The sequence below is a fragment of the Streptomyces sp. NPDC097619 genome, assembly GCF_040302735.1.
GTDB lineage: Bacteria > Actinomycetota > Actinomycetes > Streptomycetales > Streptomycetaceae > Streptomyces.
In genome coordinates, this window is record NZ_JBEOSD010000006.1 from 1 (window position 1) to 57671 (window position 57671).

The following is a 57671-nucleotide window of genomic DNA, read 5'->3' on the forward strand; positions in this document are numbered from 1 at the left end:
CCGTGACCAGCATCTCCGTGGCCCGAAGAACACTCCGCCGACAGGTCCCTAACCAGCGATGACCGCAGTTCTCAATCAGTGGTCGGAGCGTCCCGGAGGACCGGGCGGCCATTCCTTCGGAGCCACAAGCGGCAGACCACCATCAGCCACACCCGGTCCTCCCGGACCGCCTACATTCTTAGGGAACACCATGAACCACAGGCAGCTGGCCCTCGTGTACGGCTTCGCCCTGTTCCTGCTCTGCTGCGCCATCGGCTACGACCTCAACGACGGGCACCCCAGCATTCCCTGGGCCCTCGCCGGAGCCGCAGCGGGCACCGTCCTCGCCGTGGCCGTCCGCAAGCGGACGGGTCGGTCCGGCGGCTCCCGGGGCTCCGGCCGCTGACGGCTCGCGGCCGGGCGGCGGCCCCGTGCCGCCGCCCGGCTCACACGCCGCCGAAGTCGCCGAGGCGGCCTCCGGGCGGATCCGATCAGCGGGGCGCCGACCGCCAGGCAGCCGTGAAGAGTTCGTGCGGCGGCACCGGGGACAGCAGACGGAGGAAGGGCGGCTCCGGCTCGACGGAGTCGGGGGCGAGCCCGTACGCACCGAGCTTGGCGCTCTCCAGTGGCAGGTGCGGGGCCTTCGGCTCGCTCCACGGTCCGGGGACGAAGACCCCGCGGCCGGCCCGGGCCCGCCGGCCCGGCTCCACCGCGCCCGCCGCCACCAGCTCCGCCTGCGCGGCCTTGTGCCGGGCCGGGCTCCATCCGTTCCAGCGGCGGACGTTGCGGTCGGTGGGCCGGGCCAACGCCAGCAACTGGAGGTACAGCGCGGCCGCCTCGGCCCCCACCCCGAGGACCCCGGCCACCTCCGCCACCAGCTCCGGCACACTCACCGAGGGGTCCAGCTCGTACCGGCCCGCCGGCACCGGACCATCGGCGGCGCGGGCGAGCATCCGCTCCGGTCCGTCCCCACGGACCAACAGCAACCGGTCGATCGCGGCCCGGACGTGCGGCAGGTCCAGCTCCTCGCAGACCCGCTCCGCGCGGGCCAGGCCGGCCGGATCCCCGAGCGCCGCGGGGCGCAGGAACAGGTCCCGGCCCGGCACCGACACCACGAACACCCCGTCGTCGTGCACCGTGGACACCACCGTGTCCTCCCGGTACAGCGCCCGGGGGCACGGCAGCACCGTCCCCACGTACGGCCCGAAGGTCTCGTCCCAGTCCACGGCCCGGCCCAGCGCGTACTGCTTGCCGAGCGGCACCAACCACCGCGGATCGTCCAGCCGGTCCCGCAGGACGGCCCGGACCGCCGCCGCCCCGGCGGCGGCCGGATGCCCCACCGGCAGCTCCGTCAGCGCCCAGACCACCACGGAGGCCGGTGCCACGTGCGGCGGCTCCGAAGCGAACACGACGCGGCCGGCACCGCCGTCCGGCCCGGTGTGGTGCAGGGCCACTCCACCGCTCGGGGTGCCCACCAGCACGCCCGCCGCCGAGGGCACGGCCCGCGCCGCGGCCTCCGGGCCGCCCGTCAGGGCCCGGGCCCAACCGGAACCCAGCCCCAGCTCCTCCTCCAGGGCGGTCACCAACTCCTCGTCCACGTACTCCTCGGCCCCGAGCAGCTCCACCCACACCTCCGCCATCCGCGCGGCGGCCGCCGCCGGCCCGCCCGGCTCCCACAGCGCGGCCGGGTCCTCCGGGACGCCGGCCGCGAGCACCGCCCGACACCCGGCGTCCCCGAGACGCTGCCGCAGGCCGTCGTACACCCCGGCCATCGCCTTGTCCGCCTTGAACGGGGCCGCCCGCAACGCCTTCAGGTGCTCGTCGTGTCCCTCCCGGTACGGCAGCCCGCCCCACACCAGGGCGGCGACCGCCCGCCGGGCGCCCGTGCGCCGCACGAAGACGTCCACGGCCTCCGGGGCCAGGGCGAGGGGGCCGTTCCGCTCCAGGCACTCCAGCAGCCGCGGCAGCCGCCCGGCCTCGTCCCGGGTCACGGAGACGGTACGGACCCCGGGCCCGGCTCCGGCTTCGGCTTCGGCGTCGGCGTCGGCGTCGGCGTCGAGATCAGTCTCGGGATCGGCTTCGGCCCGGGTTCGGGGATCGGACCCCGCCGATTCGGCGGGCCCGCTGGTCGGCGCGGGCCGTACCACCGGGCCGTCCGGGGAGCCCGCCGTCCACGGGCCGGTCCGCCAGCGCCCGCCCGCCTCGGCGAACGGCTGCGCCGCCCAGGTCTCCAACAGCGCGGTCAGGGCCGCCCGCTCCTCCTCGGACGTGGTGCCGACGACCGCGCGCCAGGCCACCGCGTCGACCGACCCCAGCAACGCCGTCCACGGGGCCGGCGCGGCGGGCAGGGCCAGCCGCCGGGTCTCCTCGTCGATCTCCCCGCGCAGCCTCCGCCCCTCCGCCGCCACCGCGGTCAACGTCGCCGGATGCGGCCCCGGAACGTACGCCCCGTACGGCAGGACGCGCGGCAGCAGCCCACCCAGCGCGGGCGCCAGCACCGCGTCCGGGACCGGGCGCGGCAGCTCCACCACCGGACCGGCCCGCATGATCGCGACCCGACGGGACAGCTCCTCGCGCCGCCGCAGCACCCCGGCGGCCAGCAGCGCGGCCCGTACGACCCCGTCCACGATCCGAGGATCGACGTCCGCGGGCCGATCGCCGTCCGTGGGGTGACCGGCGTTCGTGGGGCGACCGGCGTCCGCCGTTCCACCAGGGCCCGCCGTTCCGCCGGCGTCCGTGGTGAGCAGCCGTGCGGCCCCGGCCCGCAGGGCCTCCCCGTCCCCCTCCCGCACGGCCGTCTCCAGCAGGCCGCGCACGGCCTCCGGCCGCTCCCGCCCGACGACGCGGAGCGTCGCGGAAGCCGCCGGATCGCGCGGGGTGAGGAAGTGCCAGAACGCGGGCGGCGGGTACGGGCCCACCGCGTGGCCCGCGTGCCGGTCCCGCGGCCCGCTCCCGGGCGTCGGGAAACCGTGGGTTTCCCAGAGCAGGGAGCCGTCCACCGCGGAATGGCAGCGGATCACCGTCCCGCCCGCGAGGACGGCGTCCTCCCCGCCCTGCGGCAGCCGGAGGATCCCCCACGGGCGGCGGCCCGGCCGGCCGCTCCGGTACCGGGCGCGGCGCCCGTCCACCCCTTCGAGGACGAACTCGGTCGGGGAGGGGCCCGCGTACGGGGTGCGGTGCAGCACCCGGCAGCCGGTGAGCGGTCCGTCCTGGCCCAGGGGAGAGGCGGGAGCCCCGGCCGGCAGAGCGGCCAGGATCAGATGGTCCCCGAAGTGAGCGGTACCCGGCGGGAGTTCGGCGGTGTGGAAGGGTGGCAGCTCGGCCTGCGGCGTCCGCTCTCCCGTGATCGGGTCCACCCGCGCCCAGCCCTTGAGTCCGTCGAACACCTCCGAACTCCAGACGCGCGTGCCGTCGCCCATCTGGTAGTCGTGGCGGCCGATGCCCTCCCGGCCCCCGGGACGCAGGACCCGCTCCCCGTCATGGCGTCCGCCGCCGTCGGCCGTCTCGAACTGGTAGCCCAGGCCGCCCCGGATGCTGCCCCCGTACGGGCGCATCCCGAACTGCCGCTCGGGGACGAACACGTCCTCGGGCCGGTCCGACCAGAAGGCCCGGAGGGGGGTGCCGTCCCCCTCGGTCCAGCCGATCAGGAAGCTCCCGCCGACGTAGTGCGCGGTGTGCCCGGTCGCCCCCTCCGGGAGCGCGAAGGAGAAGCTCGCCCGGATCCCGTCCGGCGCGACCGCCACGGCCTTCGACGGCCCGTACACCGTGAGGACGGGCCAGGTGCACGTCACCCCGACCACCCCGGCGGGCGCCGTCGCGGCCACCGCCTCCTCCAGGGCCGGCCAGCCCAGTTCCTCGGGGAGCCCGGCGCGCAGCGCCCGGGCCAGCGGACCCGTCAGGTCGAGGGCGGCGAGCGCCTCCTCGATGCCGTCCAGCGCGGTGGCGGTGGGGCGGTCCAGCAGGCCGGCGAGCTCCGTCACGGCCTCGTCGGCCGCGGCGAGCCCGCCGCCGGCCAGGGCGTCGAGCAGGCCCTCGACCCGGGAGTGCACCCCGGCGGCGATCCCGGGGTTCTCCGGGAGCCGGGTGATGGCGGTACCACCGCCGCGCAGCCCCGCGTGCACGGTGCCCTCCAGGCGCGGCCCGAACACCGGGTCCGCAGCCAGCGCCTTGAGATCGCGGCGCGAACGGCCCTCCCAGAAACTCAACCGGACCTGCTCGCCCGGGTCCACCACGGTGATCCCCTCGGCCAGGCATGCGTCGAGGAGATCGGCGTCGAGCCCCGGCCACCGCCACCGGTCCTCGTGCAGGACGACGGGCCCGCCGGCCCGCAGCCGGGGCGCGAACAGGGCGACGATCTCCAGGAGTTCCGCCGGTACGGGCTGACGGGCCACCCCGCCGTAGGGCACCTTGCGGTGCCCGTACGAACGGGTGAACCGGCCCAGCCAACCACCGGGCCCACCCTCCGGAACCACCCGCCCCGCGACGACGGCCTCCGCCGCCCCCGACCGCAGCAGCAGCCGCAACCAGGCGGCGGCGTCGTTCTTCGACTCGGGGAACAGCTCCAGCAGCGAGGCGAGTTCGGCCTCCCCCTGAAGGTGCGCGGCCAGCGGTCCGGCGGCCTCGTCCAGCAGGCGGTCCGGTACGGCCTTCCCCCGCGCCGCACCGACCGTACGGGCCAGGACCCGGGCCTCCTCTGCCCCGCCCAGCCCCGCCGCCCGTGCCGAGGCGCGGATCCGACGTGCCAGGTCGGCGGGCAGCTCGCCCGGGGAGGCGGCCCACGCGGTGAGCACCCGCACGAACTCCTCGTGCGCGGGCACCGGCTCCAGCACCGAACCCAGCCACGCCTGGTGCCCGCTCAGCTCCTTCGCGGGGAGCGCGCCGACACCGGCGAGGAACAGGACGTTCCGACGGCGCCAGTCCACGTCCACCGGCAGCTGGTGCTCCCGCTCGGCGGCCCGCGCCGACGCGTACGCCCGACCGGCGGCCCGCCGGTCCCAGGAGGCGAACCGGTGCGCGACCGTGTCCCAGTACCAGGGCAGATGCGCCGCCGGTAGCCCCCGCGCGGGCGCGGCCAACTCCTCCAGCGCCCGCCCCGCCTTCGGGTAGGCGCGCGAAATCCGCTCCCGCACCCCGTCGAGGACCAGCCGCGCGGCTCCCTCCCCACCCGGCTCATGGGCACGCACCCACTCCGCGTACACCTCGGAACGGCTCGGATCGGCAGGAACCACCACGACACGCTGCATCCCCCGATCCTCACACGCCCCACCGACACCGGGATCCGGAGCCTCGGGACCAGGGACCAGGGACCAGGCCAGGGACCAGGGACCAGGCCAGGGACCAGGGGCCAGGAGCGGCCCAGGCTCTCCTCGGCCCGCACGGCGTCGAGCCGACGGAGCCGGCAGGGCCGGACTCCTGTCGGGCTCAACGCCCCCGATGCCGCCCCTGATGCGGCGGATGCGACGTCGCCAACAGAACAAGCGCGAGCGCGAGCGGAACCAGAAGCAGCAGCATCACGGTCATGTTCAGCTCGTGCCCACGAAGCACCCCGCCACGCACCCCGACGCGGATCGGAGCCGCCTCCGGCCGAGGCATAGGATCACGACGGGAGGGGCGCGCACGAGCCGTGCACGACGCGCACGGGACGCACGCGAAGACGCGCGACGAGCACGGCACGCACCACCTCCCACGCACGGCGCGCCCGACGCGCAGAACACGTACGACACATCCGGCCCACGCGACGGGCTCGACCGGCGCGAGAGGCGCGACCGGCACCGGCCGCGCAAGCCGGGAACAACGAGGGGGCTGCACCACCATGACGATCGAAAGGCCGGGGCGGCCCGGAAACCTGCCCGCGGCGGAACTCCTCTGGTCCCGCTGGGCGCTGGCCGCCGTCATGGAGGCCACCGCGGCCGCCGAGGCCCGCACCCGCCGCCACGGCAGCTGGATCTCCGAGGAGGGCCTGCGGCTCGACGACTCCGGATGCACCTGGTGGACCCTGACCCCCCTCGGCGAAGGTCGCTACGTGCTCTACGGCGAGGACGAGTCCAGCGAGGTCAGGTGGCACGACCGGCCCGTCGACGTGCTCTCCGGCGCCCCCGACTGGCTGCCGCACGACCGCCTCCGCGAGCTCCTCGACGAGATCGGCTGCGTCTACTGGTACGAGAACGGCGCCTGGAACCGCGCCCCGTACCCGGAGGACCTGCGCGACGACGGTCTCGACTGCGGCATGAGCCGTTTCGCGGACCGCGACGAGGCCCTCCGCGACCTGGCCGCCTCGGAACGCTGCCCGTCCCGGGCCCACGCCGCGGACCTGCTCGCCGCCGCCGAATCCCGCACCCTGACCGCCCCCGTCATCGAGGCCGCACTCGACGCGGCGTCCCCCTTGACCGACGAGGACCGCCAAGCCGTCCACCGCGCCCTCCACGCCTCCGCCCTGACCCCGGCCCCCTGAGGCCCCCGTCCCCGAGGCCATCACCCTCGACCGACCGACCGACCGACCCACCGACCGACCCACCCACGAATCGAGCCCGCATGACCTGGACCGCGCGCACCGTGGACCGTGACGGCATTCGCCTCGCCTGCCGGGACTGGGCCGGCCCCGGCCGCCCCGTCGTCCTCCTCCACGGACTCGCCGGTCACGCCGGTGAATGGGACGTCCTGGCCGAGCGGCTGAGCGCCCGGCACCGGGTCGTCGCCGTCGACCAGCGTGGCCACGGCGCCTGCGAAGGACAACCGACGGACCTCTCCCGCGCCGCGTACGTGGCCGATGTCCTCGCCGTCCTGGACCAGCTCGAACTGGAGGAGCCGGTCCTCGTCGGCCAGTCCCTCGGCGGCCACACCGCCCTGCTCACGGCCGCCGGTCACCCCGAGCGGCTGCACGCCGCCGTACTGGTCGAAGCGGGCGCCGGCGGCCCGAACCCCGGTGTCCAGGAGGAGATCGGCGGGCTGCTCGACGCCTGGCCGCGCCCGTTCCCGGACCGCGCGGCGGCCGTCGAGTTCTTCGGCGGCGGACCGGTCGGCGAGGCGTGGGCGGCGGGGCTGGAGGGACGTGACGGCGGCTGGTGGCCCCGCTTCGACCGCGAGGCCATGACCGATTCGCTGGCCGAGCTCGCACGGCGCGCGTACTGGCAGGAGTGGACGGACATCACCTGCCCGGTCCTGCTCGTCCTCGGCCAGTCCGGCATCATCCCGCGGGAGGAGACCGAGCGGATGCTCCGACTCCGCCCGACCACCCGAGCCGTCAGCCTCCCCGGCACGGGCCACGACCTGCACCTCGAACGCCCCGCGGAACTGGACCGCCTGCTGGCCGACTTCCTCACGGGCCTTCCGCACACCGTGCGCGTCTGACGGCGCGAGGCCCGCACGGGGCCCGGCCGCGGGCCCGGTCCCGGGGGGTGTGGGACCGAGCCGCGGCGGCACCGGACCCGTCCCCGGGGCCTCGGCGCCGGGCCTCGCGGAAACCCGCGATTCCCTGAACATCCCCGAACCTAACCCCTCCCGCACACAAGTACCCCCCAAATCCCCACCGCTTACACCTCCCTTAAGGAACCCACCCCCGAAGCCCCGCACGAGCAGCGGCCGGCCAGGTTGCGGAGTCGGAGGAGTACGTCCGCGCTTGGCGCGGAGTTCGTCTGACGCGCGGCCCTGGTCGAGGAGATGCGGGAAGCGCTGGGGAGGTAGGCCCTGCGGCCCGAGGGGCGGAAGCGGCGGGCCGGCTAGCATGGGTCGGTGAGTGTGAATCCTGCCGAGTTGTTCGGAATGCAGACCCCGGCCTTCGCCCTCGTCGTGTCGCTCTTGAGCTTCACCGTGGCGGTGACCACCCTCGGCTGGCAGGTCGTCAAGCACGTGCTCGACGGTGGGCGGGTGCGGGTGCAGCTCAACGCGGCGGTCCTGAGCGAGAGCGCCATGGCGGTCAACGACACCGGGAAGTGGGGGATCGCCTACCCGCCCTTCGACGGAGGGGCGCCGTCGGCGCACCTGGAGGTGGCGCACCTGGTGGTCGAGAACCCCGGGCGGTACGGGGTGACGGTCCACGGGCCCGCGCTCGTGGTGTCGGGCGCGAGGGCGGGACGCTATGCGATCTGCCCGGCCCTCTTCGGGTTCACCGGAGACGAGACCGTCTCCACGCAGAGCCTGGTCAGGCTCGAACCGTACAGCCGGGTGACCTTCCTGCTCGACTACTGGGACGTGGTCGAGAGCGTCAGGGAGCGGAGGGACGGGAGCGGTGACACGGAGGAGACGGCGGCTGGTGGGGGCGTGCGGTTGCGGGGGATGGTGCGGGTGGCCGGGCGGCGGAAGCCCCGGAAGTCGAGCCGGTGGCGGGCCTGGCGGATACCGAACGACGCCTGGACCTCGCGCTCGGACGTGACGGAGCTCGATCCCCACACCGTGATGTGGCGCGAGCTGTACCGCGAGCACCGGGCCGTCGGCCGCCGGGACGCCGAGGAAGCGGGGGTCCCGTTCGCGCGGCTGCAGATGGTCGTGCACCGGGCCAGGCGGATGCTCACCGAGCTCCCGACCGTCGAGCGGCTGGAGCGGGCGCTGAACGACGCCGCCGACGAACTCGGCCTTCCGCACACCCACTTCGGTGGAACGGCTCTCCACATGCACGCCGCTCTCACCGCTCACGCCCCCCACCTCGCCCCCTGGCGGACCGCACCGGAATCGGGTGCGGCGGCCACGAGAGGAGCCCTGGCCGCCGCAGACTGAAGCGCCATGAACCCATCGAGACCGCCCGGCCGTGCACCCGTACACCCGCCCGCCCGCCCGGCCCGTCCGCCTGCCCTCCCGTGCCCAGCCCGCCCGAGCCGCTTGCGTTGCGGGGGTGTTGCAGGTTCGTGGACATCCGGGCGGGGGTGGTTCACGCAGGTGGGGGAGGGGTTCTACGGTCCGTCGGGAACCGCTACCGAGGAGCGCCGCCATGCCCGTCGACCTGTCGGACGAGAGCCAGTACGACCGTGCCCGGCTGCGCCAGTGGGCGCGGGGCAGGGCCCGGTCCGCCGGGGTGGACCGCCGCGACCTGCTCCGGTTGTTCGCGGCGGGGGCCGCGGCCGCCGGCCCGCTGGGAGCCGCCGTCGCCGCACCTGCCCGGGCTGCCGGCGCCACCCCCGCGACCCCCACAGCCCTCGCTACCCCCACGACCCCCGCCACGCCCGCGGCTCCCGCCGCCCCCGGCATCGTGAAGCCTTTGCCGCCCGAGCTGTTCACCCTCCGGGGCACCAACGCCGAGACCAATTTCGCCGCCCTGCGCGGCACGGGTCACCTCACCCCGCTGGACCGGTTCTTCGTCCGCAACCACACCGTCACCCCCCGCCTCGACGCCGCCGACTGGCGGCTCAGCGTGTGGGGCGACGCGCTCTCCGGTGGACCGGTGGAGTTCTCGTACGACCGGTTGCGCTCGCTCCCGGCCGTCGAACGGACCCTGTTCATCGAGTGCGCGGGCAACGGCCGCAGCTTCTACACCACCCAGCAGGGGCAGACGGTCACCGGAACGGCCTGGACCCTCGGCGCCATCGGGGTGGCCCGATGGCGCGGCGCCCGCCTGTCGGACGTCCTGCGGCGGGCCGGCGTGACCCGTCGGGCCGTGGACGTACTGCCCCGGGGACGCGACGACGAGGTCGTCACCAACGGCGTGAACCTGGGGCGGGTCCGCCGTCCCCTGCCCGTCTCCAAGGCCCTCGACGACGTGATCCTCGCCTACGAGATGAACGGGGAACCGCTCCCCGCCGACCACGGAGGCCCCGTCCGGGTCGTCGTCCCCGACTGGATCGGCATCTCCTCCATCAAGTGGGTCGGCGACATCGAGGTCAGCGCCGAGCCGCTGTACACCCCGTGGAACACCGACCTCTACCGTCTCTTCGGCCCCGACCAGCCCCCTCAGGGCAGCGCCCCGCTGACCCGACAGACCCTCAAGAGCGCCTTCGAGCTGCAGTCCGGCGCCACCGTGCCGGTGCACCGCACGCGGCTGCTGACCGGGCGTTCCTGGTCGGGCGCGGCCCCCGTGCACCGGGTGGAGGTCAGCACGGACGGCGGGACGCACTGGCAGCGGGCCCGTTTCCACGACGTCCCGCGGCGCGGCTCCTGGGTGCGCTGGTCGGTGCCGTGGACCCCGCGCACCACCGGCCCGACCGCCCTGCTGGCCCGCGCCACCGACGCCACCGGCCGCACCCAGCCGGACACCGCCGCCCACAACACCCAGGGCTACCTCTTCGACGCCGTGGTCCGTCACCCGGTCACGGTCGTCTGACCCCGCGACCGGCAGGGGCGCGTCCGACCGCGCGGGGCGGGTTGCGCGCCCGCCCGCCCCGCAGCCCGTGGCACGCTCATGACGCCACCGCCCCCTTCTCCTGCGCCCCGTCCGCGTCGCCCCGACCCGGCTCCGCCTCCATCACCTCGTGGAGCCGGGTCACGGCCGCCGCGGAGAGGTGACGGACCTGCGGGCAGCGGGTGACGCGGATCCCGTTGAGCACCTCGTCGAGGAGGTCCCGGTGCACATCGCTCATCCGGGCGTCCCAGCCGGTGACGGCGCGGGCCGCGGCCGCCTGCCGTCCCGGGGCCTGGAGGAACGCCACCAGCACGTGTTCCGTCTCCACGATCTCGTGCCCGCCGGTCCGGGCGTGCCCCGCCGCCGCCCGCAACACCTCCACCACCTCCGGTGACAGCCCGACCGCCCCCTCGCGCGCCGCCGCCCGGCCCTCCCGCAGGGAGTTCGCGATGACGTACGGGTACAGCACGCTCCGGAGGGCGAGCATGCGCCAGAGCGGCAGGTCCTCCTCGTAGCCGTACAGGCCGAGCTGCACCATCAGGTCCCAGAGGGTGACCCGGTCCCGTCCGGCCGCGGCCGCGAGGCCGGCGGCCTCGTCGACGAGCCGGACCACGGACTCCTTGACGCGGCTGCGCCGCGCGGCTGCCAGGGGGACCAGCGGCAGCCGAGGCCCGAAGGCACCCATCGCGAGGTGCCCCGCCCAGTGCAGCGGCGCCCCCCGCGCCCCGGTCCGCCGCCACTCCGCCAACGATCCGAGCTGCACCGCCCGCAGTCCGTCGAGCAGGGGACCGCCCGCCACGAGCCGTCCGACCAGCGCGTGGTCGATGAGGTCGTCCTCCTCCTGCCCCTCGGCCGCGTCGACGGTCGGGTACGAGGTGACGACGAGCCGGTCGGCCCCGGCCCACAGCAGGGCGGTGCCCAGGACCAGCCACTCGCCGTTCAACGCCCCGGACAGGTCCCCGCTGTCGCAGCACAGCATGAGCACCTGCCGGGGCATCGGGAACCGCTCCGGCTCGGCGATCAGCATCCCCGCCGTGAGGACCCGCGCCCCCGCCGGTCCGTTGCCGTCCGCCCGATCCCCGTCGTCCCCGTCGCCCCCGTGGTCCTTGCCGCTGTCCTCCTCGCCCTCGCCCCCGCCCCCGTCGGCTCCGTCGAGGGCCGGGCGGAGGACGATGCCGCCGCGCAGCGGGGAGGGGACGCGTTCCACGGCGTGGCAGGCGATGAGCGCACTGGTCTCCCCGCGGGCGCCGAGGCCGCGCAGGACCCGGCTGAGCCCGTCGAAGGAGACGTCCGTGGCGGGGGTGAGGGCGCGGACGTCCTCGGGGAGCTCGTCCAGGAGGGCGCGGGCACCCGGCAGTTCGTACCCGGCGTCCGGTTCGCCGAGGTCACTGCCCGGGTCGACGAGGGCGAGGGCCAGCGGCGGGGCCTCCAACCTGCGGGGCCGCTCGCAGAGCGCCGCGAGGAGTGCCGCGGGCGGGGCCACCGCCATCCGGCAGCGCTCCACCAGGCGCAGATCGGACCGGTCTCCCGCCGGGCCCTCGCCGGGGATCCCGATCATCGCCCAGGGAACGTGGGCCAGGGCGGCGGCGGGGGCGAGGGCCAACGGCAGCGGCCGATCCCCGGCGGCGCGGAGGGCCGCCACCAGCGCGTCCGGCACCAGCAGCCCGAGCCGCCGCGCCAGCCCGGCCTCCGCGGGGGGAGGTCCGACCAGCAGGGGGCTCGACAGGACCCGGTCCGCGAGGGCGTCGTCGTCCTCGCCCGGATACGGCATCGGCAGGGCGTCCCGGAGCTCGGCCAGGACGGTGGCCAGGGCGGAGCCCGGCCCGCAGGGGAGGACCCCGCCGCGCACCGGTCCTTCGGGCGGAACGAGCGACCAGTACACCAGTGGCCCCGCCGACCAGGTGCTCCACCACCAGGTGCCCGGACCGAGGACGGCCTCGGCGAGCTCTTCCAGGGCGTAGGCGCGCGGTCGGTCCTCCGGCCGGTACCAGTGCGCGTCCTCCAGCCGGGAGCCGCCGCGGACCCGGATGAACGGGGCCCCTGCTCCCGGGCCGTCCGGGGCCCCTGCTCCCGGGCCGTCCGGGGCCCCCGCTCCGGGGACCTCCTCCGTCCCCCGGGCTCCTTCCGCTCCCGTCCCCCGGGCTGCCTCCGTCCCCCGGGCCCTTGCCGTTCCCGTCCGGCCGTCGTCCGTCTCTCGGGATCCTTCCGCCCGCGGGCCCAGTTGGAGGCGGGCCGTTTCGATGAGTTCGGCGAGGGTTTCCCAGTCGCGGCCGTCCTCGGCCTGGGCCATGGCCTGTTCCACGGTATGCCCGAACACCGTCCACCAGCGCTGCCGTTCCTCGGTCGTCCGCAGTTGGTGGCGGGTGGTGTTCAGGACGGCCAGGGCGTCGATCCGGGCCGCGAGGGCGGCCCGCCGGTACTCGGGCCGGCCCCGGAGCCGGTCGGAGAGGAGGTTGAGGGTGGCGGCGGCTTCGAGGGGACGCTCCATCCGCATCAGGAGTCCGGCGACTCCCTCGCGGGTGCCGAGCCGTCCCAGCGCGCGGGTGTCGGCCCCGTCCACGACCAGCCCGGCCAGCTCCTGGACGGCACCGCAGCGCACGTACTCCAGCCCGAGCGGCCGCCCCGGCCCGAGGAGCCAACGGTCCGTCAGGGCGTCCAGCCCGCCGTTGCTGCCGACCCGCAGCAGGATCTCGGCGGTGGCGGCCGCGTAGTAGGCCACGTCGGGGGTGCGGGGGAGGGCCGCCTCCGCGGTGAGCCGCAGACGGGTCACGGCGGGCAGCAGGCGCTCGCGGTCGATGCCGCGGGGGACCAGTTCGGCGATGTGGTCCGTGAGGTGCGGGCCCTCGTCGCGCAGGACGCCGAGGTGGAGCCAGGCCGCTTGCAGGGGGGAGCGGACGGTCCGGGGCACGGGCCCGGGCACGGCCCGGATCACCGCCAGCGCGCGCTCGGCGCCGTCCCGGTCGGACAGGTCCAAGGCCGCCTGGAACAGCACCAGTTCGTGGACGTGTGAACCCTGCCCGGCGTACGGGGTGACGGCCCGCCGGGCCTCGCCCGGCAGTCCGCTCAGCAACAGCGCCCACCCGCGCAGGGCGGCGACCTCCGACCCGCGATGGCCCACCCCGCGACGGTCCGAACGAGCCCCCTGAGCGAGCCGGTGGCCCCGGTCAGGGCGCAGCCGCCCGCCAACTCCGCCAACGCGGCCGACCCCACCCACCCCGTCCGGCCCACTCACCCCGGCCACCCCGTCCAGCCGGTCCAAGCGGCTCAGCGCCGCCGCGGGGCGTCCGCGTTCCAGGCGGCGGTGGGCCGCACGGACGGCCCGCCCCGGGGCCGTGACGAGCGCCCAGGGGCCGGGTCGCGGCAGCGGCACCGTCACGGAGGGGAGGCGGTGCGCGCGGGCCACGGCGGCCCGTGCCGACAGTCCGGCCAGCAGGGCCCCCACGGCTCCCGCGATCAACGTCGGCAGCTGTCCGGAGTCGCCGGCCCAGCCCGCGCCGAGCACCGCGGCGGCCGAGACCAGCGCCAGTCCGGACAGCGCGCGCGCCGCGAACACGGCCACGCACAGCAGCGGCACCCAGTACGGGGTGCGCCCCGACCAGACGAGGGCCACGGGTGTCGCCGCCACCGCGGCCACCAGCACGCCCCGCTCGATGCGGCGCCGTACCGGGAACACCGCGGCCACGGACATCAGGTAGCGGGTGTGCGACCCCGCCCGTGCCACCTCGGGCCCCGCCATCCGCACCTGCCGGGCGGCCCCGTACTCCCCGAGGGCGGCGACGGCCGCGAGCAGCGCGTACAGGGCGACGATCACGAGGGCCGACTCCGTCAGGCCCAGGATCCCGGCCAGGACGGCCAGGCAGCCCGACCAGGGCCAGCGGAGGCGGAGTTCGAGCGGGGTGACCCGTTCGCCCAGGAGGTACTGCTCCTGCTCGCGGGCGTCCCGCGAGGACACGGCCGCCGCCAGGGCCACCGGCCAGGCCCAGGCCGAATCCCCCCGGGCCGCGATGACGAGCAGCAGGGCGACGGCGGCGGCACGGGCCGCGAGGTGGGCGAGGACGGCCAGGCGCCTGCGCAGCAGCGCGCTCCCGGTGGGGCCCCAGTGCACCCCGGCGGAGGGGGTGCCGCCCTCGCCGTGCTCGGCCCGTTCGACGGCGAGCAGGTGCTGTTCCACGATCCGTCGGGAGTCCTCCAGCTCACCGAGGCCGAAGGCTTCGGCGACCACGTCGACGACGTCGACCGCGTCGACCACGTGGGCGGCTCCGTCGATCCCGTCGCCCCCGTCCACCGTGTGGGCCCCGTGGACCCCTTCGCTGACCGGGGTCTCGGCGGTCGCCGCGAGGGCCACCGCGATGTGGGGGAGCCCGACCGTCTCGTATCCGTAGATCCGGGCGATCGTGCCGGCGACTTCGACGACCTGGCCGAGGTCGTCGGGGGTGAACCAACGGGCGGGGCGTCGCAGGGCGGTGGTCGGATCCTCGGGGAGGACCACGCAGACCCGGGTCCACTCCTCGGGGGCCAACAGGTCCAACGCGCGCATGAGGCGGTCGCGTTCGGGGAGCCGGACGCTCATGGCGTCGGCGGCGGCCAGCAGCCGGCGGGCGCTCTCCGCGAGTGGCGGGACGGTATCGGACACGGCTCTCCTGAGATCCGTCGGAGCGGTCAGATCCGTTCGATGGGTTCCCGGCTGAACTCCGCCCAGGACAGCGGTGTCAGCCGCCGCTCCGCCACCTCGGGGGGCGTGTCGTGGGAGCGGACCCGGAGGCGACGGCGGCCGATGCCGGGCCGCCGCATCCCCGCGCCCCGGAAGAGCGGGGTCAGCCCGCCCTCCGGGGTGATGACCTGCGCGGCGAGCCCGGACCGGGGGTCGATCCCGGAGCCGAGCCCGATGGCGGCGCCGCCCAACGGGAGCGCCGCCGGGACCAGTTCGGCGGAGACCTCCAGCTCCACGCGGGTATCGGCGCGGCTGGACACCAGGATCACGGCGGGCCCGGTCCGGACGAGCTCGGTGACCACGACGTAGTCGCTCTTCCACAGCTTCTCCGTCATCCGCTCCCGGATGCCCGTCTCCACGGCGGCCAGGTCCGCGATCCTGCGGGTCTCGCAGCGCACGGCCTGGAAGAAGGTGGACTTCGCGCGGCTGAAGGTGACCGTGAGCCGGAGGGACGGCTCGACCGCCCCCGCCACCGCCGGGAGGGTCACCTCGGGGCTGACCGAGGTGTGCACCTGCCCGGCGGAGAGGTAGGAGAAGGTGCTCTCGGGGCCGGCGGACGACTCGGCGAACGGGATCTCCAGCCGGGTGAGGGAGGTGACCGGATCGAAGCGGTGCCCTCGGACGGTTCCGACGTCCCCGAGAGCCAGGGGCGTGTTCGGCGCCCAGGCCGCGAAGTAGCCGAACTTCTCGTGCATCTCACGGGTGTACTGCTCGAACGCTGCCGTCATCGCCCGCCGCCCCTCGCCCCTCGGGCCCGCCCCCCGTGCCCGGTGGGGCCGATGCTAGTGGCGAGAACGCGACGGTTCCGGCGAGTTGAAGGATCTCGGACGTTCTCGAAAGAAAAGTGAGCTCATCCACGCGCAATCGATCGGAACCGGTCGATCGACGGGGTGGGCCGGGTGCGGCCTCGGGGGAGATCGGTGCAGCGGCCATCGGCGAGAACGATCATGGTCGTTCAGCGCAGTGATCCATTTGGTTGCCGGGTACCGGGCGCCCGCCGGGGCCGAGGACGAGGCCCCGGCAGATGACGCGCAGGTCGTCGACCCCTGGGTTCGTGTCGACTCAGGGCGAGGTGTCCGGGATCGTGGGCGTCGTCGTCTCGCGGAGATGTGCCTCGACCGGACCCAGGTGCCGGTCATGGGCCAGGACGAGCTCGTCAGCGAGGTTGAGGACGCGGATGGTGCCGGTGGGAAACCGGACGGTGATGCCGATGGCGAAGTCGTGGTCGCCGTGCTGGTAGCGGATCTCCCGAACGGAGAGGATCCGCCGGCCGACGAACCGGGCCATGGGGAAGTCGGGCAGGTCGTCCTCGACCGTGGTGTGCCCGTATTCGTCCATGTCATAGGGGCCGTCAGGCTGGTCGATCTCCAGGGACAACCCGTCGCCCGGAGTGTGGAACCGAACGGGGCCGAGGCCCTCCATGTGCAGCCACATGTGCAGGAGGGAGGGCTCGGTCTCCTGGTAGTGGTGCCAGGACGTCGTCACCTTCAGCAGGCGCCGTCCGACCAAGTCCTCAGCGTCGATCATCTGTCGATACTGCCACGACGCTCCACGATGCGGCGCCGACTTCCGGGGGGTGCCGACCTCGACCGCTCGGGGAGGGGAACGCAACGCGCCCTTGCTCCTCGACACATGGCCGGGGAGCAAGGGCGCGGGGGCCCGGGAGGTCACAGGAGCGAGGTGTAGGAATTCCGCCAGGCGGGACGGGACTCGCTGCCGACGCCGGTCCAGTACTCCGTGCCGCGGACGATCCGCCCCTCCCGTACGGTCCAGAAGGAGGCGGCGCGGAACACGCCGATCCCCTCGTGCGGGACCTCGACCTCGGAGGCCACCCGATCCCCCTCGGCCACGATCCGCAGCACGCGGATCGACCAGCCCTCCGGGTACTCGCGGTTGACCGCGACGTAGTTCTCCCGGCCGGTGATCCGTTCGCCGGTCACCGGCCAGTCGACGACGGCGTCCTCCGCCAGCAGCTCCGCGACCCCCGCCCAGTCACGTGCCTGGATCCGCTCCCACAACGACTCGACCACTCTCGACGCTTCCATGTCCGCACCCTGCCAGACCGCACCGACAGCGGGGGCCGGCGACCGGAACCGCGTGGGCGGTGGCCGGGCCCCGCAGGGCGGGGTGATCAGCCGAGCTGCTGGTAGGCGTTCCAGCCGTCGCCGATCTTGACCCGCGGCGCGAACACCTTGGACCCGCCCTGCCCGGTGGCCGTGTAGCGGAAGAGACCGCCCTCGGGGTCGCGGGCCACGAGGTCGGCGCGGCCGTCGCCGGTGAGGTCGCCGGGGGCGGCGAGCCGGTCGTAGACCTGCCAGCCCCTGCCGATCAGCACGCGCGGGGAGAAGGGCGCGGCGGCCGTGCCGGTGCCCGTGTACAGGTAGAGGTTGCCGGTCCGGTCGCGGGCGACCATGTCGGCCCGGCCGTCACCGGTGAAGTCGCCGGAGCCGACCACGGAGTCGTAGACCTCCCAGCCCTTTCCGATGGTGATCTTCCGGTACGACATGCCCTCCTGCGCGTGGAGGAAGAGCGTCCCGGACAGCACCTGGACCAGGTCGGCCTCGCCGTCTCCGGTGAGGTCGCCCGGACCCTGCCAGAGGCCGGTGGACGGGAGCGGTGCCCCGGTGGCCCGGTCCGTCAGGGCGCGGGCCCCTTCGTGGAACCAGAGGGAGCCGTTGTCCAGGATGAGATTGGGCCGGTCCCGGCCGTCGAGGCCGTCGGCCGCGAAGAGGAATCCGATCCCCTCCTCGGGGCCGATGTTGGTGGGTTCCTGCCGGGCCGGCAGGAACGTCCCGTCGGCCAGCGCGCGGAACACGTCCACGGCGCCGTCCGAGTTCGGCGTGACGGCGGCGAGCCCGTGCTTGCCGTGGTCCGGGACCCCGCCCTGCCCCGCGAAGGCCCGCAGGTACCGGGTGCCCGCGCCCAGCGGGACGGCGGTCGCGAAGGAGCCCCCGCCCCGGGACGGGTGCAGGAGCACCTCTCCGGTGAGGGTGCGGCCCGCGAGGTCGGCGCGGCCGTCCCCGGTGAGGTCGTCCACCGCGACGAGCTGGTTGTACGCGTTCCAGCCGGTCCCCGCCGCGACCCGGGGCAGGAAGGGCTGCGCCGTCCCCCCGGAGCCCTTGTAGTACCAGAGGGCGCCCGTCACGTCGCGGGCGACGAGGTCGCCGAGTCCGTCGCCGTCGAGGTCGTTGGTGCCGACGATCTGGTCGTACGCCTGCCAGCCGCCGCCCACCTTGACCCGGGGCTTGAAGGGCTGGCCCGCGTCGAAGCCGGTGCCCTCGTAGAAGTACAGGTCACCGGAGTGGGTGCGGGCGACGAGATCGGGCCGGCCGTCCCCGTTCACGTCACCCGGGGAGGTCACCTTGTTGTAGAGCTGCCAGTCGAAGCCCGCCCACGAGCGGGACCCGCTGTCGTGGGCACCGGCCGTCTCCAGGACCAGCATCCGCTCCTGCAGGTAGAGCACCTCCGGCCGGCTGTCCCCGCGGACGTCGCCGATCGGGATGACCTCCTTGACGTACTCGTAGATCTGCTGGTCGAACTCGGCGGGCCGCTCCGGCCCGCCGTCACCCGGCAGGACCGTCAGACGGCCGTCCACGTACCGGTACAGGAAGTCGTTCTTCCCGTCGCGGTCGAAGTCGGTCCGCGGCTTCGCCGGGACGGGCACCTCCGGCGCGCCGGACGGCACGGGCAGCGTGAAGCGGACGGGCGGCAGCTCCGCTCCGGCGGCACCCGCCGCGAAGGAGGTGGAGCCCGTGGACAGCAGCACGGCCGTGGCCAGGGCGGCGGCGGTGCCCGCCGTGAGGAGGTGCGTGGAGTCGGTGCGCGCAATGCCGGTGCGCCCGGTGCCCTTGGTGCGTGTGAGGCGTGTGGTGCGAGTGAAGTGCAAGGTTCCCCCATGGACGGATGTCGACTGTCCCGGGGTGGTCGGCCGGCGGCCGGCGGTCGGCTGTCGTGCGGCGCCTCGCTCAGCGGGCACGGCACGGCGGTACGGCGGCGGACGGCGGGTGCGTGGACGCGCCCCGGGACGATACCCGCAGGCTAGGCGGCCGGAGCCGGAAAAAAGAACCCCGAACTCGTGCAACCTTTCGAGCCCTCAGGGGTCCGGGGCAGCGGCCCGTGCGGATCCGCGTGGATCCGTGGAGAGCGGCGCGGGAAGAAGGACGCGGACCCGTGGACGCCGGGCGACGTGAAGGCCCTGACGCTCGGACGGGTCCGCGCCGTGCGTGGCTGTCGGGGTGTCATACCACCTCCGGTCGTCCCGTGGTCGTGCCGTGGTCGTCTCGTGGTCCCGCGGTGATGCGGTGATGTCGCGCGTTCGCGGGGGTGGTGAGGCCGTGCGGTGGTGCGGTGGTGCGATCGCGTGGACGAGGGTCCCGTCGTGGCGGTGGGGCGGCGGCGGTCAGTTCCGGTTGCCGGTCAGGCTCTTCACGAAGACGCCCAGGGCGATCGCGAGCAGGAGGAGGTGGATCCAGAGCGGGCCCGGTAGGGCGGACGGTCCGGACGCGAGGGCGGAGAGTGTGTTGGGTGTCATACCGCGCGCATGCCCCCGGTCCGCGGGATGACTCGCTCCGGAACCGCGGGAATCCGGACGGGACGGAAGTCCCGCATGTCCCGGGCCGGTCCGGGCAGGCGGAGGGCGATGATCGCCGGGCAGGGTCCGGTGGAAGGACCGCGCACGGCGCGGAGCGACAGAGGAGAGGTGCCGCATGCGGAGCGTGGGCGTGGAAGAGGAACTGCTGCTGGTCGATCCCGACAGCGGGGAGCCACTGGCGGTGGCGGGGGTCGTACTCGCCGCGGCGGAACGTGCCGGAGCCACCCGCCCCGGCCCTGCGGGCGGCCCGGTGGAGAAGGCCGAGGACCGCACCCCCGTCGCTTCCGGACCCTCCGGGGGTGACGATCCCGACGTGCCCGCCCTGGAATCCGAACTCCACGAAGAGCAGCTGGAGTTCGCGACGAAGCCGGTCACGGAGATGGGCGAGCTCCAGGAGGAGATCGTCCGCCTGCGGGCCGAGGCCGCCCGGCACGCGGAGACGGCCGGAGCCGTGGTGGCGGCCCTCGCGACCTCCCCGCTCCCGGTCCGCCCGACCCTTTCACCGGGCCACCGCTACGACTGGGCTGCCCGGCAGTTCGGGATGACCGCGCAGGAGCAGCTGACCTGCGGCTGCCACGTCCACGTCGCCGTGGAGTCCGACGAGGAGGGCGTGGCCGTCCTGGACCGGATCCGCCCCTGGCTGCCCGTCCTGACCGCCATGAGCGCCAACTCCCCCTACTGGCAGGGGGAGGACACCCGCTACGCGAGCTACCGCGGCCGGGTCTGGAACCGCCTCCCCTCGGCCGGCCCCACCGACCTCTTCGGCTCCGCCGACGCCTACCACGAGCAGGTGCGGGCCATGGTCGGAACGGGCGTCCTGCGCGACCCCGCCATGATCTACTTCGACGCGCGGCTGTCGGCCACCTACCCCACCGTGGAGGTCCGCGCCGCGGACGTGTGCCTCGATCCCTCCACCCCGGTCCTCCTCGCCGCCCTCGTCCGCGGTCTGGTCGAGACCGCGGCCCGGGCCTGGCGGGGCGGCGAACCCCCGGCCCGAACCGCCACCGGCCTGCTCCGCCTCGCCTCCTGGCAGGCGGCCCGGTCCGGGCTGGACGGACCGCTGCTGCACCCCGCGACCATGGAGCCGGTCACCCCCGCGGAGGCCGTGGACGCCCTGTACCGGCACGTCGCGGACGCCCTCGCGGACGCGGGCGACGCGGAACTCGTCCGGGCCGGCACCGCCCGGCTCCTCGAACACGGCAACGGTGCCCGTGTCCAGCGGGCCCTCGCCCGCTCCGAGGACGGCCTCGCCGCCGCGGTCCGTCACTGTGCCCGGCTCACCACGGCCGCCGCGAGCGGCTGACCCCACCCTTCGACCCGCCCGGGCCGTCCGCCCGGGGGCGCCGGCAGGGGCACGTGCGCGGGCGGCGGCGGGAGGGAGGCGGCGGGAGGGAGGCGGTACCGCCGCCCCCGCCGCCCTCGCGCCCCGTTGGCGGTCCGTACCGAAAAACAGGGCTGACAGATCATCCGACCGGTGCCTATGATGCGCCCGATGAAGAACTTCACCCTCTCCGGATTGGGGGAATCGTCCGCGCCAGGTGACTGCTGATGGCAGTTCACTCCGCGGAGACGATCCCCGCCCACCTGCTGATGTGGCGGCGCGTACGCGAGTACGCCGTGCCACCGTCCATGATCGCGAACGCGACCGTCCGCCGTGCGGCCGGTGACTGGGCGGGGGCCTGCGCCGCCGCCCGGATCGACGTCGACCTCGATCTGCGCGCCGTGCGCCACCGCCACGGCACCCCCCTCGCCGCCCTCCTCCGGGACGACCTCCGCCGCCTGGCACCCGACCTGCTGCGCTGGCACATGCCCCGGACCGCCCCCGACGGCCGGCTCCGCCCCGGCCTCACCCTCACCCTGGCCCGCTACGGCCCCCCGGGCACCGGAGCACCGCACCTGGTGGTCCGTACGCCCCCGGCCTGGGCGGACGCCGGACAGCGGATGTCCCTGGCGCTCTGGGAGGACTCCCACGAGCAACCGGTCGGACACCACCCGCATCCGCATCCCGACCGCCGGTTCCGACTCGACCTGCACCGACACCTCTGGGACGCCACGCGCGGCGCCGAACTCGCACGACGCTGCGGAGCGGCGGGAGCAGCCCCCGCGACCGACGCGTCGGGCCCTCCCGGCGACGACTCCGCGCGGCTGCCGCCGCACTGGACGGCCGAGGCCGAACTCCTGCTGCGGGACGCCGGAACGCCCCGCGGTGCCCTGACCGTACGGCTCGGCACCCGCAGCCGCGCCGTCCTGGAACTCACCGCCCCCGACGACCACCACGCCCCGGTGCTCCGGGCGCTCCGGACCCCGCTGCCCGCGCAACGGGTCGCGGTGCTCCCGGTCCTGCCGGAGGCCGCCGTCCGACCCCTGCCGGACCTGGAACTGCTCCGGGCCGGGCTCTTCCCGTCCGAACGGCTGCATCCGCTGGTCGTGGCCGCCCTCGCCACCGTGCCCCGGACGCCGACGGGACCACCCCCCGACACGGGGAGGGACCACGGCGGCGGGACCGGTCACGGCGACGGGACCGGCGACGGTGGCCGGACGTGGGACGTGGTCGGGACGTGGCAGGACGCCGGGGAGTGGCACGACGCCGGGCCGGGCCACGACGCCGGGCCGGTTCACGATCCGGAGTTCGCGGCCGAGGCCACGGATCCGCACCGGGTGCCGTGCGGGGGAGCGGTCCACCGGATCGCCCTGCGGGACGGCTCCCTGACGGCCGTCGACCACGAACCCGCCGAACTGGCCCGCGAGGAGCTGCTGATGGCCCTCGGCGGCCCCGGCCTGCCCTGCCTGCGGGCCATCGACGACGTGCACCGCAGCCCCGAGGCGCTCCCCGCGGTCCGGGACCGGCTCGGCCACGGAGACGTGACCGGGGCCATGGCCGTGGTCGAAGGGCTCCTCGGGCCCGCCGCCGTGCTCCGCGACGGCCCCCTCCGGGACGTCCTGGAGGCGGCGGTCGCGGGTCGTCTCGACCAGGGGCTGTTCCGTGCGGGCCTGGTGCGCCGCCATCCGGCCACCGGGATCACGGGGGAGCACGGTCATCGACCGCGCGTCGACCGCAGCCTTCCCGGGGAACTCCGCCGCGTACTGGGCCGCAGACGCGACAGCCGCGGCCGGCCCCGCACCGTCCTGCGCGACTGACGCGCGCCCGGCCCGGCCCCGGAGCGGCCTGTCCCGTACCGGCCGGCCCCACCGGGGCCCGACACCCACCGACCCGCCCCGCCTTCCGACCCCGTCCCGACCCTCGCGTCGGCCCGCCACGAGGCCATGCCGTCATGAAGCCACGAGGCCATGCCGTCATGCCGTCATGCCGACACGCGGCCCGGCCGCGGTCCTCGCCTTACCCTCCCTTTCCTCCGCCCCCATCCCGGACGGTCCGCCGTCCCCGAACCACCAGGTGATACCCATGACTTCCGCCACCCTGCCCGCCGGCCCCCGCACCACCCCGCCCCGCACCCCGGACTCCGTCCCTACCGCCGCCGCGGAACCGGCCCCCCGCTCCGAACTCGCCCTCGCGGGCGACCTGCTCGCCCTGCTCCGTACCACCACCACCGAGCCGCGCCCCGACGAGCAGCTGGAGGCGTTGACCCTGGCCGTCGCGGCCGACCTGCCGGTGCTCCTGTGGGGCGAGCCCGGCATCGGCAAGACCGCCGCGCTCACCCAGCTCGCCGCCTCTCTGGAGCTGCCGCTGACCACCGTCATCGCCAGCGTCCACGAACCCACCGACTTCTCCGGGCTGCCCGTCCTCGGGGAGGACCCCGCCGTCAACGGGGTCCCGATGGCGCCCCCACAGTGGGCCGTGGAGCTGGTGAGGGCCGGCCGGGGCCTGCTCTTCCTGGACGAACTGTCCACCGCCACCCCGGCCGTACAGGCAGCCCTGCTGCGCGTGGTCCTGGAACGCAAGGTCGGGGCGCTGACCCTGCCGCCCGGGGTGCGGATCGTGGCCGCCGCCAACCCGCGCGCGTCCGCCGCGGACGGCTGGGAGCTGAGCCCGCCCCTCGCCAACCGGTTCGTGCACCTGTACTGGGTCCACGACCGGGACGTGGTCGTGCGCGGCCTCGGCGGGGTGTGGCCGCGCGCCGAACTGCCGCGGCTGGACCCGTCGGCCCTGCCGGAGTCCGTGGACTACGCCCGGCGCGCGGTGTGCGGCTTCCTGCACGCCAGGCCGACGCTCATCCACCGACTCCCGACCACCGAGACCCGGCGCGGCGGGGCCTGGCCCTCACCCCGCAGCTGGGAGGCCGCGATGACATTGCTCGCCTTCGGCACGGCCGCGTCCGTCTCCCGGGACGTCCTCGCGCTCCTCGTGCGCGGGGCCGTCGGCGACGGCCCCGGCCTCGAACTCCTCGCCCACATCGACCGGATGGAGCTCCCCGACCCCGACCTCCTGCTCGCCGACCCGGCCGCCGCCGAACTCCCGCAGCGCGGTGATCTCCGCCAGGCCGCCCTGGAAGCCGTGGTCGCCGCCGTCGGCGCCCGCCCCGAACGGGAGCGCTGGGAGGCCGCCTGGGCGGTGCTCGTCCGGGCCATGGAGACGGGCACCCCGGACCTCCTCGTCGGACCCGCCAAGGTGCTGGCCTCCCTGCGGCGCGACGGCTGGGAGGTACCGGAGGCGGTGGAACGGCTCGCCGGCGTCGTCGGCCTCGCCCGGCGCGCGGAGAACTCCGTGGCCCGCACCGCCGCGGCCGCCGGCACCGGCGGTCGGAAGGGGGCCCACCGATGACCGCCGCCCCGCGCGCGTCCGCCCCCCGGCCCCTGCCGCGCCCGATGGCCCCGCCACCGGCACCCCGCCCCGTACGCGTCGACCTCCCCCTCGCGCCCGCCGGGCCGGTGCCGCCCCTCGACCTGGAGAAGCTGTTCGCCGCCCGGTTGTACGCGGCCGAGGTCCGCCCGTACCTCGCGGGCGCCCTGTTCGCCCTGCACCTGGTGGAGGACCGCACGGTCCCCACCATGGCCGTGGACGCGCACTGGCGCTGCTACGTCTCCCCGTCCTTCGTCGCCCGGACCCCCCTGGAGGAACTGGCCGGGGTCTGGGTCCACGAGGTCTCCCACCTGCTCCGCGACCACCACGCCCGCAGCGAGCGCCACGCCCGCGAACACGGTGAGGGCGGACCGGGCAACCGGCAACGGCAGAACATCGCCGCCGACTTCGAGATCAACGACGACATCTACGGCGACGGACTGCCGATGCCCACCGGGGCCGTCCGCCCCGGCATGCTCGGACTGCCCGACGGGCTCCTCATGGAGGAGTACCTGAACCGCTTCTCCATGGCGGGCCGCACCCCGCGCCTGGCCTGGCTGGACTGCGGCAGCGGCGCCGACGGACACGCCCGGCCCTGGGAGCTGGGCCCCGACGGCGCCCACGGCCTCACCCGCCAACAGCGGGACGCCGTCCGCTTCCGGGTGGCCGAGGCCATCACCGGGCGGCCCGGGGACGCCCCCGAAGGGTGGCGGCGGTGGGCCGACGAAGCCTTCCACCCGCCGCAGCCCTGGCGGCAATTGCTCGGCGCGGCGGTCCGCGCCGCCGTCGGAGCGCCGGGCGCCGGCGGCGACCACACCTACCGGCGGCCGTCCCGACGCTCCGCCGCCGTCCCCGGCGCCGTCCTCCCCGGCCTGCGCCGCACCCCGCCCCGGGTGTGCGTCGTCATCGACACCTCCGGGTCCGTCAGCGACGCCGAACTCGGCTCCGCGCTCCTGGAGGTCGCGGCGATCGTCCGCGCCGTCGGCGGGCGACGCGACCTCGTCTCCGTGATCTCCTGCGACGCCGCCGCGGGCATCGCCGTCCCGCTCTGCCGCGCCGAGAGCCTGGAACTGATCGGGGGCGGCGGCACCGACCTGCGCTCCGGCTTCGCCCGCGCGCTGCGCGCCCGGCCCCGCCCCGACGTGATCGTCGCCCTCACCGACGGCCAGACCCCCTGGCCCTCCGAACCGTCCGGCTGCCGCACCGTGGTCGGCCTCTTCCCCCGCCCCGCCCGCCGCGCCGACGAATCCGACCCGCACTACACCCCCGAGGCCCCGCCCCCGTGGACCCGCGTGGTCCTCATCGGCTAGGCCGTCGTTGAAGAGCTTGGACGCCGAGTTGCCACGAACGTCCCGATGGCTCCGCCGCCGAAGCACGCCCGCGTTGCGGTGTACCGCACCGGACAAAGCGCCCCTTCGACCCCGCTCCGCCGGATCGGACGGGCCTAGTAGTACCCCTTCGCCCCGTCGAGCAGCTCCCTCACGATGTCCGCGTGCCCCGCGTGCCGTCCGGTCTCCTCGACGAGGTGGATGAGCATCCAGCGGAGGTTGGCGTTCGCGGAGTGGAAGTCGGGGTGGCGGCCGACGTCGTCCAGGGAGGCCGCGGCCACGATCTCGTTGCTCCGGGCGCACTGGGCCTCGTAGTCGTCGAGCAACCGCTCCAGTGAGATGCCGTCGGTGCGCCAGTCGGCGTTCTCGTCCGTGTCGTCGAAGGACGGGTTCCGTGATGTGTCGCCGCCCAGGAACAGGACTTCGAGCCAGGTGTGCTCGACCCATCGCATGTGGCCGATGAGCCCGGCCATCGTCATGTTCGGCGAGGTCGGGATGACGGAGCGGTGCGCGTCGGCCTCGCTCAGGCCCTCGCATTTCCATCGCAGAATCCGCCGTTGCAGATCCAGCCAGCCGACGAGCGCGGTGCGTTCGTCGGCCCGGAAGGGGGGACGCTCAAGTGAAGGTGACATGTCTGCGGACGTTAGGGCGCCCGGTCTCCTGCTGTCGCCCGATTTTCGGTCCCGGCCGAGCACACCTTCGCCGGCCCTCCGGGACACCCGACCGTGGCCGGTCAGTCGAACAGCCAGTACTGGTTCGGCTGGGTGCCGCAGTCCCACAGCATGACCACCGAGCTGCGGCCCCAGTTGTAGATGTCGGCGCACTGGCCGGGGAAGGCGATGTTCTCCATGCGGCTCGGGCCGGGCAGGGAGTCGATCCTCCACGCCTGGCCCAGCCCGTCGCCGCAGGGGTTCTGGATCAGCTGTTCCGCGCGGCCCAGGGAGCCGTCCACGCACAGTCCGCTCGCGTCACTGCGGATGTTCCAGCCCCCGCTGGTGCCGTTCCATTCGAAGCTCCAGGACTGGTTGTCGCCGCCGTGGCACTGCCACATCTGGATCCAGGGGCCCCGGCCCCAGTCGTAGACGTCCAGACACTTTCCGGCGGCCTCCGGACTGAGGCTGGTGATCGTGGACACCGGGACCGGCTGCGCCCCCGCTCCGCTGCCACCGACCCGGGCTGCCGCGGGCCCGCCGCTCGCGGCGGCCGTTCCCGCGGCCGTTCCGACACAGAGCAGCAGCGCGGCCGCGGCGGCCCCGAGGGTCGATCCGAGGCGCGTGACGAGGTTCATGTGGGGCTCCCGAGGTCGGTCCGGGTCGGTCCCCCCGACGCTAGGGCGCGCCGCGCCCCGTGCCCAGCCCACTACCGGCCGTTCACGATCACGCCCGACACCCCCACCCGGACCGGGAGGAGCCCACGCCCGTACCCGCACCGGGGGCTCCGTACCCCGACCGGGAGGGCCCGGGGAAACCCGGGTGCGGGCCTTCCGACGCTGTTGAGATCATGCCGGGATGGGCCACCCACTCGAACAGATCGTCGTCCGGCACACCCACCGCGTCCCCCTGCCGGCACCCGCCACCACCGCTTCCGATGCCGCCTGCGCGCCCGCCCCGGACGCGCGGGACGAAGGCGCCGCGGCGGTACGGCAGTTCGACATCGCCCTGATGTCCGTGGGCTTCAAGCTCTCCGGGCCGCTGCTGGAGCGCCTGCACCGGCTGCCCGCCGCCGAGGTCACCGCCCTCGCGGACCGTACCCTCGGCACGGTCCGCGAGCTGACCGGCGACCACGTGCGGCACAACGCCTACTTCCGGGACTTCCCCCACGGCGTGCCCGACACCCTCGCGTTCTGGGCGGAGTGCGCCGCCCGCGCCCTCACCGACCCCGACACCCGTGGCGGCGTCCTCGGCCGCTTCCGCGACCGACTCCGCGGCCGCACCGCCGCCCCGGTCCTCGGCGGCACCCTGGACCTGCTCTCCCTCCCCGGCTACGGCACCTACCAGCACACCTACGCGGAACTGCTCGCCGCCCACGAGGAGCTGATCGCCGGAGCGGGCGACCGCACCACCGTGCTGCACCCCGGCGGCACCCCCGAGGAGGAGAGCACCGCCCTCTACCTCGCCCTGGCCGGGTCCGTCACCCCGCTCGGCGAGGAGGGACTGCGGGACCTCGCCGTGCTCGCCGGGCACCACGCCCACGGACCCCGGCCCGAGGCCCTGCCCGTCCGCGAGAACCGGGCCGTCGTCAACCGCGCCCGGCTCACCGCCGGAGCCGACCTCCTCCTCGACACCGTCACCGACGTCCTCCGCCTGGCCTGCGCCCTCTCCGACGGAGACGTCTCCCTCGCCACCCCCACCCGCTTCCGCGCCCCGTCCCGCCCGGTCCGCCGGGCGCTGCTGGCCGGCCTGGACGCCGTGGTCGCCGCCGACCCCGCCCGGCTGGCCGAGGTCACCGCGCACCGCGAGCGGTTCAAGCGGCTCGGGGAACGCCTGCACCCCCACGAGTACCCGCGCTTCCCGCACGCCGCCGACGTGTTCGCCGTCGCCCGCGGCGAGCTGCCGGCGCGGACCCTGGACAGCCGGACCGAGGAACTGTTCGCGGCCGGCGACGCCCCCGGCGCGGCCCGGCTCCTCGCGGCCGCCGCCCCCGGCAAGCTGCTCCGCGACCTGGACCGGCTGCTGCGCGCCGCCCCGGACCCCGCCGCCGCCGAGGCCGTGGTGGCCGCGGCCACCGGCTGCCTCCCCCGGGTGTCCGGCCGGGTCCTGCTCTCCGTACGCGACCACCTGCACGGCCGCGCCGTCACCGGGCCGGTCCCGGGGGCCGTGGCCCCGGTGGACCCCACCCCGGAAAACCCGGCTCCGGACTCGTCCCCGTCCCCGACCCCGCTCCCGCCCGCGCGCCGCGTGTTCGTGAACGGCCGGGGGCGCGCCTGGGTCACCGCCGACACCCGGCCCCCGCTCCGGGCCACCGACCGCCGGACCCTCACGGAGGCGATCGACACGGAGCTCCGCGGCCGCCTGCCCGATCCCGGTCACCTGGTGCTCGACGCGGAGGCCCTCGACCTCGGCCTCCCGCTCAGCGGCAAGGCCACGGCCGCCGGGCTCGGTGTGCTGCCCCGCGGCTCCCGATCCCCCGTGGACGGCGAACTGCTCCGTTTCTTCGTGTACTGGCGGCAGCGCCGTCGGGACACCGACTACGACCTGTCGGCCCTCGTCCTCGACGCCTCCTACGAGACGGTGTCCTGGCTCTCCTACACCGAGCTGAAGGCCCTCGGCGGCGTGCACTCCGGGGACGTCACAGAAGCCCCGCAGGGCGCCTCCGAGTTCATCGACCTCCGCTTGGAGGCCGTCCCCGGCACCGTCATCGTGCCGCAGGTCAACATCTACTCCGGCGAGGGCTTCGACGAGACCGAGGAATCCTTCTTCGGCTACATGACCCGCGACACCGAGCAGCGGGGCCGCCCCTTCGAGGCGCGCACCGTCCGCACGAAGTCCGAACTCCGCGGGCCGGGCCGGGTGGCCCTGCCGCTGGCCTTCCTCCGCGGCGAGGACGGCCGCTGGCACGCGCACTGGCTCCACCTGTACCTCCAGGGCAGCCCGCACGCCAACCGCGTCGAGGAGAACCGGGTGACGGTCTCGGCCCTGGTGCGCAGCCTCGTGGAACGGGACCACCTGACGGTCCGCCACCTCGCCGGGCTGCTGGCCGACCGGGCCCGCACGGTCACGGTCCGCGCACCGGGCGACACCACACCCCTGCCCGAGGTGCCCGTCACCTACATCGGTCCGGCCCGGCCCGAAGGCCTGCACCCGGACTCCCGGATCGTCACCCCGGAAAACCTGCGCGACCTGATCCCGGGCTGACTGCTAGCGTGGGCCCCGGCGAGGCCATGGACGGGCTTCCTTCTCACCTCTTGCACCTAGCCCGCCCGCTTTCCTCGCCGTCCGGCGCCCGGCGGCGTCCTCCTCGGAGGACCCCCGGCGTGGCCGCCGACCTGCGGGTCCGTGTGCCCGGGGCCCCGCATACCCTCGTCTCGTGCCTGATTCCTCTGCTCCGCAACACGTCGCCGTCCTCGTCCTGGAAGGCGCCAAGCCCCTCGACGTGGGGATCCCCGCCCAGGTGTTCACCACCCGGGCGAGCATGCCGTACGAGGTGCGGGTGTGCGGTGCGGAACCCGGCGCCGTGACCGGCGGGGACGGGCTCTCCTACGCCGTGGCGCACGGCCTCGAAGCCCTGGAGTGGGCGGACATCGTGTTCGTCCCCGGCTACCGGCACCCGGACCGGGAGGACCCGCCGCGGGCCGTCGTGGACGCCCTGATCGCCGCGCACGCGCGCGGTGCCCGCCTCGCCGCGATCTCCACCGGTGCCTTCGCCCTCGCCGCCACCGGACTCCTCGACGGCCGCCGGGCCACCACCCACTGGCACTACGCGCGGGCCCTCGCCGCGAAGTGGCCGGAGGTCCGCGTGGACGAGAACGTCCTGTTCGTCGACGAGGGCAGCGTCCTCACCTCCGCCGGCGCCGCCTCCGGCATCGACCTCTGCCTGCACATCCTGCGTCGCGACCACGGGGTGAACGTCTCCAACCACGCCGCCCGCCGGCTCGTGGCCGCCCCCTACCGCAGCGGCGGCCAGGCCCAGTACGTGCCGCGCAGCGTGCCCGAACAGCTCGGTGAACGGTTCGCGGCCACCCGAGAGTGGGCGCTGCGCCGCCTCGACGGGCACCTGACCCTGGACGTCCTCGCCCGGCACGCCGGGGTGTCGGCCCGGACCTTCTCCCGACGGTTCGCCGAGGACACCGGCTACACGCCGATGCAGTGGGTGTTGCGCGCCCGTGTGGACGCGGCCCGTGAACTGCTGGAACGCTCGGAGCGCAGCATGGAACAGATCGCCGCCGACGTGGGCCTGGGCACCGGCGCCAACCTCCGCATGCACTTCCAGCGCATCCTCGACACCACCCCCACCGAATACCGCCGCACCTTCACCCAGGGCACCTGAGCGTTCCGGGGCGGCGGTGTCGGCGACATCGGCGGTCTCGGTGGCGTCGGCGGTCGCGGCGTCGTCGGCCGGCCCGTCAGCGGAGCGGCCTCCCGGACCGGTCGGGCACCAGTGCCGCGCGCAGGGGGAGGGCGAGGAGCACCGCGAGGGCGGCCAGGGACCCGCTGGCCCACAGCGGCCCGAGGGGCCCGGCGGCGGTGTCGAGGGCGACACCGCCGAGGACCGGTCCCGCGACGGCCCCGATGTTGAGCGCGGCGGTCGCGGTCGCGCCGGCGAGGGTCGGGGCCCCGGCCGCCCGGTGGAGGATCCGGGTGATCAGGGTGCCGCCCACCGCGAAGGACAGGGCCCCCTGCGCGGTCACGAGCAGGAGCAGCGGGGCCGGTCGGTCGGCCAGCAGGGCGAGCGCCGCCCAACCGACCGGCAGCAGCGGGCCGCCGAGGCCGAGGACGAGACCGGGACGCCGGTCGGAGAGCCGTCCCGCCGCGCTGACACCGAGGAACGAGCCGACGCCGAAGAGCATCAGGGTGACGGGTACCCACGACGCGGGGAGCCCCGCGGTTCCGGTCACGACCGGGGCGAGGAAGGTGAGCCCCGCGAAGGTCCCCGCGTTGACCAGGGCGGTGAGCAGGACGATCAGGAGCACGGGCGCCTGCCCGAGGCGGGACAGCTCCGCCCGCAGCGGGAGCCGGAAGGCGGCCCGCTCCGTCCCGCCGGATCCGCCGGCCGGCCCGCGGTGCTTCGGGAGACAGGTCATGATGCCGAGGGCCGCGGGCAGGCAGGCCAGGGCCACGGCCCAGAACGCGGCCCGCCAACCGAGCTGTTGACCGAGCAGGGAGCCGCCGGGGACGCCGGCGACCATGGCCGCCGTGGTCCCCGACAGCAGGACGCCGATGGCCCGGCCCGTGCGGTCGGCGGGCACGAGGGCCGCCGCGGTGGTCAGGGCGAGGGCGAGGAACCCGGCGTTCGCGAACGCCGCGACCACGCGGGCCGCGAAGAGGACGGGGAACCGCGTCGTCGTCGCGGCCAGGGCGTGGGCCGCCAGGAACACGAGGACGAAGCCGAGCAGTCCGGACCGCCCGGACCGGTCGCGGACGAGCACCGCCATGAGCGGTGCCCCGACGACCATGCCGATGGCGTAGGCCGAGGTGAGCGTGCCCGCCGTCGCGACGGTGACGCCGAGGTCGGCGGCGAGGGCCGGGAGGAGGCCGGCGAGCATGAACTCCGAGGTGCCCATGGCGAACACCGCCAGGGCGAGGACGTACAGGGGGAGGGGCATCGAGAAGCTCCGAGGGGCGAGACACGGGAGGGTGGTCGTCTCGTCACCACGGCCGGCCCGCGCCGCACCCGCCGGACCGCGCGGGGCGGTGCGACGGCGTGGGCTTCAGCGGATCACTGCTTCAACGGATCACCGGTTCAAGGGGTCACCGGTTCAGCGGATCACTGGTTCAGGGGGCCGGCGGCGTGACCGCGGGCCCCCACCCTGTCCGATTCGGGGCTCGACATGTCCCGCACGCTACCCGGCCCTTGCCCGCGCGGTCACCCCGATTTCCTCACCCGGGCCCTGGGCGACGCGGAGCCCGGAGGCGGCGCGGAAAAGGGTTCGTCGGGGTGGTGGGGGTGCCGGCAGGGTGCCGGGCATGACGCCGCAGCACCAGATACGCGCCGATCACGACGCCCGCACGATCGTGGTCTACCAGGCCTATTCGCCCGCGATCGCCGACGCGGCCCTCCGGGCCGGGCGGTTCGTGGAGCCGTTCTCGTTCCACCGGATGACCTGGATCAAGCCGTCGTTCCTGTGGCTGATGCACCGCAGCAACTGGGCGGGCAAACCCGGGCAGGAGCGGATCCTCGCGGTGCGGATCACCCGGGAGGGCTGGGAGGAGGCCCTGTCCCGGGCCGTCCTCACCACCGGCGATCCGGCGGCCCTGGCGCGCGCGGAGGCGCACGTCCAGTGGGATCCGGAGCGTTCGCCGCGCGGGGCCGCGCTGAACCACTACAGCATCCAGGTCGGCATCGGCCGCGGGCTGATCCGCACCCTCGCCGAGGAGTGGACCGTCGGCCTCACGGACCTGACCCCGCGGGTCCGCAAGGCCGCGGCCCTGGTCCGGGCGGGCCAAGCGGCCAAGGCGCAGCGGTTGTTCCCGCCGGAGCGGGTGTACCCGCTGCCGGGGCCGCTCCAGGACGCCCTGTTCCGTTGACCGGGCGGGCCCGCCCCGCCGCGGTTGGCGGGTACTGCCGGGGCGGGTCGGGCGGGGTTGGCACGATCCTTTCGAACCGTGGCGATCCCGCCCCTGTGGGGGGCGGTCAGGGGGAGCGATGCTGGTGACGACCCCGAAAGGACACCTCATGACGCGCATCGCCATCAACGGATTCGGCCGCATCGGACGCAACGTTCTCCGCGCCCTGCTGGAGCGAGGGACCGACCTCGAGGTCGTCGCCATCAACGACCTCACCGAGCCCAAGGCCCTCGCCCGGCTCCTCGCCTTCGACACGACCTCCGGCCGCCTCGGCCGCCCGGTGAGCGTGGAGGGCGACGTACTCGTCGTCGACGGCCGCCGCATCAAGGTCCTCGCCGAGCGCGAGCCGGCCCAGCTGCCCTGGGCCGAGCTGGGCGTGGACATCGTCCTGGAGGCCACCGGCCGCTTCACCTCCGCCAAGGCGGCCCGCGCGCACATCGACGCGGGTGCCAAGCGGGTCCTCGTCAGCGCCCCGGCCGACGGCGCCGACGTCACCCTGGCCTACGGCGTGAACACCGACGCCTACGACCCGGACGTGCACACCATCGTCTCGAACGCGTCCTGCACGACCAACGCCCTCGCGCCGCTGGCCTCCGTGCTGCACGACCTCGCGGGCATCGAGCACGGCTTCATGACCACCGTGCACGCGTACACCCAGGAGCAGAACCTCCAGGACGGTCCGCACCGCGACCCGCGCCGCGCCCGCGCCGCCGGCGTCAACATCGTGCCGACCAGCACCGGTGCCGCCAAGGCCATCGGCCTGGTCCTGCCGAGCCTGGACGGCAAGCTGTCCGGTGACTCGATCCGGGTGCCCGTCCCGGTCGGTTCGATCGTCGAGCTCAACACCACCGTCGCCCGCGACGTGACCCGCGAGGAGGTCCTCGCGGCCTACCGCACCGCCGCCGAGGGCCCGCTGGCCGGCGTGCTGGAGTACTCGGAGGACCCGCTGGTGTCGGCCGACATCACCGGCAACCCGGCCTCCTCGATCTTCGACTCGGAGCTGACCCGCGTCGAGGGCCGTCACATCAAGGTCGTCGCCTGGTACGACAACGAGTGGGGCTTCTCGAACCGCGTCATCGACACCCTGCAGCTCCTCGCCGGCTGAGCCCCGCCCGGCGCAGGGGTCCGACGGGTCCGGCGCGCGACTCCCGACACGGGGGTCGCGCGCCCGCCCGTCTCCGGGCCGCGTCAGGCCGGTCCCGGCGCCGCCTCAGGCCCGCTTCTCGAAGACCAGCACCTCGGTGGTGGCCACGCCCAGCGGGGCGGTGAACGCCGCCTCCAGCCGGCAGCCCAGGCTCTCGAAGAGGTCGGTGCAGGCCCGGCGCGGCATCGCGGCGGGGAAGGAGCCGTGGCCCTCGCCGCCCTTGGTGGCCCAGGTCTCCACCGTGGTCGGGTCGAGGCAGTTCTCCGTCAGGACGTCGAAGACGATCCGGCCGCCGGGCCGGGTCACGCGCGCCATCTCGAAGAAGTAGCGGACGGCGCACAGGAAGGTCACCGTGTTGAAGACCTTGTGCGCCTGCACGAGGTCGACGCTGCCGTCCGGGGTCGGGGCGAGGCTGCTGCCGGCGGCCGGCAGGGCCACCACCCCGAAGTTCTCCACGAGGTGCGCGGCCCAGGGCGCCGCCGTCTCGTAGATCTCGTACCGGTCCGGGGAGCACTCCTTGAGGGTCTTCTCCAGGTAGCGCCCGGATCCGGGGCCGATCTCCAGCACGGTCCGCGGATCGTGCGCGTAGACGCCGACGCGGCGCAGTTCGTCGATGGTGCCGAGGGTGGCGCCGGGGGTGCCGTTCACGACCTCGTCGAGGTAGTCGCCGACGGACAGCCCGGCCTTGCGCGCCGCCCGGAGCGTGGGCTCGTAGGGCAGGAAGTCGTCGACGCCGCCGAGGTTGTCGGTGCTGCGCACGATGTCGAAACCGGTGCGGGCCAGGAGGCGCCTGACCCCCGCCTTCCAGCCCGCTCGCCCGCTGTCCGCCCCTGCCGCCATCCGGTCCACCCCCGGTCGTCCCGCCCTTGGTTCCGGCCACCCTACGACCCGCGGACGCCCGCCGGGCGGGGAATGCCGGACCCGGTCGGGGGCCGCCCGCCGCACCCGGCCCGACGGCCCCCCGCGCGCCGGGACGGCCCGCGCCGCGGTCCCGCCGGTGAGCGGGTGGAGCACCCCGCGTCCGCGCCGCCCCGGCCCGCCCGCCGGCCTCCGGGTGGGCGGCCCTGAGGTGCGAATCCCCGCATGGCGATCACCGTGGTGCCCTACTCCGCAGACTGGCCGGTTCGACTTCGCGCGCGTGGCGGGCACGCTCCGGGCGGCGTTGCGGTCCGTCCCGGAGGCCGACGTGCAGCACGTGGGTTCGACCTCGGTGCCCGGCCTCGCGGCCAAGCCCGTCCTCGACGTGGACGTGATCGTGCCGGCGGCGCGGGTGCCCGCGGCCGTGGCGGCGCTGGAGTCCTCGGGCTACGTCCACCGGGGGGACCTCGGCGTGTCCGGCCGGGAGGCGTTCACGGCTCCCGACCAGGACCCGCCCCGGCACGTGTACGTCTGCGCGCGCGGCGCCGTGCACGTCCGCAACCACCTTGCCGTCCCCGAGGTCCTGCGCCGCCGGGCCGACCTCCGCGAGGAGTACGCCGCCGTGAAACCGGCCCTCGCCGCCGACCCCGACATGGACGTCGACCGCTACCTGGCGGGCAAGTCCGCCATCCTCGGCAAGGTCCTGGAAGCGGCCGGCCCCGAGGTCTTCACCCCGGCCGAGCTCCGCGCGACCAGAAGCCTCAACGACCCCACCGGCTGAGCCCGTTCCCCGCCCCACCGGCCGGCCGGCCGTTCGTGGGAGCGGCGGCCCGGAGGCGCCCGCCGCCCGGGTGCGGCGCGTTCCCGTGCATGAATCCGGGCCGGCGAGGCATGCGCGGGGGATGGAATGCGTCATCTACGAACGGGAGTCCGGCCGGTCCGAGCACGTGGAGTGCGAGCTGTCCGAGGACACCTGCGAACCGGTCCTGAAGCGGCTGCGCGACCTGGCCGAGGACGAGTTCGCCTGGGTCCGGCTGGTGGACCCGGCGGAGGAGGAACTGGCCCGGCTCGCGGCGGACCTGGAGCTGCACCCGCTCGCCGTCGAGGACGCCCTGCACGGCCGGCAGCGCCCGAAGAGCGAACACTTCGGGGAGGTCGTGGCCGTGGCCCTGAAGACCCTGAGGTACGTGGCCGACGATCCGGCGGGCCCGGCGGTCGAGACCGGCGACCTCATGGTCTTCACCGGCCCCCGCAGCGTGCTCACCGTCCGCCACGGCGCCATCGACCCGTGCGCCGAGGCGGCCCGGCGCCTGGCCGGGGATCCCGGCATGCTGCGCTTCGGCCCGCCCTCGGTTCTGCACGCCGTCCTGGACGTGGCGGTCGACGCCTACGGCGACGCCGCGCGGAGGGTCCGCGGCACACTCAACCGGCTGGAGGACGCGGTGTTCTCGACCTCCAGGGTGGACCACACCCAGCGCATCTACTCCCTGAAACGGGAGGTCCGCGAGTTCCGCGACGCGGTGCTGCCCCTGGTCCCCGTGGTCGGGGACCTCCTCGACGGCCCGGCCGGGAAGCGGCCCGATCCGGACGTCCTCCCGTACCTCCGGGACGTGGCCGACCACCTGCACCGTACGGGCACCGAGGTGCGGACCCTGGACGAGCTGCTCGATTCCGTGCTCGGCGCCCAACAGGCGAGGGTCGGCACCTGGCAGAACGACGACATGCGCCGCATCTCCGCCTGGGCGGCGATCTTCGCGGTCCCGACGATGATCGCCGGCGTGTACGGGATGAACTTCGAGCACATGCCGGAACTCGCCTGGACCTACGGCTACCCGCTGGCCGTCCTCCTCATGGTGCTCGCGGCGGGGGCCCTCTACCGGGCGTTCCGCCGCAACGGCTGGCTGTAGCCGGGGTCTTGTCGCCCCCGCCCGCCCCCGCCCCCGCCTGCCCCCGCGCCGGTCCCGCCCCGGCTCCGCCCCGGTCCCGGGCCCTCGGATGCCCGGACGGTTGCCGCGGTGGGCCCGCCCCGGTGTCCTCCCGGGCCGGTTGCCGCTACGGTCGCGGTGTGCGGTGCGCACGTACGTCCGGTGGATGTCCGGTGGCCGTACGGTGAGGGTGCCCGCGGGCGGGAGTGAGGGTTGATGGAGTCGCCGAGGGTCACGGTGCGCACGGACGCGACCGAGGGTCGCGTGGTCGTGTGCCGGGGTGAGTTCGACCTGGACACCGTCGCCGTCCTGGGGACGACCTGCGAGCGGGAGGCCCGGCCCGTCCGGGGCCTGGCGCTGGACGTGTCCGGGGTCGGTTTCGCGGACTCCTCGTTCCTGAACGTGCTGGTGAAGTGGCGGCGCAGGGGCCCGGTGGTGCTCCTCGGGCCGTTGCCGTCCCAGCTGCGCGGACTGCTCGAACTGACCGACACGCTGCCGCTGTTCGAGGTCCGGACGCCCGGCTGACATCCGGGGCGGCACTCGTCGGTTCAGGATCCGTAGGTTCAGGAGCCGTCGGCCGTACCGGACGCTCCGCCGCCCAGACCCGCCCCCGCGCCCCCGAGCTCCGCGCCGTCCACCGCGACGGCCCCCGGTTCGACGCTACCGAGTTCGAAGCTCCCGAGCGCGGAATCGGCTTCCTCACGGGGGCCGGTCGTGAGGGTGGCGGCGATGGTCTTGCCCCCGTCGGTGGGGCGGATGGTGACCTCGGCGAGGCGGTTGACGAGCATCCAACCGAAGCCGCCCGGCTCGGACGGGGCCCAGGGCTGCGCCTCGGGCGGCTTGGGGGAGGCGTCGGAGACCTCGACGAGCACGGTGCCCGGCACCGGCGCGGTGATACTGAAGCCGGTCACGCCCCCGGCGTGCCGGTGCGCGTTGGAGGTCAGCTCGCCGACCACCGTCAGGATGTCCCCCGCCCGCTGGGGCTCCACCCGGAGCCGTTCCAGCAGTTCGCGCGCCCGCTCGCGGGCCTGGCCGCAGCTGACACCCGCGCCCGGAACGGCGGATGTGCCGTCCCGCGAGCCACTGCCTCCCATGACCGCCCCTCACCCGGCGCGCGGCCGGGGCGAAACTCCCTGCCCCGCTGACGGACCCGGCCCGCTGTCGCTTTAGCTGTCGTAGGGCGGCATTCTAGCCGTGGCCCGCCGGAGGCCCCCGGGTTTCGCCCGCACGGGCACGACGCCGGGCCCCGGTCGCAGGGGATACGACCGGAGCCCGGCTGGTCATGAGGGGTGCGCGCCCGCGCGCCACGGGCCTTGCCCGTGTCTGTGTTCCACCGCGTGCCGACGGCGTGCCGACAGCCGCCGGCGGCGGCGTCCTAGCGGCGCCGGAAGGCGTCCTTCAGGGTGTCCTTGGCGCCTTCCTTGGTCTGCCGCGCGTCGCCCTTGGTCTGCTCGGCGCGGCCCTCGGCGGTCAGCCGCTCGTTGCCGGCGGCCCGACCCAGGGCCTCCTTCGCCTTGCCCATGGCCTGCTCGGCGAGCGCCTTGCCCTTCTCCGTACCCGACATCGGGGACCTCCTCGTGTAGTACCGGCTTGGTCGTATCCGCTCGTATGCTCCCGGTTCCGGGACCCAAACGTCCCGGCGGAGATCCGATCGTGTCCGGGGGAGAACCCGAGGTCAGCGTCCCGCCGCGGCCGCCCCGTCGGTACCGCCCGGGGCCGGGACCCCGTGCCGCAGGATGTCCCGGACCTGGTCCCCGATGGCGAGGACGTTCCCCTCGAACTCGGGGCCGGTCAGGACCGCCGGGTCGGCCGGCAGCCCGGTGAGGACCGGGGTGTGCAGGTGTCCGCCCGGCAGGGCGCGGCCCCGTTCGAGGCGGAGCCGGTTGGAGCGGTAGGCGACCTCGTTGGAGAGGTAGCCCCCGCCGCCGCCCGCCACGGCCCGCGAGCCCGGGGTCGGCCCGTCCGACCGGTCCACCGGAGCGGTGCCGCCCGCCGGGATCTCCGTGACGGCGGTGTTGAGACGGACCGGGAACGGCGTCTGCACGGCGGTCATCGCCCCGTCGGGCAGGGTGCTCCGGATGAACTCCGCGCCCGCGCCGAGCCCGGGGGCCGTCACCGGGTTCTGCCGCGTACCGCCCGACAGCGCGCCCGCGTTGTCCGGGTAGGGGTCCGCGGACCGGGACCGCCCCGCCCACGCCTCCAGGGTGAACAGCCCTGGATAGCCCTGGCTGATGCTCGTGACGGAGTGCGCGCTCCGCGGCCCGGGCGCCAGCCTCGGACCGTACGCCCGTTCCACGATGCCCGCGTCGAAGTCGGCGTACCGGACGGGCAGGACCACCGCGCGGAACTCGGCGACCGTTCCGTCCGCCATGGTCAGGCGCTTGCCGTTGAGGCGGAGCACCGCCGAGCCGGACGGATTGCCGCGGCGCGGCTCGGCGTCCAGCCCGAACGGGTCGAAGCCGCTCACGAACACCCGCCGCACGCCCGGCGTCCCGCGGAACTCGTTCGCGACCAGCCCGCGCGAGGCGTCCTCGAAGCGGGCCCGCAGCGCGGCACGGTCCACGGGGAACCCGGGCCGCCACTGGTCCAGCCGCACCGTCATGGCCAACCGCGCCCAGTACAGCGGCCGGTCGTCGGCGGCGGGCAGGTCACCACCGGGCCGCAGGCCCTGCGCCCGGTCCACGGCCGCCTGCCACAGGGCGGTGCCCCAGGCGTCGAGCAGCCGCTCGGCCCCGGCGCGGTCGCGGGCGGTGCACAAGGCGGCGGGGAAGCGCCGTACGAACGCGTCGAGTCCGGCGCGCTCGGTCAGGGCCGCGGTGCGCGGATCGTCCAACCGGGCCTGCTCCCGGTCGCGCGGGGCCGCCGGGTCGGTCCGACAGGGGGCGCCGACGGCGGATCCGGGCGCGGCGTGGGCGGGGAGCGGGGTCAGGAGGGCGCCGAAGGCGCCGATGAGGGCGGCGGCGAGGGCCGCGCGACGTAAACGCTTCATGACGTGTGACATTACGGAGCGCTCTCGGGCCCCCGCGACAGCGGAACAGGCCCCCTCACCCACCCTGTTCAGGCCGCCCGTCGGCCCGGCGCCGCCTTCTCGTGCGCCGACTCTCCGGCCCCCGCGTCGCCCTCCGGTGACGGTCGGGCGGCGTTCCGGTGGCGGGTAGGGGGTGGGATCTCGGCCGGAAGGGGGGAGGCGTGCTGTTCCTCGGAGCCCCGGATAGGTTAGGTTAGGCATGCCTAAGTTAAACGGATCCGATCCGTAGCCCTGCCGACCCCGGAGCACCCCATGAGCCTGCGCACCGCCCCAGCCACGCAGCCGACCCCCGCCGAGCGGATGCTCACGATCGTCACGGCGGCCCACTCCATGACCGTCGTCGCCGACGGCCGCCCCCACGAGATCCGCCGCCTGGACTCCTCGGCCGCCATGGGCCGCCTCCACCTCCACGATCCGGGACAGCCCTCCGGTGCCTGCCCGGCCGGCTCCGTGGACGGCGCGGCGGGCCACCGCGTGCCGATGCGCGTGGAGTTCACCGACATCGCCCCCACCTCCGTGCGTGACCGGGTCCGCGGCAGGGTGACCCTCACGGGGCTGGTCGCCGCCCCCTACGACCCGGAGAGCACCGACAGCGCCTGCCTGGAGCTCGGCCAGGCCGTCTACGAGGACGCGGAGGGCCGGACCCACGTCACGCTCGACGAGCTGAACGCGGTGGAGCCCGACCCGATGGCCGGTTCCGAGGCGGCCATGCTCCACCACCTCGTCACCGACCACGCCGACCTGGTCACCCTGCTGCTGCGGCTCGTTCCCTCGCACCTCAAGCACGGCCTGACCCGTGCCCTCCCGCTCGCGATCGACCGGTACGGCATCACGCTGCGCCTGGAGCACCCGACCGGCGGCCACACCACCCGCCTCCCCTTCGCCAAGCCCCTCACGCACACCGACCAGGCGGGCACCCGCATCCACGCCCTCATGGCCGCCGCCCGCCGGGCCTCCCACAGCCACCTCGGCGTCTGAACGGCCGCCGCCCCGCCCCCGGGTGACCCACCGCCGGGGACGAGTGGGCGGATGAACGTGCGGGGATGACGGGCACGTGGATGACGCGCGGGCGGGTCCCGTGCATCCGCGCGTTCCGGACGACCTGAACCAAGCTGTGAGGCAGCTGGACGACCGGTCATCCGAAGGGGCACGTGCACAGGACATGAACAGGACCCGCCTGACCGAGGTGTTCACCCACCGGGCCCACGGCCTGACCGGGGCCGTGGTGGCCTCGCGGTTCGCGCATCCGGTGCGCGGTCCGGTCGCCTGCCCGGCCGCCCCGCTGCTGGGCGCGTGGTTAGCCGACCGGCTCCCCGGGGTCCGGTACGCCGACCTGATCGCGCACCCGGGCCTGCTCGCGGGCCCGGGTCCGCTCGTGCCGGACCGGCTCGCGTCGGGCCTCCGGAAGCCGGTCGGCGAGGACCGCGAGGCCGAGGCCGGCCGGATCCTGGCCGCGGTCACCTACCTCGACGGAACGGCCGCCCTCGGCCTCGCCGTCGCGACCGGTGACCCCGGCGCCGCCCGGCTGGCCCGGGAGGCGGTGGCCGTGTGGTCGCGGGCCATGCGGACGCGTCGCGTCTTCCTCCCGACCGCGTCCGTGCCCTGCGGCGCGCGCCCGACCGTGGCCCCGGTACCCGCGTCCCGCACCGGCACCGCCATCGGAGCCGGTGCGGGGGCCGGGGCCACGCCCGTGACTCCCCCCGGAGCGGAGGGGGAGTGCGGGGCGGACCGACCGCCCTGCCCCGCGAGCCGGCTCGCCGAGCGCGCGGTCCGCGCCTTCCACGCGCGCGGGGACACCGTCGTGATGGTCGGGGACGCCCACCCGGGGGACCGGCGGGAAGAAGCGCGGGGAGGGGAACCAGGAGGACCGGGGAAGGGCCGGGGGCCGGCCGCCGATCCGACGGTCCCGGGTCGCGGCCCCACGGTGCGCGTCGGCACCCCCGAGGAGGCCGGGGCGCTCCCGGAACTGGACGGCTCCCGGCTCTCGTACGTGGTCCGGCCGTGCGCGCCCGTCGAGGAGGCGGTCCGGGTGGTCGCGCGGTTGCGGGAGCTGTTCCCGCTGCTGCGCGGACAGCACCCCGAGGAGTGGTGCTACCGGGCCTCCGACGCCGCCGAGGCGATCCGGTCCGCGGCGGCGGCCAGCGATCTCGTGGTCCTCCTCGGCGCCTCCCGGGGGACGGCGGAGCCCGCTGTACGGTCGGGTGGGGGAGCGGTGGTGCGGCTGTCCTCCCTCGCCGACCTCCGGCCCGAACTCCTCGCGCCGGCGGCGACGGTGACCGTGGTGGAAGCGCCCGAGGGGCCGGCCGCGGGCGGGCCTACCGCCACCGGACTGGCCCGGGCCCTCTCCGGCCTCGGCCCCGTCGGCATCGTCCGCCGCACCGTCACCACCAGACCCGAACCGGCCTTCCCCATGCGACCCGAACCGGCTTTCCCCGAACCGTCCGTGGGCCCCTTCGCCGCCGCGGGCCCGCTCGCCGTGGCGTCCGTGTTCCCGCGCAGCGCCGACGAGCCGGTCGACGCGGTCGACTAGCATGCGCGGGGCACCGGCACCCCGCCGGTCACCTGACCGAACCGCCACACACCGGCACACCCGGATACCCCGGCACGCCCCGGACGCGGCGACATACGGACACGGACACACACGGACACGCGGACACACGGACAGGCAGGCACCATGACGTCCCCCGAAGAGCAGCGCCGGACCCTCACCGGCCCCGGGGGAGAGGCCGTACTGACCTACGTGCGGGACACCCGGGACGGCCGCCCCTGGGCGGACCTCGCCGAGCCGCTGGTGCCCGACCCCGTCCCCGCCGTGCTCGACGCCTTCTCCGGATGGGCGTTCTCGGGGCCGGTGGACCTGGGCGAGCGCCTGCTGAGGCACGGCGCCCGCCCGCTCCGCCACGCCCACACCATGTCCCTCGACCTGACCGCCGCCGCCCCGCTTCCGGCGGCCTGGCGGGACGCCGCCCTGCCCGGCGGACTGCGCCGCACCGCCTGTGACCGTCCGGCCGCCGAACTGCTCCCGGCCTACCGCGCCGCCTTCTCGGCCGAGCACCCGGACCACGAGCCGGTGACCGACCGACACCTCCTCGACCACCGCCTGCTGCCGCTGCTCGACGGGACCGCCCTGGGTCCGGTCCTGCCGTGCAGCGCGTTGGCCGTCGACGGCGCCGGCCGACCCGCGGCCGGGATCATCGTCGCCGACCGGGACGGACTGCCGTGGGTCGCGAGCGTCTTCCGCGATCCGGACCCCCGGTACGCCGGCGCCGGTGCCGCACTCATGCGGCACGCCCTGACCGAGGCGGCGGCCGGCGGGGCCACGGAGGTCGGCCTCGCCGTCACGGAGGCCAACCCGGCCCGAGCGCTGTACGAGAAGCTCGGGTTCGTGGTGCTGCGGACCTCCCTGACCGTGCTCGTTCCCTGAGCCGACGTGTGAGCCCGCGCCTTCAGGGCGTCCGGTGCCCGGACTGGAGGGCCCGGGCCAGGTCCCGTACCTCCGCCGCCGACCGGTTGCGGCCGTAGGGGCGCAGCCGGGCCACGCAGGTCTGCAGGTGGCGGCGGGCGCGGGCGCTTTCGAGGTCGGGGTAGGAGGCGAGGAAGGTCCGCCAGGCGCGGCAGGCCAGGTCCAGGTGGCCCTGGTCGAGCCTGGCCTCGGCGAGCAGGGCCGTCGTCACGGCGCGCGAGCGGCCTTCCCGGCCCGGGCGGTGCCGCAGCGACATCTCCAACTGGTGGGCCTCGGTGCGGAAGTCGCCCTCGGCGCGGGCGATGGCGGCCCGTTGGAAGGCCAGTGAGCCGCCGTGGAAGGCGCCGACGGGGGTGTCGGCGGGGGCGTCCCGGCCGAGGGCTTCCTCCGCGGCGCCGAAGTGGGCGCGGGCGGCGTGTCGGTCGCCGAGGGCGGCCCGGGTGGCGGCCCGCTGCCCCAGCAGGAAGGCCCGTTGGTGCGGCGGGGCGCAAGGCAGGCCGATGGCCACGGCCGACTCGGCGAGCAGGTCGGCGCGTTCGGGGTGGCCGAGGGCCAGGGCCTGCACGCTCATCCCCCGGGCGCACAGGGCGTATCCGAGCCGGTCGCCCGCCTCCCGGGAGAGGGCGGCGGAGACGAGGTAGTACTGCTGGGCGGTGCCGTGGAGGTCGGAGTCGTAGTGGGCGAAGGCGCTCAGGTAGCTGAGCTGGGCGGCCGTGGTCAGCAGGTGGCGGCGGGTGGCCTGGCGGGTGCCCTGGCGGAGCCAGGAGGCGACCGAGGTGGCGAGGTAGACCCGGATGACCTCGCTGACCAGGCCGCCTCCGAAGGCGGCGTCGTGGCGGGAGAACAGCACCAGCGGGTCGTGGGTGCCGGCCGGGTGCCCGCTGCCGCGGGTGCCGGTGGGGAAGGGCTGGCCGGGGGTGGGGGAGAGGCCGGTGACCGGTCCCCACCGGGGCAGGTCCTGGGCCGCGGGTGAGAAGGGCTGGGAGCCGGCGTTCCGGTGGTGGGCGGGGACGGCGGCGAGCCGTTCGAGCCGGCCGGCGATGTCCCCGCGCGCGGGGAGCGCGGGGCCTGGATCGGTGCCGAAGGCCGTGGTGAGCCCGGCCTGGGCGGGGGTGACGCGGCGTCCCAGGCGGCGCGAGAGGGCCTCCGCGACCAGGGCGGCGAGGGCGGGGCGCGGCACGGTGCCGGCCAGCCAGTGCCACACGCTGCTGCGGTCGCAGCGGGTCGTCAGGTGTTGGCCGGCGGCGACGGCGTTCACCGCGCGCGCCAGTTGGGCTCCCGTCCACTGGGCCTCCGCGAGCAACTGCCGCAGGGCGTGGTTGGGGGCACGGCCGGTCGTCATGGTCCCTCCCCGGTCGAGCGGGCCGGCCGGGCACCGCGGGCACGGGGCTTGTCCGGCATGAGCGGAATTTCAACTTCCGCTGCTTTTCAACACATCGGGCCCCAGGAGGAGCGGACAAAGGCCCCCGAACGGGAGCAGTCTCAAGGGTGTGGCCGAAGCGCCGACCGAAGAAAGGGCGCACAGGAACATGACAGGCGCATATCCAGCGTGCTGTCCGAAAGGGGCTGTCACCGTGATGTACACGGTCCACCTGTTCCCGGGACAAGGGGACTTCGCCGTCGGCGCGCTCCTCAGAGGCGCCGCGGAGGGCCGGATCCTCCGCCGGACCCTCACCGAGGTCTTCCGGGAGGTCGACGAGGTGGCCGCCGACCTGGGCATACCCCCGGTCGGGGCCCGGCTGCTGGGAGGTTCCCCGCCGAGCACCGGGGAGCTGGCCCGCGCCCTGCCCGGCACGCTCCAACTGGCCGCCTACGGCTCCTCGCTGGCCGTCCACCGGGCCCTGGCGGAGCGCCGGGGGAGCGCACCGGACGCCGTCCTCGGGGTCAGTTTCGGCGAGATCGCGGCCCTCGCCGCGGCCGGGGTGCTGACCGTCGCGGACGGCGCGGTCGCCGCCCACGCCCTCGCCCGCGTCCTCACCGGCTGCCCCGGCGGCCTCGTCCTCCTGGCCTGCGGGGAGGACCGGGCCCTCGGCCTCCTGGACGCGGCGCACGCCGACCGCACGGTCATCGCCTGCGTCAACGACGCCACCGAGACCCTCGTCAGCGGACCCGTCGAGGAGCTGGCCCGGGTGGAGGAGCACGCGGCCGGCGTCCACGTCCGGGCCACCCGGCTGCGCCTCCCCTTCAGCTCCCACCACCCACAACTCAAGTCACAGGCTGACGAGTTCGCCGAGGCGGTGCGGATCCTCCCGGTCGGGAGGGCGGCCTTCCCCGTCTACTCGGCGGTCGCCGGACGCGCGTACACCGCCGAGGACGAGCCCGCCCGGGTCCTCGCGGACTGCCTGGTCCACCCCGTGCACCTGCCCCGCGTCCTGCGGATCCTCCGCCTGCGCGCCCCCGGCCGGCGCCTGTACTGCCACGAGGCCGGCACCGGCTGCGCGCTGGCCCGCAACGCGGCCCGGGTGCTGTCCGCCGAGGGCGGCCGGGCCACCGTCACCGCCCCGCTCGCCTCGGTCGACGGCCACCCGCCGGGCGGGCTCGTGTGACGGAGCCGGGCACCGCCCGATCCGTCCCCCCTGTCTCCCGTCCTCCGGTCCTCCGTCCTCCGGTCCCGGTCGTACCCCGTCCCCCGTTGCCGCGCGGCCCCCGCCCGCGGCCCGCGCCCCGCCGCCGTCCCGCACCCGAATCCCCCTCCGTCCCGCCTCCCGTCCGTCCCGACCGTCGGGCCCGAGCGCCCGCACGCCCGCACCGCGGAGTCCCTGATGCCCCCTGAAGTCGCCGCCCGCGCCGAAGTCGACCCGAGCGGCCTGCGCCGGCTCGTCCACGGATCCTGCCCGCCCGACTACCTGCACGCCCTGCACAGCGCCCTGACCGGGCCCGTCGCCCCAACACCGGGCGCACCCACCCCCACGGAGCCCCCGCCGTCCGACGGCCCCGCCCGCGAGCGGGCCGTCACCGCCCGGATGCGTCTCCTCGCCGGAGCCCTGCCGCCCGCCCGGCACCTGCTCCGCGACCCCGACCGGCTGGCCGCCCTGCTGGCCTGGACCGCCGTCGCGGACCCCCCGCTCTGCATGGCCTTCATCACCCACACGGTGCTCTGCCTCGGCTCCATGGCCCACCTCGCGCCCGAACACGCCGCCCTCGACAAGGAGTTCCAGGCCCTGGAGACCCTCGCGGCCCGGGGCGGATACCTCATCACGGAGGCCGGGCAGGCCAACAGCCACCTCGCGACCCGCACCCGCGCCGTCTTCGACCCCCGCACCAGGGAGTTCGTCCTCACCACCCCCGACGAGACGGCCGCCAAGTTCTGCGGAATGAGCACCCAGGACGGCCCCCGCACCGTCGCCGTCCTCGCCCGCGCCGTCGCCGCCGACGGACAGGAGGGAGGCGTCTTCCCCTTCCTCCTCGACCTCACCCACGGCGAGGGACCCCTCCCCGGCGTCGAGGTGTCCTCCCCGCTGACCGTGGGCGCCCTCCCCCTGGAGTACGCGCAGGTCCGCTTCACCGGCGCCCGCGTGCCGTACGACCGCTGGCTCCGGGACACCGCGTCCGCCGCCGCCGACGGCACCCTCCACGACCCGCTCGGCAGCGCCGACACCCGCCTCCAACGCACCCTGCGCCCCGGCCAGGACCTGTGGGGCACCCTGCCGTCCGCCGCCGCCGGCATCGCCCGCCTCGCCTCCGTGCTCGCCGTCCGCTACGCCCGCGACCGCCGCACCCAGGCCCGGATGGCACCCGGCCGCCCCCTGCTCGACTACCGCAGCCAGCAGCACGCCGTCCTCGGCTCCCTCGCCGAATCCTTCGCCCTCACCTGCGCGGCGGCCCGCGCCCGCACCCTGCTCGCGCGCACCGTCCGCACCGCGGTCCCGGCGCCGGCGACGGAACCGCCCCGCGACACCCCCACCACTCCCGGGGCCACCGCCCCCGCGACCACCGGTGCGCCCCCGGACGCCGGCGGCTTCGCCCCGTGGACGGCCGTCAGCAGACCCCTGTCCGCGTACAAGGCCCACACGGTGCGCGCCGCCCTCCGCGTGGTCGCCACCTGCCGTTCGCACACCGGCTTCTCCGGCCACCTCGACGTCAACCGCCTCGCCGACTACCACGGCTTCCTCAGCGCCCTCGAACCCGCGGGCGGCGACAGCCGGCTCATCTTCTACGACCTCGGCCGCGCCCTCGCCGCCGACCGGCCGCCCCGCCCCCGCCCCGCCGAACGCACCGCCCCCGGCGACCCGTACCCGGCCGGAGCCCGCTGGTGGCAGCGGACCGCCCACGTCCACCGCGACCGCCTCACCCGGCAGCTCCGCGCGGGCCGCGACCGCCGGAGCGCCGCCGGACTCGACGAGTTCGAGGTGTGGAACCCCCTGCTGGACGCCGCGGGCGAACTCGGCGCCCTGTACGCCGAATGCCTCGCCGCCGACGACGTGGTCCGCGCCCTGGACGGCCCTGACCTGGACGGCACGGACCTCCACGGCCCGGACGCGCACGGCGACACCACCGTCCCCCGGGACGCCCTGGAGGCCCTGGCCGCGCTCGGCGGGGTGCGCGCCGCACAGCGCTGGTCCGGCTCCCTGCTCGCCGCGGGCACCCTCGACGCGGAGACCGTACGGGCCCTGCCCGCCGCCGTGGACCGGCTCTGCGACCGGATCCTCCCGCACCTGCCCGCACTGGAAGCGGCGTTCGGCTTCCCGGACGACCTGGTGGGCGCCCCGATGGCCCGCCCCGACTATCACCGGGCCCTCACCGCCACCCTGACCTGGCAGAGCGGAGACGCCTCGTGAACGCCGCGACCACCGCCACCGGAGCGCACGACCCGATCCCCGACACCCCGATCCCCGACACCCCTGTGTCCGAGACCGCGGTGTCCGAGACCCCGGCCCCCGACACCCCGGCCCCCGACACCCCGCTCACCGAGCCCCCGCCGTCCGGCTCCCGGACCGGGGCCGGTGCCGGCCCGGCCTCCACCGGACACCGCATCGGCATCCGCGGCGCCGGCAGCTACCTCCCCGACCGGATCCGGGGGAACCGTGAGGTCGCCGAGGCCACCGGGGTCACCGAACAGTGGATCGTCGAACGCACCGGGGTCCGCGCCCGCCACACCGCCTCCCCCGACCAGGCCGCCTCCGACCTCGCCGCCGCCGCGGTCCGGGCCGCCCTCGCCGCCGCCGGACTCGACGCCGCCGACCTCGGCCTCCTCGTGTGCGCCTCCTCCACCCCCGACGAACTGGGCCCCTCCACCGCCTGCCGCGTCCAACACCTCACCGGCGCCGTCCACGCCGTCGCCCTCGACGTCAGCGCCGCCTGCTCGGGCTGGCTGTTCGCCGTCAAGGTGGCCCACGACTGGCTCCGCGCCGACGGCGGCGGCCGCTACGCCGCCGTCGTCGGCGTGGAGGCCTACTCCAAATTCCTCGACACCACCGACCGCGGCACCTCCGTCCTCTTCGCCGACGGCGCCGCCGCCACCGTCCTCGGGCCCGTCCCCGACGGACACGGCTTCACCGACTTCGACCTCGGCTCGGACGGCTCCCTCGCCGGCAGCGTCCTCATCCCCGGCGGCGGCAGCCGGCGGCCCGCGAGCGCCCGCACCCTCGCCGACGGCAGCCACCGCATCCACATGGACGGCCGCGTGGTCAGCCGCTTCATCCGCGACACCTTCCCCCGCCTCGTACGGGAGGCCCTGGCCCGCAACCGGCTCACCCTCGACGACATCGACTGCGTGATCGCCCACCAGCCCAACCCGGTCCTCCTCCACGGGCTCGGACGCGGCATGGGCATCCCCGAGGACAAACTAGTGATCGTCGGCGACGAAGTGGGCAACATCGGCGCCGCCAGCGCCCCGTACGCCCTCACCACGGCCGCCGCCCGGGGCGCCCTCCGCCCCGGCGACCGCGTCCTGGTCGTGGTGTTCGGCGCGGGCATGACCTGGGGCAGCGCCCTGCTCACCTGGAGCGGCGGTTCCGCGATCCGCATCCGACCGGCCGCCGATGCCCACGCGGTCGCGGCACCCCGCGACGGAACCGGCGGCGCGGACCGACCCGCGGCCCCGCACGCCCGCCCCGCCGGGTACGTCCCCACCGCCCCCGCGGGGCCCGATCCCGCCCGGGTGCCCGCCGCACGGCGCCCGCCGGCCCCCGCACGGGTTCCCGGAGCGGCCACCGCCCCGGCGCACGCGGCCGGTCCGCCCCACGCCACCGGCCCGTTCCGACCCGGCGCTCCGGCCCTCGCCCAGGCTCCGGCCGTCCCCCTCCCGTCCTCCCTCCTCGGCGCCGTCGCACCGCCGCCCCCGACCACGACGTTCGCCTCCACGTCCACCACGTCCACCACGTCCACCACGTTCGGCCCCACCGCCCCCGGAACGGAGAACTCCCGCACATGAGCACCACCCGCTCCGCCCCCACCGTCCCCCGCCCGGCCGCCCCCGAGGAGGCCCTGTTCACCCTCCCCGAGGCGTTCCGCCTCGACGGCGCCCGCGCCCTGGTCACCGGGGCCTCCCGGGGCATCGGCCGGGCCTGCGCCGAGACCCTGGCCGCGGCGGGCTGCGACCTGGTCCTGAGCGCCCGCACCACCGGGGCCCTCGCCGCCACCCTGGACGCGGTCGAGGGGATGGGCCGCAAGGCCGTCGGCCTCGCCGCCGACCTCGGCGAGCGCGGCGCCGCCGCCGACCTCGCCGAACGGGCCGCCCACGCCCTCGGCGGCCTGGACGTCCTCGTCCACAACGCGGGCACCCTCCCGACGGCCGCCGACGCCACCCCCGTCGTCGCCCCCTTCCACACCTCCGACCAGGCCCAGTGGGAGACCGTCCTGTCGGTCAACCTCAACGCGACCGCCGAACTCTGCCGCGCCGCGCACCCGCACCTGGCGGCCTCCCCCCGGGCGGCCCTGGTCCTCATGTCCTCCGTCGCGGGCCTCATCGGCACCCCGATGATGGAGGCGTACGCCGCCTCCAAAGCCGCGCAGGTCTCCCTCGGCCGCAGCCTCGCCGTGGCCTGGGCCCGGCAGGGCATCAGGGTCAACGTCCTCTGCCCCGGCTGGATCCGCACCGACATGACCGGCTTCGCCGCCGACGCGGCCCCCGTGTCCGACTGGCTCATGAGCCACGTGCCGATGGGGCGTTGGGGAGAACCGGCGGACGTGGCCCGGGCCGCGCTCTTCCTGGCCTCGGCCGCCTCCTCCTACATGACCGGTCACGCGCTCGTCCTCGACGGCGGGCTCAGCGTCCCCGACGGCGGTCTCGCCGGCATCCCCAAGCCCCCGTCCCCCTTCACCGCCCCGTGACCCCGACCCCGCCCGCCTCCTCGCCGACCCCGACCGCACCCGCCTCCTCGCCGACCGCGCCCGCCACCGGATCCGCCGGCCCCACCGCCGTGATCACCGGCATCGGATCCTGCCTCCCCGCGCACAGCCTCGACAACGACGAGGTCATCCGCACCGGCGCCCTCGACACCACCGACGAGTGGATCCGCACCCGCACCGGCATCACCCGGCGCAGACGGGTCACCCCCGGCACCGCCACCGGAGACCTCGCCACCGCGGCCGGCCGGGCCGCCATGACCTCCGCGGGCCTGCGCCCCGACCTCGTCCTCCTCGCGACCACCACCCCCGACCGCCCCTGCCCGGCCACCGCCCCCGCCGTCGCCCACCGGCTCGGCCTCGGGGAGGTCCCCGCCTTCGACCTCGCGGCCGTCTGCTCCGGGTTCCTCTACGGACTGGTCACCGCCACCGCCCTGCTCCGCGCCGGGGTCTGCCGTACGCCCCTGGTCATCGGCGCCGACACCTACTCCGCCATCATCGACCCCCACGACCGCGACACCGCCGCCCTGTTCGGGGACGGGGCGGCCGCCGTGGTCCTCACCCCCGGACCGGCCGACGCCCCCGGCTCCGTCCTGCACGCCGCACTCGGCTCCGACGGCTCAGGGGAGGAGCTGATCACCGTCCCCGGCGGCGGCTCCCGCCACCCCGCCCGGCTGCCGCAACCCCTCCGGGAACCCCACTCCTTCCGGATGCGCGGCCGCGAGGTGTACGCGCACGCCGTCCGCCGCATGACCGGCTCCGCGCGCACCGTCCTCGACCTCGCGGGTTGGCCCGCCGGGACCGTCGAAGCCTTCGTCGCCCACCAGGCCAACCAGCGGATCCTCGACTCGGTGGCCGACCGGCTCGGCATCGGGGACCGGAACCGGTTCGGCAACATCGACCGGCTCGGCAACACCGCCGCCGCGTCCATCCCGCTCGTGATGGCCGACCCGGAGGTGCACGCCGCGGTCCGCCCCGGCGCCCGGACCCTCCTCACCGCCTTCGGCGGCGGCCTCACCTGGGGCTCGATCGCCCTGACCTGGCCCACCGCCGTCCCCCACCGGCTCCCCGTCGAACAACCACCCGCCACCGACACCTGACCCCACCGGAAACCTGACGACCACCGACACCTGACGACCACCGACACACGTGAGACCCCGATTCCCGGGGAGCACGGCACCCGACCCGTCGAACAACCACGCGCACAGGAGCAGCACGTCATGGAAACCTCCACTCCCTCCCCCCGCACCCACCTCCTGACCACCCTCACCGAGAAGTTCGAGATCCCCGCCGACCAGCTGTCCCCCGAAGCCACCTTGGGCGAGCTCGGCATGGACTCGCTGGCCATCATCGAGCTGTACGTCACCCTCCAGGACCACTGGGCCGTGCCACTGGACGACAGCGCGGCGGGCCCCGAGATCACCGTGGGGGAACTGGGCAGCACCCTCACCGGACTGCTGTCCGACCGGGCCGGGCAGCGGGACACCGGGCACCACGGGGCCGGTTCGTGAACCTGCCCGCCGCCGCCCCCCTGGCCGTGACCGGCACCGGCATCGTCTCTCCCGGTGGCAACGGCACCGACGCCACCTGGGAGTTCCTGTGCCGGGGCCGGTCCGCGGCCCGCCTCGACCCGGCCCTCGACGGCACCCCGCTCCCGCTGTCCTGCCGCGTCCCCGCCTTCGAAGCGAAGGACTCCGGGCTCGCCCAACCCTGGCGGTACGACCGCAGCACCCAACTGCTGGCCGCCGCCGCGCACGAAGCGCTCGGCCGGGCCGGACTGCGGCCCGAGGACTGGGACCCGGACCGGGTGGCCGTCGTCGTCGGCTCGGCCGCGGGCGGCATCGAAACCCTCGAAGCCGCCCACCGGCGGCTCCTCGACGGCGGCCCCGCCGCCCTCTCCCCGCACACCCTCACCGGCTACCTGCCCAACCTGTCCGCCGCGGGCCATCTCGCCCTCGCCCTGGGCGTCACCGGCGCCGCCCTGCACACCTCCACCGCCTGCGCCTCCGGCGCCACCGCCGTCATCACCGCCGCCCTCCTCATCGCCTCCGGCGCCTGCGACATCGCCCTCGCCGGCGGCACCGACGCCATGGTCACCCCGCTCTGCTCGGCCGCCTTCGCCAAGATGGGCGCCCTGTCCCGCCGCACCGACGATCCCGCCGCCGCCTCCCGCCCCTTCGACAAGGACCGCGACGGCTTCGTCCTCGCCGAAGGCGCCGGGCTGCTCGTCCTCGAACGCCCCGCGCACGCCGCCGCCCGCGGCGCCCGCCCGCTCGCCGTGCTCTCCTCGTACGCCGCCACCAGCGACGCCCACCACCCCGTCGTACCCGACCCCGGGGGCCGCGGGCTGCGCACCGCCGTCGGACGGGCTCTCGCGGCGGCGGGGGCCGCGCCCGCCGACGTGGACCACATCAACGCCCACGGCACCAGCACCCCCCTCAACGACCGGACCGAAGCAGCCGCCATCCGGTCGGTGTTCGGGCCGGACGGCCCCTCCGTCACCTCCGTGAAGGGAGCCCTCGGCCACACCATGGGCGCGGCGGGCGCCATCGAGGCCGCCCTCACCGTCACCTCCATCGCCCGCTCCCAGGCACCGCCCACCGCCAACCTCATCGCACCCGACCCGGCCGCCGCCGCCCTCGACCTCGTCGCCGGAGCGCCGCGCTCCCAGCGCATCGGGCTGGCCCTCAGCCACTCCCTCGGCTTCGGCGGACACAACACCGTGCTCGCCTTCGCCGGCCCGTGAGCCCCGCCCTGCCGCTCACCCGCCCTGCCCCTCACCCGCCCTCGACCCTCGCCCGCCCCGGAGCCCGGCGGTCGGGCCCACGGCCTCCGCCCTGCGGGCGCATGGCCCGGGCCGGTGGGGGTACCCGCGCCGTGACCGGCCCTGCCGGTCCGGCCGGCCGCGGAGTGCGGCGGCCGCCGCAGGCCGGGGAGGAGCCCACCCATGCATTCCGTACCGACCGTCAGAAACCGGCCCGGTCCCGTACCGGGTGCCGCGCCGGAGCCCGGAGCCGCCTCCGGACCCGGACCCCGGCCCACGGCCGGACACCGGCCGGAGCCCGCCCCGACGGCCGCGATACCGACGGCCGCCGCCCTCACGGACGGGGCCTGAGCCATGAGCGGCGCAAGCGCGGCGCGGGTGGCGCGCCAAGGACTGCGGTCCGCCGACCGGGGCGGTCGGGCCAGGGAGATCACGGCCCGCAGCGGGCTCGCCGCCCGCGGGTTGCTGTACGTGCTCATCGGGGCCCTCGCCGTCCGCATCGCCTTCGGATCGGGCGGCGAAGAAGCCGACCGGCAGGGCGCCCTGAGGGCCCTGAACGAGACCCCCGGCGGCACCGTCCTGATCTGGGCGGTCGGACTGGGCCTGGTCGGCATGGTCCTGTGGCGGCTCTCCGAGGCCGTCTTCGGAGCGGCCGGACCGGACGGCGACAAGCCCCTCAAGCGCCTGACCGCAGGGGCCCGGGCCGTCTTCTACACCTCGGCCGCCTTCTCCGTCCTCGCCTTCGCCACCGCCGAAACCAGCGGCAGCGGCGGGGGATCGGGCGGCGGGTCCGGCCGCGGCTCCGGGGACGCGCAGTCCCGCGACTTCACGGCCAAGGCCATGGAACTCCCCGCCGGCCGCTGGCTGGTGGGCCTCGTCGGCCTGGCCATCGCCATCGCGGGCGTCGTCATCGCGGTCAAGGCCGCGAAGCGCAGCTTCCGCAAGCACCTGGACATGAGTGGGTCCTCGGCCCGGTGGCGCACCGCCGTGGACGTCCTCGGCGTGGTCGGCGGGCTGTCCCGGGGCGCCGTGTTCGCCGCCGCGGGCGGCTTCGTGATCTACGCGGCCGTCCGCTACGACCCCGACCAGGCCAAGGGCGTGGACGCCACCCTGCGCTCCTTCGCGGCCACCCCGGCCGGCCCCTGGCTCCTGGTCGCCGTGGCCGTCGGCCTGGTCCTCTTCGGCCTGTTCTCCTGGGCGATGGCCCGCTGGCGCAAGGTCTGAGGCCCCCGCGGGTCCGTACGGTCGGCAGGTCCGCGCGGTGCGCGGGGCCGGTGCGGAGTGCGGGGAGCGCTCGGGTCCCCGCACTCCAGCACCGGCCCCGACCGGGCCGGCGGGGTGCCGTCACCCGGGGTCGGGCCCGCTGTCCTCCGGTCGGTGCGGGCCCCGGGCGCGGGGCCGGGCGGCCACCGCCGCGACGTCGTCCTCGGCCGCGCGGACCCCGAGCCCGTCGCACACCGAGTCCACCAGCTCCGGCAGCGGGGCCCCGGCGTCCACACGGAGCCGGGTCAACCGCGCCAAGGAGACGTCGATGTCCTCGCCGCGCCGCTCCACCAGCCCGTCGGTGTACAGCAGCAGGGTCTGGTCCGGGTCGATCGGCCGGGCCAGGGCCTCGTACCCGCCGATGCCCGTGCCCAGCGGCGGTCCGACGGGCACGTCGAGGAGCAGCCCCGGTCCGTCCCGGCCGAACAGGACGGGCGGCAGGTGCCCGGCGCTCGCGTACAGGGCGGTGCCCCGGGCCGGGTCGATCCGCACCAGCAGGCAGGTGGCGGGACGCCGGTTCGCGTCGGAGGCCGCCAACGCGTCCATCTGCCGCAGCACCCGGTGCGGGGCGAGGTCGGTGGAGGCGATCTCGCGCAGCACGGCCCGGTAGGCGTTCATGTCGACGGCGGCCTCGATGCCGTGCCCCATGACATCGCCGATCACCAGCAGGGTCCGGCCGAAGTGCAGCCGCACCGTCTCGAACCAGTCCCCGCCGACCAACGCCCGCCCGCCGAGCGGCAGGTAGCGGCTGGCGATCTCCAGGTTGGGGTGCGGCCGCCCCGGCTCCGCGACGAGGGCCCGCTGGAGCTCCGCGGCGGTGTCCTCCACCGCCGCCAGCCGGCGCCCGTACCCGATGTGGACCCCGGCCAGCCGGGCCGCGTAGTGCAGGGTCGCCAACTCGTGGTCGTCGTACGGGAGCCCGGTCCGGACGACCAGCAGTCGGCCGAGCGGCTCCGCACCGCCGATCAGCGGCACCACGACCCCGTGCACCGGCTTCGCCGGGTCCCCGCCCGTCCACGTCCGCAACGGCTGTCCGTCGTCGGAGCCCCACACCGCGGAGCCCGCCGCCGGGCCCGGCCCCTCCAGCAGCTCCACGGCCCCGGCCGCCGCGACCCGCTCGGGCCCGGCACCCCCGTCCGCCTCCACGGCCGCCGCGTCACACAGCCCGGCCGCCCCGTCGGGTCCGTCCGTACCGCCGGGCCGGTCCGTGCCGACCACGAGGAACCGCACCAGTTCCCGAGCGGTCCGCCGCTCGTCCGTACTGGTCCCGATCCGGTCGAGCGCCGCCTCCACGGCACGCAGTCGCGCCTCCAGCGCCCTCCGCTCCGACACCCTCTCCGAACACCCCTTCCCGGCCATCGGCCACCCGGCCCAGGAAGGCATTCCACCAGCCGACGCCCCCGCGGACCGGTCGACCCACCGCGTGTCGCGGCGGAGCCCATGCCGCGGGAGCCTTCAGGGACGCGGTCGGCCCCCGCCCGGCGCGGCCGGCCGCCCGGAACCCTGCCGGTCCATCACCTCCAGGAGGCGTGCCGCGGCGTAGCCCGGCCCGAGACCGTCGAGGCCCCGAGAGCGACCGGCCGTTGCCGGGCCGATGACGGTGCGCAGCGTTTCGAGCGCCTGCGGGACGTCGTCGGGCCGCAGTGCGTTCGGGTCGCGCACGAGTCCCACGCCCAGGCGTTCCGCGTCCCGTGCAATGGCGAACTGGTCGCTGGAGAAGGGGAGGAGCAGTGCGGGCACGCCGGAGCGCAGGCACTCGGTGAAGGAGTTGTTCCCGCCGTGGTGCACCATCGCGTCCACGTACGGGAGAAGGGCCTGCTGGGGAACGGACGGCACGATGACGACGCGCTCGTCGGCGAGGTCGGCGAGGGCCGCCGTCCGTCCGCCCGCCGCGACGATCACAGCGGTGCCGGTCCCGGTCGCTTGTCGGAGGGTCCCGGACACGACGGTGCGCAGCACGTCGTCGCGTGCGGACAGGAAGGTGCCCAGCGCCACGAGGACGACCCGGTCCGCGGCCCGCCGCAGCCGACTCAGGATCCGCGACCACGTGTGGTCCAGAGGAGGGGGATTCCCGGTCATGTGTCCGGCGAAGACGTGCTCCGGGCCGGTCGGGACCGGGGGGAGCCAGGGCAGCTGCGGGTACGCGTACAGGACGGCGTGCGGAGACGTGAGCGCGAACGCGCGACCCGGCACGGGGGCCCCGGGGGCGTTCGCGCGCACGAAGGACGCGAAGAGTTCGGTGAAGGCGTGGTCGTTGTCGCGCGCGGCCTCTTCGAGCCCGATCAGGGCGCTGGGGTCCGGGCGCACGGCGGCGGGCCAGTCGTAGGGGACCCCGAACAGGAGGCCGGGCGCCGCGGGAACGTAGGTCGGATGCCCCGGACAGTACGTCGCGTACCGGGCCCGCAGACAGTGCAGGCCGAGCGTCGCGGAGTACGCCAGTTGGTCGACCAGGTACCAGTCGGGCCGCACGCGTGCGTCGAGCTCGCGCAGCCGCGCGAGTACGGCCTCGGGCTCGGCCAGCATGTCCGCCCGGCGGTGCCGGGCCTGGAGGACCAGCGCAGGGACCGCGCCCCGCCGCGTGGCGTCCAGGAACTCCGCCAGCCGGAGGGCCTCACCGCGTTCCTGGGCCGTGGTCTCCGCGATACCGGTGTTCGCGTTGCGCGTGACGGCCAAGGGCACGAAGCGGGTGCCCGTTTCCACGGCGAGGTCCTCGAACGCCTCCGTGCAGGCGAAGAACACGTTGGCGCCGCGCTCCCGCAACGCGGCCGCGAGCACGGACAGCGGGGCGGCGTGCGAGCGGAAGGGAGGACTGATGATGACGACCCGAGGCATGTACAGGGCTTCCGTTCCCTTCCCGCCGGCGGATGCACCGGGCGACATCCGCCCGCGCCGTTCCCGTCTGTGCATCCGCCGTGACGTCGTGACCGGAATCTGCTGCGTCGCCATACGTCTGTACGAGGGAGTCCTCGTGTTCGATTTCACGACGGAGCGGGGGAGTACCCGCACCGCCCCCACCGCGGCGGGTCCGGATCCGCTGGCCTCGGCCCGCGAGGCCTTCTACGGAGCCCCCGCGCGGGAGGGACAGCCCGGCGAGCCGCCGCATCG

The 57671-nt window shown here is 75.7% G+C and carries 44 protein-coding genes and 1 pseudogene (1 of these 45 running past the window's edge); 28 read left to right on the forward strand and 17 right to left on the reverse strand.

Going from position 1 to position 57671, the window contains the following annotated elements; translation table 11 throughout:
• Positions 1 to 190: 190 nt before the first annotated feature.
• On the forward strand, positions 191 to 385 hold the full coding sequence (locus ABTZ17_RS02805; protein ID WP_352193679.1) for a hypothetical protein: 195 nt from the start codon (positions 191 to 193) through the stop codon (positions 383 to 385).
• A gap of 85 nt (positions 386 to 470) precedes the next feature.
• Here ABTZ17_RS02805 and ABTZ17_RS02810 read toward each other — a convergent pair whose 3' ends face one another.
• On the reverse strand, positions 471 to 5222 hold the full coding sequence (locus tag ABTZ17_RS02810) for a hypothetical protein (RefSeq protein WP_352193680.1): 4752 nt from the start codon (positions 5220 to 5222) through the stop codon (positions 471 to 473).
• A 569-nt stretch (positions 5223 to 5791) separates the two neighbouring features.
• On the opposite strand from ABTZ17_RS02810, the gene ABTZ17_RS02815 reads away from it, so the two are divergent.
• From ABTZ17_RS02815 to ABTZ17_RS02830, 4 genes are all read left to right on the forward strand, one after another.
• Positions 5792 to 6430 carry a hypothetical protein gene (locus tag ABTZ17_RS02815; RefSeq protein ID WP_352193681.1) on the forward strand — a complete coding sequence of 213 codons (639 nt, stop codon included), beginning with the start codon at positions 5792 to 5794 and terminating at the stop codon, positions 6428 to 6430.
• An 80-nt stretch (positions 6431 to 6510) separates the two neighbouring features.
• On the forward strand, positions 6511 to 7326 hold the full coding sequence (locus tag ABTZ17_RS02820) for an alpha/beta fold hydrolase (protein WP_352193682.1): 816 nt from the start codon (positions 6511 to 6513) through the stop codon (positions 7324 to 7326).
• A gap of 381 nt (positions 7327 to 7707) precedes the next feature.
• On the forward strand, positions 7708 to 8688 hold the full coding sequence (locus tag ABTZ17_RS02825; protein ID WP_352193683.1) for a hypothetical protein: 981 nt from the start codon (positions 7708 to 7710) through the stop codon (positions 8686 to 8688).
• A gap of 211 nt (positions 8689 to 8899) precedes the next feature.
• The gene (locus tag ABTZ17_RS02830; protein ID WP_352193684.1) at positions 8900 to 10225 is read left to right on the forward strand and encodes a sulfite oxidase; all 1326 of its coding nucleotides are present in this window, start codon (positions 8900 to 8902) and stop codon (positions 10223 to 10225) included.
• A gap of 76 nt (positions 10226 to 10301) precedes the next feature.
• On the opposite strand, the gene ABTZ17_RS02835 is transcribed toward ABTZ17_RS02830, so the two are convergent.
• The 6 genes from ABTZ17_RS02835 to ABTZ17_RS02860 form a co-directional block, all read right to left on the reverse strand.
• Positions 10302 to 14876: a CHAT domain-containing protein gene (locus tag ABTZ17_RS02835; RefSeq protein WP_352193685.1), complete on the reverse strand. Its 4575-nt coding sequence runs from the start codon at positions 14874 to 14876 to the stop codon at positions 10302 to 10304.
• A gap of 26 nt (positions 14877 to 14902) precedes the next feature.
• Positions 14903 to 15682, reverse strand: coding sequence for a hypothetical protein (locus ABTZ17_RS02840; RefSeq protein WP_352193686.1), 780 nt, complete (start codon positions 15680 to 15682; stop codon positions 14903 to 14905).
• A gap of 334 nt (positions 15683 to 16016) precedes the next feature.
• On the reverse strand, positions 16017 to 16481 hold the full coding sequence (locus ABTZ17_RS02845) for a hypothetical protein (protein ID WP_352193687.1): 465 nt from the start codon (positions 16479 to 16481) through the stop codon (positions 16017 to 16019).
• 140 nt (positions 16482 to 16621) lie between these two features.
• Positions 16622 to 16999 (reverse strand): nuclear transport factor 2 family protein, encoded by a 378-nt coding sequence (locus tag ABTZ17_RS02850; protein WP_352193688.1) that lies wholly within the window; start codon positions 16997 to 16999, stop codon positions 16622 to 16624.
• An 86-nt stretch (positions 17000 to 17085) separates the two neighbouring features.
• Positions 17086 to 18840, reverse strand: a complete 1755-nt coding sequence (locus ABTZ17_RS02855) for an FG-GAP repeat domain-containing protein (RefSeq protein ID WP_352193689.1) — start codon at positions 18838 to 18840, stop codon at positions 17086 to 17088.
• A 513-nt stretch (positions 18841 to 19353) separates the two neighbouring features.
• Positions 19354 to 19485, reverse strand: a complete 132-nt coding sequence (locus tag ABTZ17_RS02860; protein WP_352193690.1) for a hypothetical protein — start codon at positions 19483 to 19485, stop codon at positions 19354 to 19356.
• Positions 19486 to 19660: 175 nt separating this feature from the next.
• Between ABTZ17_RS02860 and ABTZ17_RS02865 the strand changes: the two genes are divergently transcribed.
• From ABTZ17_RS02865 to ABTZ17_RS02880, 4 genes are all read left to right on the forward strand, one after another.
• Positions 19661 to 20848 carry a glutamate--cysteine ligase gene (locus ABTZ17_RS02865; protein WP_352193691.1) on the forward strand — a complete coding sequence of 396 codons (1188 nt, stop codon included), beginning with the start codon at positions 19661 to 19663 and terminating at the stop codon, positions 20846 to 20848.
• 245 nt (positions 20849 to 21093) lie between these two features.
• Entirely contained in the window at positions 21094 to 22683 is a 1590-nt protein-coding gene (locus ABTZ17_RS02870; RefSeq protein ID WP_352193692.1) for an amino acid adenylation domain-containing protein, read from the forward strand.
• A 265-nt stretch (positions 22684 to 22948) separates the two neighbouring features.
• Positions 22949 to 24265 (forward strand): AAA family ATPase, encoded by a 1317-nt coding sequence (locus tag ABTZ17_RS02875; protein ID WP_352193693.1) that lies wholly within the window; start codon positions 22949 to 22951, stop codon positions 24263 to 24265.
• 122 nt (positions 24266 to 24387) lie between these two features.
• The gene (locus tag ABTZ17_RS02880) at positions 24388 to 25593 is read left to right on the forward strand and encodes a vWA domain-containing protein (RefSeq protein WP_352193766.1); all 1206 of its coding nucleotides are present in this window, start codon (positions 24388 to 24390) and stop codon (positions 25591 to 25593) included.
• Positions 25594 to 25727: 134 nt separating this feature from the next.
• On the opposite strand, the gene ABTZ17_RS02885 is transcribed toward ABTZ17_RS02880, so the two are convergent.
• Positions 25728 to 26243: a DinB family protein gene (locus tag ABTZ17_RS02885; protein ID WP_352193694.1), complete on the reverse strand. Its 516-nt coding sequence runs from the start codon at positions 26241 to 26243 to the stop codon at positions 25728 to 25730.
• A 101-nt stretch (positions 26244 to 26344) separates the two neighbouring features.
• Positions 26345 to 26899: an RICIN domain-containing protein gene (locus ABTZ17_RS02890; RefSeq protein ID WP_352193695.1), complete on the reverse strand. Its 555-nt coding sequence runs from the start codon at positions 26897 to 26899 to the stop codon at positions 26345 to 26347.
• A 220-nt stretch (positions 26900 to 27119) separates the two neighbouring features.
• Here ABTZ17_RS02890 and ABTZ17_RS02895 point away from each other — a divergent pair, with 220 nt between their 5' ends.
• Together ABTZ17_RS02895 and ABTZ17_RS02900 are read left to right on the forward strand one after the other, a co-directional pair.
• A complete protein-coding gene (locus tag ABTZ17_RS02895) occupies positions 27120 to 29465 on the forward strand; it encodes a TerD family protein (protein WP_352193696.1) in 2346 nt (781 codons plus the stop codon).
• Positions 29466 to 29637: 172 nt separating this feature from the next.
• The gene (locus ABTZ17_RS02900; RefSeq protein ID WP_352193697.1) at positions 29638 to 30597 is read left to right on the forward strand and encodes a GlxA family transcriptional regulator; all 960 of its coding nucleotides are present in this window, start codon (positions 29638 to 29640) and stop codon (positions 30595 to 30597) included.
• Positions 30598 to 30673: 76 nt separating this feature from the next.
• Here the strand turns inward: ABTZ17_RS02900 and ABTZ17_RS02905 are convergent, their stop codons facing one another.
• Positions 30674 to 31873: a Cmx/CmrA family chloramphenicol efflux MFS transporter gene (locus ABTZ17_RS02905; protein WP_352193698.1), complete on the reverse strand. Its 1200-nt coding sequence runs from the start codon at positions 31871 to 31873 to the stop codon at positions 30674 to 30676.
• 361 nt (positions 31874 to 32234) lie between these two features.
• Here ABTZ17_RS02905 and ABTZ17_RS02910 point away from each other — a divergent pair, with 361 nt between their 5' ends.
• A complete protein-coding gene (locus ABTZ17_RS02910) occupies positions 32235 to 32795 on the forward strand; it encodes a DUF4291 domain-containing protein (protein WP_352193699.1) in 561 nt (186 codons plus the stop codon).
• 148 nt (positions 32796 to 32943) lie between these two features.
• On the forward strand, positions 32944 to 33939 hold the full coding sequence (gene gap, locus ABTZ17_RS02915) for a type I glyceraldehyde-3-phosphate dehydrogenase (protein ID WP_352193700.1): 996 nt from the start codon (positions 32944 to 32946) through the stop codon (positions 33937 to 33939).
• Positions 33940 to 34044: 105 nt separating this feature from the next.
• On the opposite strand, the gene ABTZ17_RS02920 is transcribed toward gap, so the two are convergent.
• Positions 34045 to 34818 (reverse strand): methyltransferase domain-containing protein, encoded by a 774-nt coding sequence (locus ABTZ17_RS02920; RefSeq protein ID WP_352193701.1) that lies wholly within the window; start codon positions 34816 to 34818, stop codon positions 34045 to 34047.
• Positions 34819 to 35116: 298 nt separating this feature from the next.
• Between ABTZ17_RS02920 and ABTZ17_RS02925 the strand changes: the two genes are divergently transcribed.
• From ABTZ17_RS02925 to ABTZ17_RS02935, 3 genes are all read left to right on the forward strand, one after another.
• Complete coding sequence (locus ABTZ17_RS02925) at positions 35117 to 35617, forward strand: GrpB family protein (RefSeq protein WP_352193702.1); 501 nt, start codon at positions 35117 to 35119, stop codon at positions 35615 to 35617.
• A 121-nt stretch (positions 35618 to 35738) separates the two neighbouring features.
• Positions 35739 to 36743 carry a magnesium and cobalt transport protein CorA gene (locus ABTZ17_RS02930; RefSeq protein WP_352193703.1) on the forward strand — a complete coding sequence of 335 codons (1005 nt, stop codon included), beginning with the start codon at positions 35739 to 35741 and terminating at the stop codon, positions 36741 to 36743.
• A gap of 234 nt (positions 36744 to 36977) precedes the next feature.
• Complete coding sequence (locus ABTZ17_RS02935; protein WP_352193704.1) at positions 36978 to 37286, forward strand: STAS domain-containing protein; 309 nt, start codon at positions 36978 to 36980, stop codon at positions 37284 to 37286.
• A 38-nt stretch (positions 37287 to 37324) separates the two neighbouring features.
• On the opposite strand, the gene ABTZ17_RS02940 is transcribed toward ABTZ17_RS02935, so the two are convergent.
• The 3 genes from ABTZ17_RS02940 to ABTZ17_RS02950 form a co-directional block, all read right to left on the reverse strand.
• Positions 37325 to 37855: an ATP-binding protein gene (locus ABTZ17_RS02940; protein WP_352193705.1), complete on the reverse strand. Its 531-nt coding sequence runs from the start codon at positions 37853 to 37855 to the stop codon at positions 37325 to 37327.
• Positions 37856 to 38136: 281 nt separating this feature from the next.
• Positions 38137 to 38325 (reverse strand): CsbD family protein, encoded by a 189-nt coding sequence (locus tag ABTZ17_RS02945; RefSeq protein ID WP_352193706.1) that lies wholly within the window; start codon positions 38323 to 38325, stop codon positions 38137 to 38139.
• 111 nt (positions 38326 to 38436) lie between these two features.
• The gene (locus tag ABTZ17_RS02950) at positions 38437 to 39750 is read right to left on the reverse strand and encodes a PA0049 family protein (RefSeq protein ID WP_352193707.1); all 1314 of its coding nucleotides are present in this window, start codon (positions 39748 to 39750) and stop codon (positions 38437 to 38439) included.
• 291 nt (positions 39751 to 40041) lie between these two features.
• Between ABTZ17_RS02950 and ABTZ17_RS02955 the strand changes: the two genes are divergently transcribed.
• From ABTZ17_RS02955 to ABTZ17_RS02965, 3 genes are all read left to right on the forward strand, one after another.
• Positions 40042 to 40767: a DUF2470 domain-containing protein gene (locus ABTZ17_RS02955; protein WP_352193708.1), complete on the forward strand. Its 726-nt coding sequence runs from the start codon at positions 40042 to 40044 to the stop codon at positions 40765 to 40767.
• A 184-nt stretch (positions 40768 to 40951) separates the two neighbouring features.
• Entirely contained in the window at positions 40952 to 42319 is a 1368-nt protein-coding gene (locus ABTZ17_RS02960; protein WP_352193709.1) for a hypothetical protein, read from the forward strand.
• Between the two features lie 144 nt (positions 42320 to 42463).
• Positions 42464 to 43213, forward strand: a complete 750-nt coding sequence (locus ABTZ17_RS02965; RefSeq protein ID WP_352193710.1) for a GNAT family N-acetyltransferase — start codon at positions 42464 to 42466, stop codon at positions 43211 to 43213.
• Positions 43214 to 43235: 22 nt separating this feature from the next.
• Here ABTZ17_RS02965 and ABTZ17_RS02970 read toward each other — a convergent pair whose 3' ends face one another.
• Entirely contained in the window at positions 43236 to 44594 is a 1359-nt protein-coding gene (locus ABTZ17_RS02970; RefSeq protein WP_352193711.1) for an NsdA family TPR-like regulatory protein, read from the reverse strand.
• 235 nt (positions 44595 to 44829) lie between these two features.
• Here ABTZ17_RS02970 and ABTZ17_RS02975 point away from each other — a divergent pair, with 235 nt between their 5' ends.
• The 8 genes and pseudogenes from ABTZ17_RS02975 to ABTZ17_RS03010 all read left to right on the forward strand — a co-directional run bounded on the left by ABTZ17_RS02975 (position 44830) and on the right by ABTZ17_RS03010 (position 54527).
• A complete protein-coding gene (locus tag ABTZ17_RS02975) occupies positions 44830 to 45798 on the forward strand; it encodes an ACP S-malonyltransferase (protein ID WP_352193767.1) in 969 nt (322 codons plus the stop codon).
• A 216-nt stretch (positions 45799 to 46014) separates the two neighbouring features.
• The gene (locus ABTZ17_RS02980; protein WP_352193712.1) at positions 46015 to 48030 is read left to right on the forward strand and encodes an acyl-CoA dehydrogenase; all 2016 of its coding nucleotides are present in this window, start codon (positions 46015 to 46017) and stop codon (positions 48028 to 48030) included.
• A gap of 200 nt (positions 48031 to 48230) precedes the next feature.
• Positions 48231 to 49256 (forward strand): annotated as a pseudogene (locus tag ABTZ17_RS02985) (3-oxoacyl-ACP synthase III family protein); the annotation flags it as partial.
• 365 nt (positions 49257 to 49621) lie between these two features.
• On the forward strand, positions 49622 to 50524 hold the full coding sequence (locus ABTZ17_RS02990) for an SDR family NAD(P)-dependent oxidoreductase (protein ID WP_352193713.1): 903 nt from the start codon (positions 49622 to 49624) through the stop codon (positions 50522 to 50524).
• 89 nt (positions 50525 to 50613) lie between these two features.
• Positions 50614 to 51639, forward strand: coding sequence for a beta-ketoacyl-ACP synthase 3 (locus tag ABTZ17_RS02995; protein WP_352193768.1), 1026 nt, complete (start codon positions 50614 to 50616; stop codon positions 51637 to 51639).
• Between the two features lie 120 nt (positions 51640 to 51759).
• On the forward strand, positions 51760 to 52050 hold the full coding sequence (locus ABTZ17_RS03000; RefSeq protein ID WP_352193714.1) for an acyl carrier protein: 291 nt from the start codon (positions 51760 to 51762) through the stop codon (positions 52048 to 52050).
• Positions 52047 to 53285, forward strand: a complete 1239-nt coding sequence (locus ABTZ17_RS03005) for a beta-ketoacyl-[acyl-carrier-protein] synthase family protein (RefSeq protein WP_502994580.1) — start codon at positions 52047 to 52049, stop codon at positions 53283 to 53285. Before ABTZ17_RS03000 ends, ABTZ17_RS03005 begins: the two co-directional genes overlap by 4 nt.
• Positions 53286 to 53657: 372 nt before the next feature.
• On the forward strand, positions 53658 to 54527 hold the full coding sequence (locus tag ABTZ17_RS03010) for a DUF1206 domain-containing protein (RefSeq protein WP_352193715.1): 870 nt from the start codon (positions 53658 to 53660) through the stop codon (positions 54525 to 54527).
• Between the two features lie 120 nt (positions 54528 to 54647).
• Here ABTZ17_RS03010 and ABTZ17_RS03015 read toward each other — a convergent pair whose 3' ends face one another.
• Both ABTZ17_RS03015 and ABTZ17_RS03020 read right to left on the reverse strand, forming a co-directional pair.
• Positions 54648 to 55898 (reverse strand): PP2C family protein-serine/threonine phosphatase, encoded by a 1251-nt coding sequence (locus ABTZ17_RS03015; RefSeq protein ID WP_352193716.1) that lies wholly within the window; start codon positions 55896 to 55898, stop codon positions 54648 to 54650.
• A gap of 123 nt (positions 55899 to 56021) precedes the next feature.
• Positions 56022 to 57398, reverse strand: a complete 1377-nt coding sequence (locus ABTZ17_RS03020) for a glycosyltransferase (protein WP_352193717.1) — start codon at positions 57396 to 57398, stop codon at positions 56022 to 56024.
• Between the two features lie 136 nt (positions 57399 to 57534).
• Between ABTZ17_RS03020 and ABTZ17_RS03025 the strand changes: the two genes are divergently transcribed.
• Positions 57535 to 57671, forward strand: the beginning of a protein-coding gene (locus tag ABTZ17_RS03025; protein ID WP_352193718.1) for a glycosyltransferase. The gene runs 1924 nt beyond the window's last position; 137 of the gene's 2061 nt are visible here — the first part of the coding sequence; its start codon is at positions 57535 to 57537; the stop codon falls past the right edge of the window.

What these genes read in the sequence shown, in the direction of transcription:
- ABTZ17_RS02805 (WP_352193679.1), top strand. Translation starts at nt 191, where the DNA reads ATGAACCACAGGCAGCTGGCCCTCGTGTACGGCTTCGCCCTGTTCCTG.
- ABTZ17_RS02810 (WP_352193680.1), bottom strand. Translation starts at nt 5,222, where the DNA reads ATGCAGCGTGTCGTGGTGGTTCCTGCCGATCCGAGCCGTTCCGAGGTG.
- ABTZ17_RS02815 (WP_352193681.1), top strand. Translation starts at nt 5,792, where the DNA reads ATGACGATCGAAAGGCCGGGGCGGCCCGGAAACCTGCCCGCGGCGGAA.
- ABTZ17_RS02820 (WP_352193682.1), top strand. Translation starts at nt 6,511, where the DNA reads ATGACCTGGACCGCGCGCACCGTGGACCGTGACGGCATTCGCCTCGCC.
- ABTZ17_RS02830 (WP_352193684.1), top strand. Translation starts at nt 8,900, where the DNA reads ATGCCCGTCGACCTGTCGGACGAGAGCCAGTACGACCGTGCCCGGCTG.
- ABTZ17_RS02840 (WP_352193686.1), bottom strand. Translation starts at nt 15,682, where the DNA reads ATGACGGCAGCGTTCGAGCAGTACACCCGTGAGATGCACGAGAAGTTC.
- ABTZ17_RS02845 (WP_352193687.1), bottom strand. Translation starts at nt 16,481, where the DNA reads ATGATCGACGCTGAGGACTTGGTCGGACGGCGCCTGCTGAAGGTGACG.
- ABTZ17_RS02850 (WP_352193688.1), bottom strand. Translation starts at nt 16,999, where the DNA reads ATGGAAGCGTCGAGAGTGGTCGAGTCGTTGTGGGAGCGGATCCAGGCA.
- ABTZ17_RS02860 (WP_352193690.1), bottom strand. Translation starts at nt 19,485, where the DNA reads ATGACACCCAACACACTCTCCGCCCTCGCGTCCGGACCGTCCGCCCTA.
- ABTZ17_RS02865 (WP_352193691.1), top strand. Translation starts at nt 19,661, where the DNA reads ATGCGGAGCGTGGGCGTGGAAGAGGAACTGCTGCTGGTCGATCCCGAC.
- ABTZ17_RS02870 (WP_352193692.1), top strand. Translation starts at nt 21,094, where the DNA reads ATGGCAGTTCACTCCGCGGAGACGATCCCCGCCCACCTGCTGATGTGG.
- ABTZ17_RS02875 (WP_352193693.1), top strand. Translation starts at nt 22,949, where the DNA reads ATGACTTCCGCCACCCTGCCCGCCGGCCCCCGCACCACCCCGCCCCGC.
- ABTZ17_RS02885 (WP_352193694.1), bottom strand. Translation starts at nt 26,243, where the DNA reads ATGTCACCTTCACTTGAGCGTCCCCCCTTCCGGGCCGACGAACGCACC.
- ABTZ17_RS02890 (WP_352193695.1), bottom strand. Translation starts at nt 26,899, where the DNA reads ATGAACCTCGTCACGCGCCTCGGATCGACCCTCGGGGCCGCCGCGGCC.
- ABTZ17_RS02895 (WP_352193696.1), top strand. Translation starts at nt 27,120, where the DNA reads ATGGGCCACCCACTCGAACAGATCGTCGTCCGGCACACCCACCGCGTC.
- ABTZ17_RS02905 (WP_352193698.1), bottom strand. Translation starts at nt 31,873, where the DNA reads ATGCCCCTCCCCCTGTACGTCCTCGCCCTGGCGGTGTTCGCCATGGGC.
- ABTZ17_RS02910 (WP_352193699.1), top strand. Translation starts at nt 32,235, where the DNA reads ATGACGCCGCAGCACCAGATACGCGCCGATCACGACGCCCGCACGATC.
- gap (WP_352193700.1), top strand. Translation starts at nt 32,944, where the DNA reads ATGACGCGCATCGCCATCAACGGATTCGGCCGCATCGGACGCAACGTT.
- ABTZ17_RS02920 (WP_352193701.1), bottom strand. Translation starts at nt 34,818, where the DNA reads ATGGCGGCAGGGGCGGACAGCGGGCGAGCGGGCTGGAAGGCGGGGGTC.
- ABTZ17_RS02930 (WP_352193703.1), top strand. Translation starts at nt 35,739, where the DNA reads ATGGAATGCGTCATCTACGAACGGGAGTCCGGCCGGTCCGAGCACGTG.
- ABTZ17_RS02935 (WP_352193704.1), top strand. Translation starts at nt 36,978, where the DNA reads ATGGAGTCGCCGAGGGTCACGGTGCGCACGGACGCGACCGAGGGTCGC.
- ABTZ17_RS02940 (WP_352193705.1), bottom strand. Translation starts at nt 37,855, where the DNA reads ATGGGAGGCAGTGGCTCGCGGGACGGCACATCCGCCGTTCCGGGCGCG.
- ABTZ17_RS02945 (WP_352193706.1), bottom strand. Translation starts at nt 38,325, where the DNA reads ATGTCGGGTACGGAGAAGGGCAAGGCGCTCGCCGAGCAGGCCATGGGC.
- ABTZ17_RS02950 (WP_352193707.1), bottom strand. Translation starts at nt 39,750, where the DNA reads ATGAAGCGTTTACGTCGCGCGGCCCTCGCCGCCGCCCTCATCGGCGCC.
- ABTZ17_RS02955 (WP_352193708.1), top strand. Translation starts at nt 40,042, where the DNA reads ATGAGCCTGCGCACCGCCCCAGCCACGCAGCCGACCCCCGCCGAGCGG.
- ABTZ17_RS02960 (WP_352193709.1), top strand. Translation starts at nt 40,952, where the DNA reads ATGAACAGGACCCGCCTGACCGAGGTGTTCACCCACCGGGCCCACGGC.
- ABTZ17_RS02965 (WP_352193710.1), top strand. Translation starts at nt 42,464, where the DNA reads ATGACGTCCCCCGAAGAGCAGCGCCGGACCCTCACCGGCCCCGGGGGA.
- ABTZ17_RS02970 (WP_352193711.1), bottom strand. Translation starts at nt 44,594, where the DNA reads ATGACGACCGGCCGTGCCCCCAACCACGCCCTGCGGCAGTTGCTCGCG.
- ABTZ17_RS02975 (WP_352193767.1), top strand. Translation starts at nt 44,830, where the DNA reads ATGTACACGGTCCACCTGTTCCCGGGACAAGGGGACTTCGCCGTCGGC.
- ABTZ17_RS02980 (WP_352193712.1), top strand. Translation starts at nt 46,015, where the DNA reads ATGCCCCCTGAAGTCGCCGCCCGCGCCGAAGTCGACCCGAGCGGCCTG.
- ABTZ17_RS02990 (WP_352193713.1), top strand. Translation starts at nt 49,622, where the DNA reads ATGAGCACCACCCGCTCCGCCCCCACCGTCCCCCGCCCGGCCGCCCCC.
- ABTZ17_RS03000 (WP_352193714.1), top strand. Translation starts at nt 51,760, where the DNA reads ATGGAAACCTCCACTCCCTCCCCCCGCACCCACCTCCTGACCACCCTC.
- ABTZ17_RS03010 (WP_352193715.1), top strand. Translation starts at nt 53,658, where the DNA reads ATGAGCGGCGCAAGCGCGGCGCGGGTGGCGCGCCAAGGACTGCGGTCC.
- ABTZ17_RS03020 (WP_352193717.1), bottom strand. Translation starts at nt 57,398, where the DNA reads ATGCCTCGGGTCGTCATCATCAGTCCTCCCTTCCGCTCGCACGCCGCC.